The sequence below is a fragment of the Streptomyces sp. NPDC107522 genome (assembly GCF_055657525.1).
In genome coordinates this window covers 1-55924 of sequence record NZ_JBVKAU010000004.1, presented here as the reverse complement: position 1 = coordinate 55924, position 55924 = coordinate 1, and the positions used below count along the sequence as shown (strand labels likewise).

General features: G+C 70.9%; 54 protein-coding genes (1 of these 54 cut by a window edge). 34 read left to right on the top strand and 20 right to left on the bottom strand.

The genetic code is table 11. From position 1 onward, the window contains the following. Both ACZ7L6_RS14165 and ACZ7L6_RS14160 read right to left on the bottom strand, forming a co-directional pair. A protein-coding gene (locus ACZ7L6_RS14165) for a PH domain-containing protein (RefSeq protein ID WP_471923520.1) crosses the window boundary here: on the bottom strand, window positions 1-35 show its beginning. It extends 1300 nt beyond the left edge of the window; the window shows 35 of its 1335 coding nt (coding positions 1-35); its start codon is at window positions 33-35; the stop codon falls past the left edge of the window. Further along, complete coding sequence (locus tag ACZ7L6_RS14160; RefSeq protein ID WP_471923518.1) at window positions 32-565, bottom strand: PH domain-containing protein; 534 nt, start codon at window positions 563-565, stop codon at window positions 32-34. The genes ACZ7L6_RS14165 and ACZ7L6_RS14160 overlap by 4 nt, the downstream gene beginning before the upstream one ends. 31 nt (window positions 566-596) lie before the next feature. On the opposite strand from ACZ7L6_RS14160, the gene ACZ7L6_RS14155 reads away from it, so the two are divergent. Next, window positions 597-1748: an NADH-quinone oxidoreductase subunit D gene (locus ACZ7L6_RS14155; RefSeq protein WP_471923516.1), complete on the top strand. Its 1152-nt coding sequence runs from the start codon at window positions 597-599 to the stop codon at window positions 1746-1748. Window positions 1749-1757: 9 nt separating this feature from the next. On the opposite strand, the gene ACZ7L6_RS14150 is transcribed toward ACZ7L6_RS14155, so the two are convergent. Further along, complete coding sequence (locus ACZ7L6_RS14150) at window positions 1758-2852, bottom strand: SAM-dependent methyltransferase (RefSeq protein WP_471923514.1); 1095 nt, start codon at window positions 2850-2852, stop codon at window positions 1758-1760. Between the two features lie 118 nt (window positions 2853-2970). Here ACZ7L6_RS14150 and ACZ7L6_RS14145 point away from each other — a divergent pair, with 118 nt between their 5' ends. From ACZ7L6_RS14145 to ACZ7L6_RS14135, 3 genes are all read left to right on the top strand, one after another. Further along, window positions 2971-4185 (top strand): sensor histidine kinase, encoded by a 1215-nt coding sequence (locus ACZ7L6_RS14145; RefSeq protein ID WP_471923512.1) that lies wholly within the window; start codon window positions 2971-2973, stop codon window positions 4183-4185. 53 nt (window positions 4186-4238) lie between these two features. Next, window positions 4239-4910 carry a response regulator transcription factor gene (locus ACZ7L6_RS14140; protein WP_471923510.1) on the top strand — a complete coding sequence of 224 codons (672 nt, stop codon included), beginning with the start codon at window positions 4239-4241 and terminating at the stop codon, window positions 4908-4910. A 66-nt stretch (window positions 4911-4976) separates the two neighbouring features. Beyond that, on the top strand, window positions 4977-5627 hold the full coding sequence (locus ACZ7L6_RS14135) for an AAA family ATPase (protein ID WP_471923508.1): 651 nt from the start codon (window positions 4977-4979) through the stop codon (window positions 5625-5627). Between the two features lie 3 nt (window positions 5628-5630). Here ACZ7L6_RS14135 and ACZ7L6_RS14130 read toward each other — a convergent pair whose 3' ends face one another. After that, entirely contained in the window at window positions 5631-6737 is a 1107-nt protein-coding gene (locus tag ACZ7L6_RS14130; protein ID WP_471923506.1) for a DUF5937 family protein, read from the bottom strand. A 212-nt stretch (window positions 6738-6949) separates the two neighbouring features. On the opposite strand from ACZ7L6_RS14130, the gene ACZ7L6_RS14125 reads away from it, so the two are divergent. Further along, entirely contained in the window at window positions 6950-7165 is a 216-nt protein-coding gene (locus ACZ7L6_RS14125; protein ID WP_471923504.1) for a hypothetical protein, read from the top strand. Here the strand turns inward: ACZ7L6_RS14125 and ACZ7L6_RS14120 are convergent. Further along, entirely contained in the window at window positions 7155-8435 is a 1281-nt protein-coding gene (locus ACZ7L6_RS14120) for a threonine aldolase family protein (protein ID WP_471923502.1), read from the bottom strand. The two genes, ACZ7L6_RS14125 and ACZ7L6_RS14120, sit on opposite strands and share 11 nt — an antisense overlap. A gap of 222 nt (window positions 8436-8657) precedes the next feature. On the opposite strand from ACZ7L6_RS14120, the gene ACZ7L6_RS14115 reads away from it, so the two are divergent. The 10 genes from ACZ7L6_RS14115 to ACZ7L6_RS14070 all read left to right on the top strand — a co-directional run bounded on the left by ACZ7L6_RS14115 (window position 8658) and on the right by ACZ7L6_RS14070 (window position 18004). Beyond that, a complete protein-coding gene (locus ACZ7L6_RS14115) occupies window positions 8658-9587 on the top strand; it encodes a Rossmann-like and DUF2520 domain-containing protein (protein WP_471923500.1) in 930 nt (309 codons plus the stop codon). Continuing rightward, a complete protein-coding gene (gene panC, locus ACZ7L6_RS14110) occupies window positions 9584-10579 on the top strand; it encodes a pantoate--beta-alanine ligase (protein WP_471923498.1) in 996 nt (331 codons plus the stop codon). Before ACZ7L6_RS14115 ends, panC begins: the two co-directional genes overlap by 4 nt. Continuing rightward, a complete protein-coding gene (locus ACZ7L6_RS14105; protein WP_471923496.1) occupies window positions 10576-12291 on the top strand; it encodes an L-aspartate oxidase in 1716 nt (571 codons plus the stop codon). Before panC ends, ACZ7L6_RS14105 begins: the two co-directional genes overlap by 4 nt. Before the next feature lie 5 nt (window positions 12292-12296). Next, window positions 12297-13277: a carboxylating nicotinate-nucleotide diphosphorylase gene (nadC, locus tag ACZ7L6_RS14100; protein ID WP_471923494.1), complete on the top strand. Its 981-nt coding sequence runs from the start codon at window positions 12297-12299 to the stop codon at window positions 13275-13277. A gap of 8 nt (window positions 13278-13285) precedes the next feature. Beyond that, window positions 13286-14083 carry a type III pantothenate kinase gene (locus ACZ7L6_RS14095; RefSeq protein WP_471923492.1) on the top strand — a complete coding sequence of 266 codons (798 nt, stop codon included), beginning with the start codon at window positions 13286-13288 and terminating at the stop codon, window positions 14081-14083. An 855-nt stretch (window positions 14084-14938) separates the two neighbouring features. Next, window positions 14939-15640 (top strand): hypothetical protein, encoded by a 702-nt coding sequence (locus ACZ7L6_RS14090; RefSeq protein WP_471924562.1) that lies wholly within the window; start codon window positions 14939-14941, stop codon window positions 15638-15640. Between the two features lie 262 nt (window positions 15641-15902). Then, a complete protein-coding gene (locus tag ACZ7L6_RS14085; protein ID WP_471923490.1) occupies window positions 15903-16082 on the top strand; it encodes a hypothetical protein in 180 nt (59 codons plus the stop codon). Between the two features lie 147 nt (window positions 16083-16229). Further along, the gene (locus tag ACZ7L6_RS14080) at window positions 16230-16835 is read left to right on the top strand and encodes a BlaI/MecI/CopY family transcriptional regulator (protein ID WP_471923488.1); all 606 of its coding nucleotides are present in this window, start codon (window positions 16230-16232) and stop codon (window positions 16833-16835) included. A gap of 9 nt (window positions 16836-16844) precedes the next feature. After that, window positions 16845-17408, top strand: coding sequence for an amino-acid N-acetyltransferase (locus ACZ7L6_RS14075; protein WP_471923486.1), 564 nt, complete (start codon window positions 16845-16847; stop codon window positions 17406-17408). 260 nt (window positions 17409-17668) lie between these two features. Further along, the gene (locus ACZ7L6_RS14070) at window positions 17669-18004 is read left to right on the top strand and encodes a histone-like nucleoid-structuring protein Lsr2 (protein WP_471923484.1); all 336 of its coding nucleotides are present in this window, start codon (window positions 17669-17671) and stop codon (window positions 18002-18004) included. A 23-nt stretch (window positions 18005-18027) separates the two neighbouring features. On the opposite strand, the gene ACZ7L6_RS14065 is transcribed toward ACZ7L6_RS14070, so the two are convergent. Next, window positions 18028-18732: an SCO3374 family protein gene (locus ACZ7L6_RS14065; protein ID WP_471923482.1), complete on the bottom strand. Its 705-nt coding sequence runs from the start codon at window positions 18730-18732 to the stop codon at window positions 18028-18030. A 432-nt stretch (window positions 18733-19164) separates the two neighbouring features. On the opposite strand from ACZ7L6_RS14065, the gene ACZ7L6_RS14060 reads away from it, so the two are divergent. After that, the gene (locus ACZ7L6_RS14060) at window positions 19165-21690 is read left to right on the top strand and encodes an ATP-dependent Clp protease ATP-binding subunit (protein WP_398830540.1); all 2526 of its coding nucleotides are present in this window, start codon (window positions 19165-19167) and stop codon (window positions 21688-21690) included. A 77-nt stretch (window positions 21691-21767) separates the two neighbouring features. On the opposite strand, the gene ACZ7L6_RS14055 is transcribed toward ACZ7L6_RS14060, so the two are convergent. Next, on the bottom strand, window positions 21768-22403 hold the full coding sequence (locus ACZ7L6_RS14055) for an HAD family acid phosphatase (protein ID WP_471923480.1): 636 nt from the start codon (window positions 22401-22403) through the stop codon (window positions 21768-21770). Between the two features lie 496 nt (window positions 22404-22899). Here ACZ7L6_RS14055 and ACZ7L6_RS14050 point away from each other — a divergent pair, with 496 nt between their 5' ends. Continuing rightward, window positions 22900-23520: a M23 family metallopeptidase gene (locus tag ACZ7L6_RS14050; RefSeq protein WP_471923477.1), complete on the top strand. Its 621-nt coding sequence runs from the start codon at window positions 22900-22902 to the stop codon at window positions 23518-23520. Window positions 23521-23533: 13 nt separating this feature from the next. Here ACZ7L6_RS14050 and ACZ7L6_RS14045 read toward each other — a convergent pair whose 3' ends face one another. After that, window positions 23534-24121 (bottom strand): TetR/AcrR family transcriptional regulator, encoded by a 588-nt coding sequence (locus tag ACZ7L6_RS14045; RefSeq protein WP_471923475.1) that lies wholly within the window; start codon window positions 24119-24121, stop codon window positions 23534-23536. A 118-nt stretch (window positions 24122-24239) separates the two neighbouring features. On the opposite strand from ACZ7L6_RS14045, the gene ACZ7L6_RS14040 reads away from it, so the two are divergent. Then, a complete protein-coding gene (locus ACZ7L6_RS14040) occupies window positions 24240-25835 on the top strand; it encodes an MDR family MFS transporter (RefSeq protein WP_471923473.1) in 1596 nt (531 codons plus the stop codon). A gap of 330 nt (window positions 25836-26165) precedes the next feature. Here the strand turns inward: ACZ7L6_RS14040 and ACZ7L6_RS14035 are convergent, their stop codons facing one another. Next, complete coding sequence (locus ACZ7L6_RS14035) at window positions 26166-26645, bottom strand: helix-turn-helix transcriptional regulator (RefSeq protein WP_471924560.1); 480 nt, start codon at window positions 26643-26645, stop codon at window positions 26166-26168. A gap of 142 nt (window positions 26646-26787) precedes the next feature. Here ACZ7L6_RS14035 and ACZ7L6_RS14030 point away from each other — a divergent pair, with 142 nt between their 5' ends. After that, a complete protein-coding gene (locus tag ACZ7L6_RS14030) occupies window positions 26788-27222 on the top strand; it encodes a VOC family protein (RefSeq protein WP_471923471.1) in 435 nt (144 codons plus the stop codon). 32 nt (window positions 27223-27254) lie between these two features. Here the strand turns inward: ACZ7L6_RS14030 and cseC are convergent, their stop codons facing one another. The 5 genes from cseC to ACZ7L6_RS14005 form a co-directional block, all read right to left on the bottom strand. Beyond that, complete coding sequence (gene cseC, locus ACZ7L6_RS14025; RefSeq protein WP_471923469.1) at window positions 27255-28739, bottom strand: two-component system sensor histidine kinase CseC; 1485 nt, start codon at window positions 28737-28739, stop codon at window positions 27255-27257. Between the two features lie 11 nt (window positions 28740-28750). Then, window positions 28751-29455: a two-component system response regulator CseB gene (gene cseB / locus ACZ7L6_RS14020; protein WP_471923467.1), complete on the bottom strand. Its 705-nt coding sequence runs from the start codon at window positions 29453-29455 to the stop codon at window positions 28751-28753. Window positions 29456-29593: 138 nt separating this feature from the next. Further along, window positions 29594-30196 (bottom strand): hypothetical protein, encoded by a 603-nt coding sequence (locus ACZ7L6_RS14015; RefSeq protein ID WP_471924558.1) that lies wholly within the window; start codon window positions 30194-30196, stop codon window positions 29594-29596. A gap of 131 nt (window positions 30197-30327) precedes the next feature. Further along, window positions 30328-30867 carry a SigE family RNA polymerase sigma factor gene (locus tag ACZ7L6_RS14010; protein WP_003999062.1) on the bottom strand — a complete coding sequence of 180 codons (540 nt, stop codon included), beginning with the start codon at window positions 30865-30867 and terminating at the stop codon, window positions 30328-30330. 312 nt (window positions 30868-31179) lie between these two features. Further along, window positions 31180-32142, bottom strand: coding sequence for an HhH-GPD family protein (locus ACZ7L6_RS14005; RefSeq protein ID WP_471923465.1), 963 nt, complete (start codon window positions 32140-32142; stop codon window positions 31180-31182). A gap of 252 nt (window positions 32143-32394) precedes the next feature. Between ACZ7L6_RS14005 and ACZ7L6_RS14000 the strand changes: the two genes are divergently transcribed. Both ACZ7L6_RS14000 and ACZ7L6_RS13995 read left to right on the top strand, forming a co-directional pair. Next, the gene (locus ACZ7L6_RS14000; protein WP_471923463.1) at window positions 32395-34086 is read left to right on the top strand and encodes a sensor histidine kinase; all 1692 of its coding nucleotides are present in this window, start codon (window positions 32395-32397) and stop codon (window positions 34084-34086) included. Next, entirely contained in the window at window positions 34083-34742 is a 660-nt protein-coding gene (locus tag ACZ7L6_RS13995) for a response regulator transcription factor (protein WP_471923461.1), read from the top strand. The genes ACZ7L6_RS14000 and ACZ7L6_RS13995 overlap by 4 nt, the downstream gene beginning before the upstream one ends. 3 nt (window positions 34743-34745) lie before the next feature. Here the strand turns inward: ACZ7L6_RS13995 and ACZ7L6_RS13990 are convergent, their stop codons facing one another. After that, window positions 34746-35378, bottom strand: a complete 633-nt coding sequence (locus ACZ7L6_RS13990) for a phosphatase PAP2 family protein (RefSeq protein WP_471923459.1) — start codon at window positions 35376-35378, stop codon at window positions 34746-34748. A 186-nt stretch (window positions 35379-35564) separates the two neighbouring features. Here ACZ7L6_RS13990 and ACZ7L6_RS13985 point away from each other — a divergent pair, with 186 nt between their 5' ends. Then, window positions 35565-36386 (top strand): hypothetical protein, encoded by an 822-nt coding sequence (locus ACZ7L6_RS13985; protein ID WP_471923457.1) that lies wholly within the window; start codon window positions 35565-35567, stop codon window positions 36384-36386. A 205-nt stretch (window positions 36387-36591) separates the two neighbouring features. Here the strand turns inward: ACZ7L6_RS13985 and disA are convergent, their stop codons facing one another. Together disA and radA are read right to left on the bottom strand one after the other, a co-directional pair. Continuing rightward, a complete protein-coding gene (gene disA, locus ACZ7L6_RS13980) occupies window positions 36592-37716 on the bottom strand; it encodes a DNA integrity scanning diadenylate cyclase DisA (protein WP_433045118.1) in 1125 nt (374 codons plus the stop codon). A gap of 80 nt (window positions 37717-37796) precedes the next feature. Further along, complete coding sequence (gene radA, locus ACZ7L6_RS13975; RefSeq protein WP_471923455.1) at window positions 37797-39206, bottom strand: DNA repair protein RadA; 1410 nt, start codon at window positions 39204-39206, stop codon at window positions 37797-37799. 250 nt (window positions 39207-39456) lie between these two features. Here radA and ACZ7L6_RS13970 point away from each other — a divergent pair, with 250 nt between their 5' ends. Continuing rightward, entirely contained in the window at window positions 39457-41241 is a 1785-nt protein-coding gene (locus ACZ7L6_RS13970) for a BACON domain-containing protein (RefSeq protein WP_471923453.1), read from the top strand. A 19-nt stretch (window positions 41242-41260) separates the two neighbouring features. On the opposite strand, the gene ACZ7L6_RS13965 is transcribed toward ACZ7L6_RS13970, so the two are convergent. Then, complete coding sequence (locus ACZ7L6_RS13965; protein WP_471923451.1) at window positions 41261-42121, bottom strand: DUF3109 family protein; 861 nt, start codon at window positions 42119-42121, stop codon at window positions 41261-41263. A gap of 74 nt (window positions 42122-42195) precedes the next feature. On the opposite strand from ACZ7L6_RS13965, the gene ACZ7L6_RS13960 reads away from it, so the two are divergent. From ACZ7L6_RS13960 to ilvD, 4 genes are all read left to right on the top strand, one after another. Continuing rightward, window positions 42196-43128, top strand: a complete 933-nt coding sequence (locus ACZ7L6_RS13960; protein WP_471923449.1) for a Ppx/GppA family phosphatase — start codon at window positions 42196-42198, stop codon at window positions 43126-43128. Between the two features lie 278 nt (window positions 43129-43406). Then, complete coding sequence (locus ACZ7L6_RS13955; RefSeq protein WP_471923447.1) at window positions 43407-44231, top strand: sugar phosphate isomerase/epimerase family protein; 825 nt, start codon at window positions 43407-43409, stop codon at window positions 44229-44231. Further along, a complete protein-coding gene (locus tag ACZ7L6_RS13950; RefSeq protein ID WP_471923445.1) occupies window positions 44228-44854 on the top strand; it encodes a TetR/AcrR family transcriptional regulator in 627 nt (208 codons plus the stop codon). The genes ACZ7L6_RS13955 and ACZ7L6_RS13950 overlap by 4 nt, the downstream gene beginning before the upstream one ends. A gap of 174 nt (window positions 44855-45028) precedes the next feature. Then, the gene (ilvD, locus tag ACZ7L6_RS13945) at window positions 45029-46882 is read left to right on the top strand and encodes a dihydroxy-acid dehydratase (protein WP_471923443.1); all 1854 of its coding nucleotides are present in this window, start codon (window positions 45029-45031) and stop codon (window positions 46880-46882) included. A 51-nt stretch (window positions 46883-46933) separates the two neighbouring features. Here ilvD and ACZ7L6_RS13940 read toward each other — a convergent pair whose 3' ends face one another. Next, the gene (locus ACZ7L6_RS13940; protein ID WP_471923441.1) at window positions 46934-49033 is read right to left on the bottom strand and encodes a serine/threonine-protein kinase; all 2100 of its coding nucleotides are present in this window, start codon (window positions 49031-49033) and stop codon (window positions 46934-46936) included. A 181-nt stretch (window positions 49034-49214) separates the two neighbouring features. Between ACZ7L6_RS13940 and ACZ7L6_RS13935 the strand changes: the two genes are divergently transcribed. The 7 genes from ACZ7L6_RS13935 (at window position 49215) to proC (ending at window position 54131) form a co-directional block, all read left to right on the top strand. Beyond that, window positions 49215-49541, top strand: a complete 327-nt coding sequence (locus ACZ7L6_RS13935) for an SH3 domain-containing protein (protein ID WP_471923439.1) — start codon at window positions 49215-49217, stop codon at window positions 49539-49541. A 72-nt stretch (window positions 49542-49613) separates the two neighbouring features. Then, complete coding sequence (locus tag ACZ7L6_RS13930) at window positions 49614-49949, top strand: hypothetical protein (protein ID WP_471923437.1); 336 nt, start codon at window positions 49614-49616, stop codon at window positions 49947-49949. Window positions 49950-50037: 88 nt separating this feature from the next. Beyond that, the gene (locus ACZ7L6_RS13925; RefSeq protein WP_471923435.1) at window positions 50038-50556 is read left to right on the top strand and encodes an EamA/RhaT family transporter; all 519 of its coding nucleotides are present in this window, start codon (window positions 50038-50040) and stop codon (window positions 50554-50556) included. Window positions 50557-50773: 217 nt separating this feature from the next. Next, complete coding sequence (locus ACZ7L6_RS13920) at window positions 50774-51544, top strand: class I SAM-dependent methyltransferase (RefSeq protein ID WP_471923433.1); 771 nt, start codon at window positions 50774-50776, stop codon at window positions 51542-51544. 58 nt (window positions 51545-51602) lie between these two features. Then, window positions 51603-52400 (top strand): ABC transporter ATP-binding protein, encoded by a 798-nt coding sequence (locus ACZ7L6_RS13915; RefSeq protein ID WP_471923431.1) that lies wholly within the window; start codon window positions 51603-51605, stop codon window positions 52398-52400. Beyond that, a complete protein-coding gene (locus ACZ7L6_RS13910) occupies window positions 52397-53176 on the top strand; it encodes an ABC transporter permease (RefSeq protein ID WP_471923429.1) in 780 nt (259 codons plus the stop codon). Before ACZ7L6_RS13915 ends, ACZ7L6_RS13910 begins: the two co-directional genes overlap by 4 nt. Before the next feature lie 142 nt (window positions 53177-53318). Then, entirely contained in the window at window positions 53319-54131 is an 813-nt protein-coding gene (gene proC, locus ACZ7L6_RS13905; protein ID WP_471923427.1) for a pyrroline-5-carboxylate reductase, read from the top strand. 55 nt (window positions 54132-54186) lie between these two features. On the opposite strand, the gene trpS is transcribed toward proC, so the two are convergent. Next, window positions 54187-55218, bottom strand: a complete 1032-nt coding sequence (trpS, locus tag ACZ7L6_RS13900) for a tryptophan--tRNA ligase (RefSeq protein WP_471923425.1) — start codon at window positions 55216-55218, stop codon at window positions 54187-54189. Window positions 55219-55924 lie beyond the last annotated feature (706 nt).

Sequence of the window (55924 nt, the reverse complement as noted above, 5' to 3'; positions counted from 1 at the left end):
TCGCGTACGGCGTCGTCGACGCCCGGCGTCGTCACAGGCCCGCCGATCGGGCCTCGCCCAGCTCGGTGAGCCGGTCGCGCAGCCGTTCCGCCTCCGCCGGGTCGAGGCCGGGGATGGTGGCGTCGGTTGCCGCCGCCGCAGTGTGCAGCTGCACGCTGGCCAGGCCGAAGTGCCGCTCAACAGGGCCCGAGGTGACCTCGACCAGCTGCATGCGGCCGTACGGTACGACCGTCTCCTCCCGCCACAGCACCCCCCGGCTGATCAGCAGGTCGTCGGCGCGCTCGGCGTATCGCCAGGACCGCCAGTTGCGGCCGAGCATCACCCAGCCCCACGCCATCAGTGCCAGCGGGAGGACGGCGAAGGCGGCCCAGCCGGGGCCGGCGAGGATCCCGGGCAGCAGGGCCACGGCGACCGTCAGCAGGCCCAGCCACACCACCAGCAACAGCCGGCGCATCCGGAGCAGGCCGGGCGGCAGCCCGGTCCACGCCGGATCCGCCTCCACCCCGTCGGTCCCCACCCGCTCGTCTCCCGCCGTCCCCGTGTTCTCCGGGCTCCCCGTCTCCATGAGGCCAGCGTACGTAGGAGAGACTGTGTCCATGACTCCTACGACGGAGACCATGGTCGGTATCGGCGGCGCCGCGGAGAGCACCGACATGGTGCTCAACATCGGGCCCCAGCACCCGTCGACGCACGGCGTGCTGCGGCTGAAGCTGGTCCTCGACGGCGAGCGCATCACGAGCGCCGAGCCGGTGATCGGCTATATGCATCGCGGTGCGGAGAAGCTCTTCGAGGCCCGCGACTACCGCCAGATCATCATGCTCGCCAACCGCCACGACTGGCTGTCGGCCTTCTCCAACGAGCTGGGCGTCGTCCTCGCCGTGGAGCGCATGCTCGGCATGGAGGTGCCCGAGCGGGCGGTGTGGACGCGGACGCTGCTCGCCGAGCTCAACCGCGTGCTCAATCACCTGATGTTCCTCGGGTCGTATCCGCTGGAACTGGGCGGGATCACGCCGATCTTCTACGCCTTCACGGAGCGCGAGGAGCTCCAGCATGTGATGGAAGAGGTCTCCGGCGGGCGTATGCACTACATGTTCAACCGGGTGGGGGGCTTGAAGGAGGACCTGCCGGCCGGGTGGACCACGCGCGCGCGTGCCGCCGTCGCCGACGTGCGCTCCCGTATGGACCGCTTCGATGACCTCGTGCTCGGCAACGAGATCTTCCGGGGGCGCACGCGGGGCGTGGGCGCCCTTGCGCCGGAGACCGTCCACGCGTACGGCGTGAGCGGGCCGATCGCGCGCGGTTCGGGCGTCGACTTCGACCTGAGGAGGGACGAGCCGTATCTCGCCTACGGCGAGCTGCGGGACGTTCTGAACGTGGTGACCCGGCAGGAGGGTGACTGCCTCGCCCGGTTCGAGTGCCTGCTGGAGCAGACCCACAACTCCCTCGACCTGGCCGACGCCTGCCTCGACCGTCTCGCCGAGCTGCCGCCCGGGCCCATCAACCAGCGGCTGCCCAAGGTGCTGAAGGCTCCCGAGGGCCACACCTACGCGTGGACCGAGAACCCGCTCGGCATCAACGGCTACTACCTCGTCAGCAAGGGCGACAAGACTCCGTACCGGCTGAAGCTGCGCTCGGCGTCGTACAACAACATCCAGGCGCTGGTCGAGCTGCTGCCGGGGACGCTTGTCGCGGACATGGTGGCGATTCTGGGCTCGATGTTCTTCGTGGTGGGAGACATCGACAAGTAGGGCGACTGCTCAGTCCGCCAGTACGTCCGGGATTCCCACCGGCTGTACCAGCCATCCGAAGTCCCCGAGTCCGCCCGTCGCGGTGAGCTCGGCGGCCTCGCCCGCGGTCGCGAGGGCTCGTACGTAGTCGGCCGGGTGTGTGGAGGCCAGCTCAAGTGGGGGGCGTGCGCCCGTGATGCCCAGGGTGCGCAAGGCGTTGCGCTGGGACAGCAGGCGCGCGCCGGGCAGGGCGCACGCCGTTGCGCACGCGTCCAGCGCGACATGCGCCGTGATGTCGCACGAACCGTCCGGCACGGGCGTCGTCTCGCGCCCCTCGCGGAAGCCGGTGAGCGTTCCGAAGGGCGGCCGGGTCCGCGCCGTGTGCGCGTAGTCCACGGCGACCGCGAGACCTCGCTCCAGCGTCGCGACAGCGGCGGCCCAGGCCTCGTCCCGCGGGAGGCCGATCTCGGCCCGTAGCCCTTCAAGAGTCGGTGCGTCCGGAACGGCACGCGCGCCCTGCGCAACCAGCGCCTCCTCCGTGGCTCGCGCGCTCTCCGCGCCCCGCGCTTCCTCCGCGCGCCCCAGCGGCCACCACCGCGCCAGCCACTCCGCCTCCGCGCCGGTGACCGGCTCTCCGAGGCGTTCGGTGCCGTCCCGTCGTACGAGGACCTGGCGTGGCACGCCCGCGGAGTCCGCCTCCGCGACCTCCAGGGGGACGTTGTCCAGCCACTCGTTGGCGAACAGCAGGCCCGTGATCCGCTGCGGCGGCTCGGGCAGCCACTCGATCCGGTGATCGAGGGCTGGCGGGCGGTCGGCGAGCTCGACGGCGTACGCACGCGTGCGTGCCGCCACGTCGGCGGGGAGCGCGGCCAGGACGCGGGTGACCAGTTCGCCCCGCCCTGCCGCCATGTCCACGAAGTCGAGCGGGGCGGGCCGCCCCAGAGCCTCGTCGACCCGGCAGAGCAGCCGGGCCACGGCACCGGCGAAGAGCGGCGACGCGTGGACGGACGTACGGAAGTGGCCGGCTGGTCCCTCGGGCCTGCGATAGAAGCCGTGCGGCCCGTAGAGGGCGGACTCCGCCGCCGCACGCCACCCGCGCCACTCGTCCGTCGCCTCTGCTGTCACCGGCCCAGGCTAAGCGCACAGGGGAACACAGCCTCCACCTTGCGGAGTACGCGCGCGTGATGCGGATCGGCCCTCCGGTTGACCCCTGCACGCATCTCACTTCCCTACTCTGGGTTACGTGCAGCGCCTCTATGACTTCCTCCGCAGGCACCCGACATGGGTCGACAGCTTCTGGGCCGTCTTCCTTCTCGGGATCTCTGTGATGATCGTGGCCGTCGAGCAGACGGGCGGACAGGAGGCGCGCGGCACCGAATCCGAGGCAGCCATCATCCCGGTGGTCCTCCTGTTGTGCCTGGTGATCGCGTTGCGCCGGCGCATGCCGGAGAAGATGCTGCTGCTGGCCATAGGCGTGGGACTGGCCCAGCTGGTGCTGGACGTGGCGACCACACCCGCCAACTTCGCCTTCCTGGTGATCACCTACACCGTCGCGGCGACCGGCGCCCGCTGGGCCTCCCGGCTCGCGCTGGGCGTGGGGCTGTTCGCGGCGCCCCTGGCGCAGCTGCGCTGGCCGGAGAAGGACTCCAGCGTTCTGGGCAACATCGCCCTGGTGATCTTCATGACGGTGCCGTTCGCGCTCGCCTGGGTGCTCGGCGACTCGATCCGCACCCGCCGCGCCTACTACGAGCAGCTCGAGGAGCGCGCGACCCGGCTCGAAAAGGAGCGCGAGGCGCAGGCCAAGGTCGCGGTCGCCGCCGAACGCGCCCGGATCGCGCGCGAGCTGCACGACGTCGTCGCGCACAACGTCTCCGTGATGGTGGTGCAGGCCGACGGCGCCGCCTACGTGCTGGACGCCGCCCCCGACCAGGCCAAGAAGGCCCTGGAGACCATCTCCTCCACCGGCCGCCAGGCCCTCGCCGAGATGCGCCGCCTGCTCGGCGTCCTGCGCACCGGCGAGCACCAGGAGGGCGGCGAGTACGTCCCGCAGCCCGACGTCGAGCAGATCGACGACCTCATCCAGCAGTGCCGCAACTCCGGACTGCCGGTCGACTTCAAGGTCGAGGGCACCCCGCGCCCGCTGCCCAGCGGCGTCGAGCTGACGGCGTACCGCATCGTGCAGGAGGCGCTCACCAACACGCGCAAGCACGGTGGGCCCAACGCGGGCGCGAGCGTGCGCCTGGTCTACTTCGACGACGGCCTCGGTCTGCTCGTCGAGGACGACGGCAAGGGCGCCCCGCACGAGCTGTACGAGGACGGCGGCGCCGACGGGAAGGGGCACGGCCTGATCGGGATGCGCGAGCGGGTCGGCATGGTCGGCGGCACCCTGGACGCTGGGCCGCGCCCGGGCGGAGGATTCCGTATCAGTGCGCTGCTGCCGCTCAAACCGGCACACTGACGCCGGCCCACAAGACCATGCCGTTCATTGACACCTGTAAGGAAGAGGACCCGATGACGATCCGCGTGATGCTCGTCGACGACCAGGTGCTGCTGCGCACCGGGTTCCGGATGGTGCTCGCCGCCCAGCCGGACATGGAGGTCGTCGCGGAGGCGGGCGACGGAGTCGAGGCCCTCCAGGTGCTGCGCTCGACCGCCGTCGACGTCGTGCTGATGGACGTGCGCATGCCGAAGCTGGACGGCGTGGAGACCACCCGCCGTATCTGCTCGGAGCCCGACCCGCCCAAGGTTCTGATCCTGACCACGTTCGACCTCGACGAGTACGCCTTCTCCGGCCTGAAGGCGGGCGCCTCCGGCTTCATGCTCAAGGACGTGCCGCCCGGCGAGCTCCTCGGCGCCATCCGCTCGGTGCACAGCGGCGACGCGGTGGTGGCCCCGTCGACGACCCGGCGGCTCCTCGACCGGTTCGCGCCGATGCTGCCCTCCGCCGGCAAGGAGCCCCAGCACAAGGAGCTGGAGCGCCTCACCGACCGTGAGCGCGAGGTCATGGTGCTGGTCGCGCAGGGCCTGTCCAACGGTGAGATCGCGGCTCGGCTGGTGCTGTCCGAGGCGACGGTGAAGACCCACGTGGGCCGCATCCTGACCAAGCTCGGGCTGCGGGACCGCGTGCAGGTGGTGGTCCTGGCGTACGAGACGGGGCTGGTGCGGGCCGGCGGGCACGGTTGAGTACGGCCTACGGCTCACGCCGGCGGCCGTGACCCCCGCGTGACCGGTGCCCACTAGGGTCTGCGCATGCTCCTGTGGATCAACGGCCCCTTCGGGGGCGGCAAGACACAGACCGCACACGAGATCCGGCGCCGCCTGCCCGGCAGCGTGATCTGCGATCCCGAGCACGCAGGGTTCGGCCTGCGGCGGATGCTTCCACCGGAACTGCGGGCGGACTTCCAGGACTTGGCATCCTGGCGGCAGGGCGTCGTCGAGGTCCTCGACCTCGCCCTCACCAAGCACGACGGTGTGGTGATCGCCCCCATGACGGTCACCGACCCGGACTACTTCGCCGAGACGGTCGGCCGACTGCGCGAACTCGGACACGACGTACGGCACTTCACCCTCCTCGCCGAGCGGGAGACCGTGCTGCAGCGGCTGCGCGAGCGCGGCTTCGGTCACCTCCTTCAGCTCGTCGCCGGCAAGAACGCCGGTCTGCGAAAGAACGCCGTTCTGCGCCGGGAGAGTTGGGCCGTACAGCAGCTCGACCACTGCCTGGAGCGGCTGAGCGAGCCGGAGTTCGCCGAGCATCTGTGGACGGACCACACGACCGTGCCCCGGACGGCGGACCGGATCGCCGTCCTGGCCGGGCTGAGGCTGCGGCCGAACAACGAGGGGGCGCTGCGGACACGGCTGCGGCAGGTGGGCGTCGGGGTCAGGCACATCCGGTTCGACTGACGGTCACCTGAGGAGCGCCTCCAGGAAGTCGCTGCCGAGCCGCGCGACCGCGGTGGCGTCCAGCTGGTGAAGGACGTACCGCCCCCGGCGGCGGGTGGTGATCAGGCCCGCCTTCTTGAGGACGCCCAGGTGCCGGGATATCTCGGGCGCGGTCATGCCGTGGATCTGGACGAGTTCGCTCGTGGTGTACGTGCTGCGGGCGAGGTTGCGGCAGAGCTGCATCCGCACCGGGTGGGACAGGGCGGTCATCCGCAGGGCCAGCTGGTCGACCGAGGGCGGCGCGGCGAGCCCGGGGGAGCCGACCGGGTAGTGCAGCGCCGGCTGCCAGCCGTACCGGTCCAGCACCTGCAGATGCGGCCAGCCCAGGCTCGTCGGCACGAGCAGCAGGCTGCTGTCCTTGATGACGGTGTGGCCCAGCCGCAGCTTGTCGATGGTGACCCTGCCTGCGGCCTCGTCGACGCTCACCGCAGGGGACACCGCGGTCAGCGCCTCGGCCAGCCCCTTGTGCCGCAGCAGGTCGGTCTTGTGGCGGGCGTCCGCCGCGAGCTGGTGGCGCAGCCGGGACCAGGCGTCCGCGAAGAACACCTCGTCGCAGTCCTCCAGGAACTGGCGCAGCCAGGCCCGGATGTGCGGCGGATCGTCGAGCAGCCGTCGGCTGAACCGCAACTGCTGCGGCCCGCGCGCGGCCGCCAGCTCCAGAGCGCGCCCGCGCAGCTCCGCGTCGGCCAGCACGGGAGGTGACGGCGTGCTGTAGGGGAGCGCGCAGGTGAACTCCAGGGCGGCGTCCACGAACTGCTCGTCCGTCAGCTTGTCCAGCAGGTCCAGCTCCTCGGCGAGCGTGGCACCCGGCAGCGTGTTCCCTCCAGGGATGCCTGCGTACGGCAGGAACAGGTCCGAGAACGTCGTCCGCCACAGGAAGTCGGCCTCGCACATCCGGTCGGCCAGATGCGAGTCCAGCCGCGCCGTCACGCCCGTCACCCAGCCCTGCAGGCCCGGGTGGTGCCCCGGCTCGGACAGCGCGTGCAGCGCCATGCCGAGCTCGGCCAGGGGCGAGGGAACGACGGCGACCCTCTCCGGCCGCAGCCCCGCGATGTCGATGCTCACGCTCATGCCCTCATGGTGCACCCCGCCACTGACAACGCGGCCGTCGATTGACAGCGGCCGTCAATCGACGCGACGTGACGGCGGGGTCGACGCAACCTGGGATCACCGGGACAGCCGCGGAGCCCGATCACCATCACCCATGACTCACCCCACCCATGGCTCCCCCACCCATCACTCCCACCGCCCGTGACTCCTATGTCCCGAGAAGGCGATCCGCCATGAGCATCACGCAGCAGTACCTCCTCGACACCTACCGCGCCCGGCAGCTCGGCGAGCCCGCCCCGCCCGCGCCCGGCGGCCAGGACTGGCAGGTCGTCCGTGAGTGGCGCGACCACCGGCAGTTCCGGGCGGTCGTCGCCGGGCGTCCGGCCCACGGGCGCATACGGCAGGCTCTCGGGCGGTGGCTGCGGGTGCGGCCCCGTTCTACTTGGTGACCTCCTCGGTCAGCAGGGCCACGAACCGGGCGACGGCCTCCTTCACGTCGTCGGCCGTCCACTCGAGCCCGGGGGCCCGTACGTAGACCTCGGTGAAGGCCAGGTCCGGCCCCTTGGCGTCCCAGCTGTTGGCGAACAGGACGGTCTTCGTCTCCTCGGCCTGGCGGATCGCCGCCTCCGCGAGGACATCGGCGTCGTACGGCAGCCAGACCTGGAACTCGTGCGTGTGCGGCGGTTCGGGGTGGACCCGCGTCCACGGCACCCCGGCCGCCGCGAACCCCTCACGCAGGGCGGCGGCGATCACGCGCGCGTGGGCGACGTACTCGGGCAGCCGGGGCAGCTCCCGCTCCAGGCCGGCGAGCGCCGACAGCGCGGTGGGGAACTGCTGGTAGACCGTGCCGCCGTAGCGGTGCCGCCAGGCCTTCGCCTCGTCCACCAGCGTCTTGGGACCGGCCAGGGCCGCGCCGCCGAAGCCGTCGAGGGACTTGTAGAACGACACGTACACGCTGTCCGCCAGGCCCGCGATCTCCTCCAACGGGCGGCCGAAGTGGACGGTGGACTCCCACAGGCGCGCACCGTCGAAGTGCACCACCGCGTCGCGCTCCCGCGCCGCCTCCACCACCTCCGTGAGCTCCTCCCACGAGGGGAGGACGAAACCGGCGTCCCTGAGGGGCAGTTCCAGCATCAGCGCCCCGAAGGGCTCGTCGAAGTCGCGTACCTCGGCGGCGGTCGGCAGACGGGGCTCGCTCGTCATGCGGACCGGGCGCAGGCCGCTGACCTGGCTGAACGCGTGCCGTTCGTGCACCTCGGGGTGGGCCAGCGCATGTAGGGCGACGGTCGGGTTGCCGGTGCGGCCCGCCCAGCAGCGCAGGGCCACCTGCTGGGCCATCGTGCCCGTCGGGAAGAACGCGGCGGCCTCCGTGCCGAGCAGCCCGGCGGTCTTCTCCTCCAGGGCCTCGACGATGCCGTCGCCGTAGATGTCCGCCGGCTCGTCCAGGTCGTGCAGATCCAGCGCACGCGCCTCATCCAGCAGCGCCAGGCGCTCGCGGAGGGTGCTCAGGAAACCGGGGCGCGCGAGTATGCGCTGCGCGCCGTGGAGGGCGGCGATGCGCCGTTCACGGCGCCGTTTGCGCCGCTCGTCGTCCGACAGCCGCTCGCCCGACAATGGCTCGCCCGGTGTTCGCCCGTCCGGTGACCGGCGGCCCGGCGACCGCTCATCCAGCTCCATCCCTGCCCGCTGCCCGCCGCCCTGCTCCGCCGTATCGCTCATGCCCCGGATCATCCCGCGCGCCCGCCCAGGCGGGCACCCGCATTTCGCGCCCGCCCCACCCCGCCGGCACACGTGCAAAGCACCACCCCGCCGGCCCGCGTGCGAAGGCGTGGCGTAACCCACAGCCTGTGGACAACCGAACGCCCCTCGAACCGATCGCGTTAACATGACGAGAAATCGTCCGGTACCCAGAGCGGACTGGAACGGGAAGGCCGCCGTCGAGTGAGTACAAGCCAACTGCCAGATCCCAAGGACCGCCCCGCGCGGCTCACCGTCGGTGTCGTCGGCGCCGGCCGCGTGGGTCCCGCGCTCGCCGCGTCCCTCCAGCTCGCCGGACACCGCCCCGTGGCCGTCTCCGGGGTCTCCGACGCCTCCCGGCGCCGAGCCGAGCGGATGCTCCCCGACGTGCCGCTCGTGCCGCCCGCCGAAGTCCTCGCGCGCGCCGAACTGGTGCTGCTGACCGTCCCGGACGACGCGCTGCCCGGCCTGGTCGAGGGCCTCGCCGAGACCGGGGCCGTACGGCCGGGCCAGCTGCTGGTGCACACCTCCGGGCGGTACGGCGCGAAGGTCCTCGACCCCGCCCTGCGCGCGGGCGCGCTGCCCCTGGCCCTGCACCCGGCGATGACCTTCACCGGCACCCCCGTGGACGTCCAGCGCCTCGCCGGCTGCTCCTTCGGCGTCACCGCGCCCGAGGAACTGCGGCTGGCCGCCGAGGCCCTCGTCATCGAGATGGGCGGCGAACCGGAGTGGATCGCCGAGGAGATGCGCCCGCTCTACCACGCGGCCCTCGCGCTGGGCGCCAACCACCTGGTGACCCTCGTCGCCCAGTCCATGGAGCTGTTGCGCGAGGCGGGCGTGGCGGCCCCCGACCGCATGCTGGGCCCCCTGCTCGGCGCCGCGCTCGACAACGCGCTGCGCTCCGGGGACGCGGCCCTGACCGGCCCCGTCGCGCGCGGGGACGCGGGCACCGTCGCCGCGCACGTCACCGAGCTGCGCCGGCACGCCCCGCAGACCGTCGCCGGCTACCTCGCGATGGCACGCGCGACCGCCGACCGGGCACTCGCCCACGGACTGCTCAAGCCGGAGCTCGCCGAGGACCTCCTCGGGGTACTCGCCAACGGGACCAACGGCGCCGAGGGAGAGGCCCGATGACCACCACCCTGCTGCGCACCGCCGGTGAACTGCACGCGCGCGTGCGCGACGGCCGCCGCGCCGTCGTGATGACCATGGGCGCCCTGCACGAGGGCCACGCCACCCTCATCCGCACCGCGCGCGAGATCGCCGGACCGGATGGCGAGGTCGTCGTCACCGTCTTCGTGAACCCCCTGCAGTTCGGCAAGGGCGAGGACCTCGACCGCTACCCGCGCACCCTGGACGCCGACCTCAAGATCGCCGAACAGGCGGGCGCGGACGCCGTGTTCGCCCCTGCCGTGGACGAGGTCTACCCCGGCGGCGAGCCCCAGGTCCGCATCAGCGCCGGCCCCATGGGCGAGCGCCTGGAGGGCTCCTCGCGCCCCGGCCACTTCGACGGCATGCTCACGGTCGTCGCCAAGCTGCTGCACCTCACCCGGCCCGACGTCGCCCTGTACGGCCAGAAGGACGCCCAGCAGCTCGCCCTGATCCGCCGCATGGTGCGCGACCTGAACTTCGGCGTCGAGATCGTCGGCGTCCCGACCGTGCGCGAGGAGGACGGCCTCGCGCTCTCCAGCCGCAACCGCTACCTCTCGCCCAAGGAACGGCGCACCGCGCTCGCGCTGTCCCAGGCGCTGTTCGCAGGCCGCGACCGCCACGCGGCGCAGGAGGCACTGCGCGCACGGGCGCGCGAAGTGCCCGCCACGCGCGCGCGTGCCGAGGCGCTCAGCGCCATAGGGGAGTCCCGCGCGGCGGCCGACGCGCACGCCGTGTCCAAAGCCGTCCCCGGCGCCCCGGCGGCCGTCCTCGCGGCCGCACGCCTGGTCCTCGACGAGGCCGCCCGCCTCGACCCGCCGCTCGAACTGGACTACATCGCCCTCGTCGACCCGTCGGACTTCACGCAGATCACCGAGGACGGCTTCACCGGCGAGGCCGTCCTCGCCGTCGCCGCCCGGGTCGGGACGACCCGGCTGATCGACAATATCCCCCTCACCTTCGGAGCCGCCTCGTGACCAGCACAGGCATACGACTGCACGCGCCCGCGCCCGGGTGGTCCATCTCCGCGGACGTCGTGGTCGTCGGCTCCGGCGTCGCCGGCCTGACCGCCGCCCTGCGCTGCGAGGCCGCCGGCCTGACGACCGTCGTCGTCACCAAGGCCCGCCTCGACGACGGCTCCACTCGCTGGGCCCAGGGCGGCATCGCAGCTGCCCTGGGCGAGGGCGACACCCCCGAACAGCACCTCGACGACACCCTGGTCGCGGGCGCGGGCCTGTGCGACGAGGAGGCCGTACGGCTCCTCGTCACGGAGGGCCCCGACGCCGTACGCCGCCTGATCGAGACCGGCGCCCACTTCGACGAGTCGGAGGAAGGCGGCCTGGAGCTCACCCGCGAGGGCGGCCACCACCGCCGCCGTATCGCCCACGCCGGCGGCGACGCGACGGGCGCGGAGATCTCCCGAGCCCTCGTCGAGGCGGTACGCGCGCGTGGCCTGCGCACGATCGAGAACGCGCTCGTCCTGGACCTCCTCACGGACGCGGACGGCCGTACGGCGGGCGTCACCCTGCACGTCATGGGCGAGGGCCAGCACGACGGCGTAGGAGCGGTCCACGCCCCCGCAGTGGTCCTGGCGACCGGCGGCATGGGCCAGGTCTTCTCGGCGACGACGAACCCGTCCGTGTCGACCGGCGACGGAGTCGCCCTCGCCCTGCGCGCGGGCGCCGAGGTGAGCGACCTGGAATTCGTCCAGTTCCACCCCACCGTCCTCTTCCTCGGCCCCGACGCCGAGGGCCAGCAGCCCCTGGTCTCCGAGGCGGTCCGCGGCGAGGGCGCCCACCTCGTCGACGCCGACGGCGTGCGCTTCATGCTGGGACAGCACGAACTCGCCGAACTCGCCCCCCGGGACATCGTCGCCAAGGGCATCATGCGCCGCATGCAGGAGCAGGACGCCGAGCACATGTTCCTCGACGCGCGGCACTTCGGCGCCGACATGTGGGAGCACCGTTTCCCGACGATCCTCGCCGCCTGCCGCGCGAACGGCATCGACCCGGTCACCACCCCCATCCCGATCGCCCCGGCCGCCCACTACGCCTCCGGAGGCGTGCGCACCGACTCCCACGGCCGTACGACCGTCCCCGGCCTGTACGCCTGCGGCGAGGTGGCCTGCACGGGCGTGCACGGCGCCAACCGCCTGGCCTCCAACTCCCTGCTCGAGGGCCTGGTCTACGCCGAGCGCATCGCGGCGGACATCGCGGCCGCCCGCGCGGCCAACGGCCTCCACGCGCGCGTGCCGCACCCCGTGCCGTACCCCGAAACACCGGAGCACCCCCTCCTCACCCCCGAGGCCCGCTTCGCGATCCAGCGGATCATGACGGACGGCGCCGGCGTCCTGCGCTCCGCCGAGTCCCTCGCCAAGGCCGCCGAGCAGATCCAGCAGCTGCACACCGACGCCCGCGACGCCCTCGCCGAGAACGGCAAGACCGCCGAGCCCGGCGTCGACACCTGGGAGGCCACCAACCTCCTGTGCGTCGCCCGCGTCCTGGTGGCTGCGGCACAGCTCCGCGACGAGACCCGAGGCTGCCACTGGCGTGAGGACAGCCCCGACCGCGACGACACGGCCTGGCGCCGCCACATCGTCGTACGCCTGAACCCGGACCGGACACTGGCCGTGCACACCACCGAGACCCCAGACTTCCCCCCGACCCGGCAGCCACAGCAGGAGCAGTGACAGAAGTGACCACCCCCGACCTTCCCCTCGCCTCGAACGGCGGCTGCGGCGGCGACTGCGCCTGCGGTGCGGACACCGACGGCGAGGAGTACCTGGAGTGCGGGCTCGACCCCGCGCTCGCACAGCTCCTCGCCGACGCGGGCCTCGACCCCGTCGAGGTCGAGGACATCGCCAACGTGGCCATCCAGGAGGACCTGGCGCACGGCGTGGACGTGACGACGGTCGCCACCATCCCCGAAGACGCGGTCGCCACCGCCGACTTCGTCGCGCGCGAGGCGGGCGTCGTGGCGGGCCTCAGGGTCGCCGAAGCAGTGGTCTCGATCGTCTGCGAGGACGAGTTCGAGGTGGAGCGCCACGTCGAGGACGGCGACCGCGTGGAGCCGGGCCAGAAGCTCCTCTCCGTCACCACCCGCACCCGCGACCTCCTGACGGCCGAGCGCAGCGCGCTGAACATCCTCTGCCGCCTGTCGGGCATCGCGACGGCCACGCGCGCGTGGGCGGACGTACTGGAGGGCACGAAGGCGAAGGTCCGGGACACCCGCAAGACGACCCCGGGCCTGCGCGCCCTGGAGAAGTACGCGGTCCGCTGCGGCGGCGGCGTCAACCACCGCATGTCCCTGTCCGACGCGGCCCTGGTCAAGGACAACCACGTGGTGGCGGCAGGCGGCGTGGCGCAGGCGTTCAAGGCGGTCCGCGAAGCCTTCCCCGACCTCCCCATCGAGGTCGAGGTGGACACCCTCCACCAGCTCCGCGAGGTGGTGGACGTGGGCGCGGACCTGATCCTGCTGGACAACTTCACGCCGATCGAGTGCGAGGAGGCGGTGGCGCTCGTGCACGGCCGCGCAGCCCTCGAAGCATCGGGCCGCCTGACCCTGGACAACGCCAAGGCGTACGCGGACACGGGCGTCGACTACCTGGCCGTAGGGGCCCTCACCCACTCCTCGCCGATCCTGGACATCGGCCTGGACCTGCGAGCGGCGGAGTAGGAACGGGCATGCTCCTCACGATCGACGTAGGCAACACCCACACCGTCCTCGGCCTCTTCGACGGCGAGGACATCGTCGAGCACTGGCGCATCTCGACGGACGCCCGCCGCACGGCCGACGAACTGGCGGTGCTCCTCCAGGGCCTGATGGGCATGCACCCGCTCCTCGGCGAGGAACTGGGCGACGGCATCGACGGCATCGCCATCTGCGCGACGGTCCCGTCGGTCCTCCACGAACTCCGCGAAGTGACCCGCCGCTACTACGGCGACGTCCCCGCGGTGCTGGTGGAGCCCGGAGTGAAGACGGGCGTACCGATCCTGACCGACAACCCCAAGGAGGTGGGCGCCGACCGCATCATCAACGCGGTGGCGGCGGTCGACCTCTACGGCGGACCGGCCATCGTCGTCGACTTCGGTACGGCGACGACGTTCGACGCGGTCAGCGCGCGCGGCGAGTACATCGGCGGGGTCATCGCCCCCGGCATCGAGATCTCGGTCGAGGCACTCGGCGTGCGCGGCGCCCAGCTCCGCAAGATCGAGGTGGCCCGCCCTCGCAGCGTCATCGGCAAGAACACCGTCGAGGCCATGCAGTCCGGCATCATCTACGGCTTCGCCGGCCAGGTGGACGGCGTGGTCAACCGCATGGCCCGCGAACTCGCCGACGACCCGGAAGACGTCACGGTCATCGCGACGGGTGGCCTCGCACCGATGGTCCTCGGCGAATCCTCGGTCATCGACGAACACGAGCCGTGGCTGACGCTGATCGGCCTACGCCTGGTGTACGAACGCAACGTCTCCCGCATGTGACTCCGTCGGTCGGGCCGACCCACCACGCGCGGCCACTTTCCGGCACACCGGCGTCGGCGTGGGGCCCTCCTGGGGGCCTGCGGCCCCCAGACCCCCGCTTCGGCCCTGAAGGGGCCTCGTCCTCAAACGCCGGACGGGCTGAGGATGGCCTGGACCGGCGTGGGGGCTGGGTGGGGGTGGGTCGCGCAGCCCGGCGCTGACGGGGTGCCGCCTCTGTGGGCCGGGAGCCGCCCCAGCGGCACGACTGCCCGCAGCTACGTCGGCCTGACGGCCGCAGTTGCGCAGGCTACGGCGGACCGCGGCGGGCGGGGGACAGCCACCAGCTAGGCACGCTGCTGCGGCCGCCCGGCGATGGCGTTTACCCCGTAGGCCCGCGGCCAGGCACGCTGCTGCGGCCATGCGGCGCTGGCGCGTACCCCCGCAGGGCCCGCAGCTGGGCACGCTGCTGCGGTCACGTGGCGCTGGCGCGTACCCCCACGGGCCCGCGCAGCCAGGCACGCTGCTGCGGCCGCGCGGCGGTGGCGCGTACCCCCACGCACCCGCGGTCGCGTACGGCGGGAAGGGGACGTGTCGGGGGGTGTCCGCCCGCAGTGGCCGGCGTCAAGGAACGGCACCTCCCTGTCCGGCCCCGGCCGCCGGTCCGAGGACGGACACCCCCCGGCACGGCCCCCACCCACAACGCACCCGCAGGCGCTACGCGCACCCCCACCGAACCCGCACAGGCGCCGCAGGCATCCACGCACGCCCCCACCCACCCGAGTGGCTCCCCGCGCCACACCCCCCGCCCTACGCCGCGTTTGTCTGATTAGCGCGTATCGTCGCCGCATGCCCACGCCATACGGATCCCGCGGCGGCATGGCGTTCGGCGCGGAGGAGCTGCGTGTGCTCCGCCGCGCTCTCGCTCTTGCCCTCAACCCCAGCCCCGCCTCGGCCGAGGACGTCCAGGACTGTCTCCGCCTCACCGAGTCCCTAGACGAGGCGATGCGCGAGGGCGCCCGGCTGCGTGCGTTCTTGGTGGCCGACCTCGCCCGCTACCGCGCCGCCCTCCCCGGCACCGCAGCCGGCTACCTCACCCTGCTCGAGGAGTCCCTCGCCGCCGGGTACCGCCCGACCCCCGACGACCTCGCCGCCCTCCGCCCCCTGCGCGGCAACCCCACCGCCGCCACCCTCCTCAGCCGCTGCCAGACCCTCGCCGAGCCGGACGTACGAGCCCGCCCCCCACACGGCACCGCCCGCCCGGCGGCCACCCCCACCATCCCCGCGTCCCGCACGCACCTCCTGGCCCTCCCCGGAGGCCTCTCCGAGGGATCACCCGCCGTCACACCCGTCCTCCCCGCCCAGGACGCCGGCCAGGAACCCGCCAAGCAGCCCCGCAAGAAGCCCGCCGAAAAGCCGGCCGCCCCCAAACCCGCCCCCGGCCCGGGCCCGGGCTCCGAGCCCACCCCCGCCGCCCCGAAGCCGGCACGCCCCATCCCCACCCCCGGCGAGGTCTTCCCACGCCGCAAACCGACCCCGCCACCCACGACGAGCCCCACCCAGCAACTCGCCGCAGGCTGAGAACAGCCGCAGCACAAGGCCCACGCAGGCGACCCCGGAGAGCGCACCCGGCCTCACCGGCCGGGCAGCCGGGGCAGGCGCCTCGGCCTACTCCGAAGCCGAACCCCGACAACGGCATCCCCGCCCCGAGCCGCCCTCGTCCGCGCCAGCCGCCCGCGCGCGCCGCACTCCCGCGCCCCGCACCCCCGCGCCCCGCACCCCCGCACCCCCTACCCCCGCACCCCACCCCGCCGGCCCCCCACCCCCTGGCTACCCTGGACGCATGGACTACGTCTCCGCACTCCTCCCCCCGGTGGTCATGGCCGTGTTCTTCATCGGTGTGATCAGGGTGATCGTGAAGACCCAGGGCGGAGCCAACAAGGCCAAGGAGGACGCGGCCGTCGATGCCGCCCTCGCGCGCGTGGAGGGCTCCCGCCAGGCCTCCGCGAACCCGGACGCCTGAGCCGACAGCCGAAGCTCCCACCAGCGCGACGGCCGTCGGCAATTTCTGAGCCGCACGCCCTTTTTGTCCCCGTTTGCCAGGGAAGATGCCCGTCCGGCACGCCAACACCCAGATCTCCCACTATGGTGCTGAGCTGTGCCTCGCCCATTGGGAGAACTCGAAGACGCGGTCATGACGCGGGTGTGGAAGTGGAACCGCCCGGTGACCGTTCGAGAAGTCCTGGAAGATCTCCAGCAGGAACGGTCCATCGCGTACACCACGGTGATGACCGTATTGGACAATCTCCATCAGAAGGGCTGGGTACGCCGCGAAGCGGAAGGCCGCGCCTATCGATATGAGGCGGTCTCCACCCGAGCCGCCTACGCGGCCGCCCTGATGAACGACGCCTGGTCGCAGAGCGACAACCCCGCCGCCGCACTCGTCGCCTTCTTCGGCATGATGAGCGAGGAACAGCGCCACGCGCTGCGAGACGCCGTACGCATCGTCCAGGGCCCGGAAACGCTCGAACCCACGCAGCCGCCCGATACGCGCCGCGTTACAGCCACCGATACCCCCGGCGCAGATACGGCCGCGACCGATACGAGCAGCGCCGATACCCGCGGCACCGATACGAGCAGCCCTGATACGCGCGCAACCGATACCGCCACCGATACGGCCCCTCATACACCGACCGACGCCGATACCGGCCCGGATACCCGCCCCGATACCGGCCATGAGAACCCCGGCTCGGCGCAGCAGCCCGGCGGGCGATAGCGTCCGCTCATGTCAGCAGAGAGCCACTCCGCCGAGACCCCCTCGGGGGAGAGCCTGGAAGTCAGCGCAAAAGCCATCACCGTCCGACGGGCCCGCACCAGCGATGTCCCGGCGGTACGTCGTCTCCTTGACGAGTACGTCCGGCGCCGCATCCTGCTCGACAAAGCCACGGTGACGCTTTACGAGGACATCCAGGAGTTCTGGGTGGCGGAACGCGACGACAACGGCGAGGTCGTAGGCTGCGGCGCCCTGCACGTGATGTGGGAAGACCTGGCGGAAGTCCGCACTCTCGCCGTGAAGCCGGGCCTGAAGGGTGCCGGCGTCGGTCATCAGTTGCTGGAGAAGTTGCTGCACACCGCGCGCTGGCTCGGCGTTCGCCGGGTTTTCTGTCTGACCTTCGAAGTGGACTTCTTCGGCAAGCACGGCTTCGTCGAGATCGGTGAGACGCCGGTCGACACCGATGTCTACGCGGAGCTGCTGCGTTCCTATGACGAGGGCGTGGCAGAGTTCCTCGGTCTCGAACGAGTGAAACCGAACACCTTGGGCAACAGCCGGATGCTTCTGCATCTGTGATCGCCAAGGCGCCATCAAGGATCCACGAAGGATCCACAAGCCGGTATTCCGCCCGAACGGCCATGCCCAGGTGCCCTATGTCCGAAACGCGCATGTTTCCGGACCGGCGTCGGGTCTCTGGGTCTCTCCCGGGGGTTTGTGTTTTTCCCGCAAAAGCGGTTTGCTTTCCGACGTACTGCTGTACTGCATATAACAGGGGACGGCGAAACGGCGGACGCCGCAGACCCCCGGCCCTCAAGTTATCGATGAAAGGAAATCCGGTGGCACAGAAGGTTCAGGTCCTTCTTGTCGACGACCTCGACGGCGGCGAGGCGGACGAGACCGTCACGTTCGCGCTGGACGGCAAGACGTACGAGATCGATCTCACGACTGCCAATGCGGACAAGCTCCGTGGCCTTCTCGAGCCTTACGTGAAGGGCGGTCGTCGTACCGGAGGCCGTGCTTCGGGTGGCCGCGGAAAGGCGCGCGCCGCTTCCGGTGGCAGCCAGGACACCGCGCAGATCCGCGCGTGGGCGAAGGAGCAGGGCATGGAGGTCAACGACCGCGGCCGTGTTCCGGCGAACATCCGCGAGGCGTACGAGAAGGCCCACGCCTGATCGAGGCCGGTTCCGAGCAACAGCTACGGCAAGGCCGAGGGCTGGGCGCACGCGCGTCGCAGCCGCAGACGGTGGCAGTGCGTGGCCACCGTGTCCAGAACCCGCACCAGATCGGGGGCGCCCCCACCGCCCCCCAGGGCCGACAGCGTCGGCAGCGAGGCCTCGACCTCGCCCCCAGGCTCGGGGGGCCGCATCCATACGGCGGCCCCCTGCACGGCATCGGAGCGGCCCAGGGGAAGCGACCGCACCGCGCCGGGCCCCGGCAGGCCAGGACGCCGTACGGTCTCCCCCGGTCCCGGACCGACGGGATGCCGTACGGCCATGACCGGCCCCCACTCGGATGGCAGGGGCGCCTCCATGAGGTCGCCCGCGCCGAGCGTCGTCAGGTCCAGGGGCAGCGTGCCCCACTCCAGCCAGTCCAGCGCCCCCGGCACCTCCTCCGCGCTGCCTGCGGCGATGAGCAGCCGCATCCGGTCGCCCAGGACGGCCACCGGGGAGTGCGGCGTCAGATGGCGCAGTGCCGCGCGGCCGGCCTCGGCCGGGACGTCCAGGACGTCGAAGCGCAGCCCCACGCGAAGGCGCAGCGGGAATCCGGGCGTCTCGGGCACCACGGGCCAGCCCAGTTCGTTCTCGTACCACCGGCGGACCTGATCGCTCGGTTCGAGCGGCCGACGGGGGAGGGGGATCGTGGCGAGGTCCGTGGTGATCACGGGGCGGGTGCCGACCATGCCAAGTGCAACCGCCGAAAGAGCATGCCGGTTACGCTAAGTGTCGTACCGGATGCGCAGGGTGCCGAAAAGGGGGCGTGCGCGGGGTGTGGGGAGGCGCAAGGTTGTTCGCCCGTAGCGGAGGGAACCGGTGCGCGCGGCATGGAGTGTCAGTCCCAGCGGGTAAGACATCCCTAGTGGGAGGGGGCGACACGCAGGACAGTGGGTCTCACGTTCGCCATCGGCGTACTGATGGTGAGGGTAACCACCTGGCCTGCGGGAACATCGTCTCGCACCATCGGGTTGGAGCAGATGTCGGCGTTAGCGGGGTCAGGAGGCCATCGACGGTGTCGGCAGTTGGAATGAGCGGTCCCCGCTTGCGGGACTAAGCTGCGGAAGGACAGGGAGGGGAAGTTCCCCCCACTGCCTGACCGCTCTGAGGAGCGATTAACGATGTTCGAGAGGTTCACCGACCGCGCGCGGCGGGTTGTCGTCCTGGCTCAGGAAGAAGCCCGGATGCTCAACCACAACTACATCGGCACCGAGCACATCCTCCTGGGCCTGATCCACGAGGGTGAGGGTGTCGCCGCCAAGGCCCTTGAGAGCCTCGGGATTTCGCTCGAGGCGGTCCGCCAGCAGGTGGAGGAGATCATCGGCCAGGGCCAGCAGGCCCCGTCCGGGCACATCCCCTTCACCCCCCGTGCCAAGAAGGTCCTGGAGCTGTCGCTCCGCGAGGCCCTTCAGCTGGGCCACAACTACATCGGCACGGAGCACATCCTGCTCGGCCTGATCCGTGAGGGCGAGGGCGTCGCCGCCCAGGTCCTGGTCAAGCTGGGCGCAGATCTGAACCGCGTGCGGCAGCAGGTGATCCAGCTGCTCTCCGGTTACCAGGGCAAGGAGACCGCCGCCGCCGGCGGGCCTGCCGAGGGCACGCCCTCGACGTCCCTGGTCCTCGACCAGTTCGGCCGGAACCTCACCCAGGCCGCTCGTGAGTCCAAGCTCGACCCGGTCATCGGGCGCGAGAAGGAGATCGAGCGGGTCATGCAGGTGCTGTCCCGCCGTACCAAGAACAACCCGGTCCTGATCGGTGAGCCCGGCGTCGGTAAGACCGCCGTCGTCGAGGGCCTCGCCCAGGCCATCGTCAAGGGCGAGGTGCCCGAGACCCTCAAGGACAAGCACCTCTACACCCTGGACCTCGGCGCGCTGGTCGCCGGCTCCCGCTACCGCGGTGACTTCGAGGAGCGCCTGAAGAAGGTGCTGAAGGAGATCCGCACCCGCGGCGACATCATCCTGTTCATCGACGAGCTCCACACGCTGGTCGGTGCGGGTGCCGCCGAGGGCGCCATCGACGCGGCCTCCATCCTCAAGCCGATGCTGGCCCGCGGTGAGCTGCAGACCATCGGTGCGACCACGCTGGACGAGTACCGCAAGCACCTGGAGAAGGACGCGGCCCTCGAGCGCCGCTTCCAGCCCATCCAGGTCGCCGAGCCGTCCCTGCCGCACACGATCGAGATCCTCAAGGGTCTGCGCGACCGGTACGAGGCCCACCACCGCGTCTCCATCACCGACGAGGCGCTGGTCCAGGCCGCCACCCTGGCCGACCGGTACATCTCGGACCGCTTCCTGCCGGACAAGGCGATCGACCTGATCGACGAGGCCGGTTCCCGGATGCGCATCCGCCGGATGACCGCGCCGCCGGACCTGCGCGAGTTCGACGAGAAGATCGCCGGCGTCCGCCGCGACAAGGAGTCCGCGATCGACTCGCAGGACTTCGAGAAGGCCGCCTCTCTCCGCGACAAGGAGAAGCAGCTCCTGGCCGCCAAGGCCAAGCGGGAGAAGGAGTGGAAGGCCGGCGACATGGACGTCGTCGCCGAGGTCGACGGCGAGCTGATCGCCGAGGTCCTCGCCACGGCCACCGGCATCCCGGTCTTCAAGCTGACCGAGGAGGAGTCCAGCCGCCTGCTCCGCATGGAGGACGAGCTCCACAAGCGGGTCATCGGCCAGGACGACGCCGTCAAGGCACTGTCGAAGGCGATCCGCCGTACGCGTGCGGGTCTGAAGGACCCGAAGCGTCCGGGTGGTTCGTTCATCTTCGCCGGCCCGTCCGGTGTGGGTAAGACCGAACTGTCCAAGGCGCTCGCCGAGTTCCTCTTCGGTGACGAGGACGCGCTGATCTCCCTCGACATGTCGGAGTTCAGCGAGAAGCACACGGTCTCGCGTCTCTTCGGTTCGCCCCCCGGCTACGTGGGCTACGAAGAGGGTGGCCAGCTGACCGAGAAGGTCCGCCGCAAGCCGTTCTCCGTCGTCCTCTTCGACGAGGTGGAGAAGGCCCACCCGGACATCTTCAACTCGCTGCTGCAGATCCTGGAGGACGGTCGCCTGACCGACTCCCAGGGCCGGGTCGTGGACTTCAAGAACACGGTCATCATCATGACGACCAACCTCGGCACCCGGGACATCTCCAAGGGCTTCAACCTGGGCTTCGCGGCCTCGGGTGACACGAAGACCAACTACGAGCGCATGAAGAACAAGGTGTCGGACGAGCTCAAGCAGCACTTCCGCCCCGAGTTCCTCAACCGCGTCGACGACGTCGTCGTCTTCCCGCAGCTGACCCAGGACGACATCCTGCGGATCGTCGACCTGATGATCGGCAAGGTGGACGAGCGCCTGAAGGACCGGGACATGGGCATCGAGCTCTCCCAGTCCGCCAAGGAGCTGCTGTCCAAGAAGGGTTACGACCCGGTGCTGGGTGCGCGTCCGCTGCGTCGCACCATCCAGCGCGAGATCGAGGACTCGCTGTCGGAGAAGATCCTCTTCGGCGAGCTGCGCCCCGGTCACATCGTGGTCGTGGACACCGAGGGCGAGGGTGAGACCAAGACCTTCACCTTCCGCGGTGAGGAGAAGTCGGCGCTGCCGGACGTCCCGCCGATCGAGCAGGCGGCCGGTGGAACCGGGCCGAACCTGAGCAAGGAGGCCTGACCCTCAGGGGGTTGAGCCGAAGAAAGGGGCCGGTGCTCTTCGCACCGGCCCCTTTCGCATGCCCACAAGGGCGTGGCTTACGACAGCTGCCCGTCGTAGTCCGGCAGCTTGTACGCCTTCTCGGCATGGCCGCCCGAGAGGTCGGTGGCGCTGTTGCCGACGTTCGCGATGATCGTGTAGCCCTTGTTCTCGATGGCGACGCGCTGGGCCGTCTTGTAGTCCGCGACGTTCTTGAAGAGGTCGAGGAAGCTCCGCACGTAGAGGCCGGAGACCTGGTAGCCGACGTTCTTGAGGTTGTAGTCGGTCACCGAGTAGATGATGCCCGGGCGGGCGGTCACGAAGAACAGGGAGACGCCGTGCGCCTGGGCGTACTTGGCGACCTCCAGGACCGGCTTGTTGGCCGGCTGCGGGTAGCTGAAGCCGAAGTCCGTCTCCAGGGTCGTGTTGTCGATGTCGAAGACGATCGCCTGCTTCTCACCCGGCTTGGTGTTCGCGATCCGTTGCTTGAGATAGGGCAGCGCCTGGTCCATCACCGCCTGGCAGTCCTTCTGCCAGGTGGCGTAGTCGACATCGGCCGAGGAGGCTGTTGCGGCCGTGGTGGAGGTGCTGGTCGCGGTCGTCGTCGCCGCTTCGGCGGGGACCGCGAGGGCCACGAGGGCGGCCGTGGAGGCGGTGCTGACCGCGATTCTGCGCGCCCAGGGGCGAAGCGTCATGTGGGGGGTCCTCTCACGTCACGTGCGCTGTGGTTGTCGCGTGCATGTTCGTGGGCCCGGATGGCTGGTGGGGAACCAGCGGGTTACCGGACGGTAGTTCACGTTGAGGCGTCGCTCACATGCCTGTCCATAGTTCTGGTCGGCCATTTGCCGATGAGTGGCGTAGTGCCCGTCACATTCCGGGGTCCCGCGATTGCACTCAGCGGTGACATGCCGCACAGGCGATTTGTCCGTTACTAGAGGGAATAGTGGAAAAGCGATCACGGACAAAAGGGGCTTTCATCCCGGAATCCTCCTGGTGAGGTCCGCATTCGTCCGGATTCATCCTGAATGGAAGCTCTGTCAAGATGCGGGATTTTTTGTTGGGGAGTACTAGCGTCCGTCGTAGAAAGGGGGTTTTGGGGTTGGGGGCGCTGCGGGTTACCAAGGGATGGCCATCCGGCGACCGCATGTGTGTCGGGTGGTTTCCTCTGTCGTCTTCCCCCCGAGGTTTCGCATGTCCCCGCGCTTCTCGTTCCGTTCGTCCCGTACGTCCTCGTTCCGCACCCGTGCCGCTGTGCTGGCCGCCGGCCTGGGGGCCTCGGTCGTGCTGGGCGCCGGAGGCGCGGTCGCCGCCGAGATGACCTCCGCCACCGGTGTCTCCACCGCCGTACAGGCGCAGGCCGCCGCCGCGAAGAAGGCGCCCGCCAAGAAGGCCGTCGCCTGGGTGAGCCCGGTGAAGAAGTACACGAAGACCGCCAGCTTCGCGCAGGCCGGCGCCAGGTGGCAGTCCACCCACAGCGGGCAGGACTTCGCGGTTCCCAGCGGCACCAAGGTCATGGCCGCGCACGGCGGCACCGTCGTCAAAGCCGGCGGCAACGGCGCCGGTGACGGTCCCGCCTACGGCAACGCCGTCGTCATCAAGCACGGCAACGGGACGTACACCCAGTACGCCCACCTCTCGCGCGTCGAGGTGAAGGTCGGCCAGGTCGTCAAGACCGGTCAGGAGATAGCCCGGTCCGGCAACACCGGCAACTCCAGCGGTCCGCACCTGCACTTCGAGATCCGTACGACCGCCAACTACGGCTCCGCCGTCGACCCCGTGGCCTTCCTGCGGGCCAAGGGCCTGACGGTCTGAGTCACCGAGTCGCTCAGGCGCCCTTGTGCGCCTGGGTGACCAGGTCCGTGGCGACCTCGAGGACAGCCTTGCGCTTCTCCTCGGGGTCGCCTTCGAGGTCCTTCAGCACGAACATTCCGGCGTGCATCGTGAACAGGGCGCTGATGCAGCGGACCTGGTCGACGAGGTCGGCGTCCGGGTCGATGATGATGTCGCGCATCCCGAGCATGCGGTTCTTGAACATCTCGCCGATGCTCAGTTCGCGGACGGTCGCCTGGTTCTCCTGCATGAAGCGGAAGAGGGGGGCCGCGTCGGTCAGGACGTCGCTGTAGCGGCGTACGATCTCCTGCTTCGTCTCGAGCGTGTGCGGCTGCTGCTTGCCCCACTCGATCAGGTCCTCGATCGGCTGCGTCAGGTCCTCGAAGAGGCTGACGATGATCTCTTCCTTGGTCTTGAAGTGGTAGTACAGGGCCGCCTTCGTGACCTCGAGGCGCTCGGCGATCTCGCGCAGGGAGGTCTTCTCGTAGCCCTGCTCGGCGAAGAGTTCGAGGGCCACGTCCTGGATGCGCTGGCGGGTGTTCCCGCGGCGCCGCTGCTTGGTGCCGTCCATGGTGCCGCCCATCCTCGTACTCCTCGGCTTTCCAGAAAACTTACTTGACGCCCGGCTAGTTACGCCTCTACCTTCCCTGAGTGTAGACAACTAGCCGGGCGGCAAGTAAGTGGCCGGGGGAGTGGGAACCGTGGTGGACACACCGACAGTCGGCACGGAAGCCGAGCAAGGGCCGGAGAAGCAGCCCAGGAGCGTGCGGGTCGTGCTGCTCGCACTGATGATCACGATGATGCTCGCGATGCTCGACAACATGATCGTGGGCACGGCGATGCCGACGATCGTGGGCGAGCTCGGCGGGCTGGCACATCTGTCGTGGGTCGTCACGGCCTACACGCTGGCGACCGCGGCCTCCACTCCGCTGTGGGGCAAGCTCGGTGACATGTACGGGCGCAAGGGCGTCTTCATGTCGTCGATCGTGCTGTTCCTGATCGGGTCCGCGCTGAGCGGTATGGCCCAGGACATGGGACAGCTGATCGCGTTCCGGGCGGTGCAGGGGCTGGGCGCCGGTGGTCTGATGGTCGGCGTCATGGCGATCATCGGTGATCTGATCCCGCCTCGGGAGCGGGGCAAGTACCAGGGCATGATGGCCGGCGTGATGGCGCTCGCGATGATCGCCGGGCCGCTGGTCGGCGGCACCATCACCGACCACTGGGGCTGGCGCTGGGCGTTCTACATCAACCTGCCGCTCGGGGTCGTGGCGCTGGGGGCGATCAGTGTCGTGCTGCATCTGCCGAAGAAGCGGGCGCAGGCGCGGATCGACTATCTGGGGGCGGCGCTGCTGACCGTGGGGATCACCGCGATCGTGCTGGTCACCACGTGGGGTGGTACGGAGTACGCCTGGACCTCCGCGCGGATCATGGAGCTCATCGGGATCGGTGTGGCCGCGCTGGTCGGGTTCGTGTTCTGGCAGACCAAGGCTGCCGAGCCGGTGGTTCCGCTGCACATCTTCCGCAGCCGCAACTTCACGCTGATGTCCGTCATCGGCTTCATCACCGGCTTCGTGATGTTCGGTGCGACGCTGTTCCTGCCGCTGTACCAGCAGTCCGTGCAGGGGGCTTCCGCGACCAACTCCGGGTTGCTGCTGCTGCCGATGCTCGGGGCGATGCTCGTGACGTCGATGGTGGCCGGGCGGGTCACCACGAACACCGGCAAGTACAAGGTGTTCCCGATCGCCGGCAGTGTGCTGATGGTCGTCGGGCTGTATCTGCTGTCGTTGATGGACACCGGGACGAGTCGTTTCACGTCCGGGGTGTACATGGCCGTGGTCGGTCTCGGGATGGGCTGTCTGATGCAGATCACCATGCTGGTCGCGCAGAACAGTGTGGAGATGAGGGACATGGGTGTCGCGTCCTCGTCCACCACGCTGTTCCGGACGCTCGGGTCCTCGTTCGGTGTCGCGATCATGGGGGCGTTGTTCAACAGCCGGGTGCAGGACGTCATGGCTGAGCGGGGTGGGGCGCTCGGGGCGAAGGTGACGGAGCAGTCGGCGCAGTTGGATGCGGCGAGTTTGGCGGAGTTGCCGGAGGCTGTGGCGGGGGCGTATCGGCATGCGGTGTCGGCTGGGACGCATGGGGCGTTCTTGCTGGGGGCCGTGGTTGCTGTGGTGTCTTTGGTTGCGGCTGTGTTCGTGAAGGAGGTGCCGCTGAAGGGGGCGGGGCCTCAGGGGGATGCTGCGGGCGGGGATTCCGGTTCGGGGGCCAAGGCGGCGGTGGTGGAGGCCGTCTGAGTTCGCGGTGGGGAGGCCCTCGGGTGGTGTGCTGCCCGGGGTCTCGCCCCCGCCGCCCCTACCCGTCCCATCCTTGAAGGGGCTCCGCCCCTTCCACCCCGCCAGGGGGCTCCGCCCCCTGGACCCCCGTCGGCCCTGAAGGGGCCTCGTCCTCAAACGCCGGACGGGCTGAATGATGCGGACCGGCGTCGAGAGGTGGCTGCCTCCTGCGGGTGGGTGGGGGATAGGGATGGCGGCGCCTCGTCTCAGACGCCGGGCGGCCTGAAAGACGCGGACCGGCGTCGAGAGGTGGCTGTCCACTGCGGGGATAGGGACGGTGGTGGCTTGTCCTCAGGCGCCGGGCGGGGCGGATTGCCTGGAGTGGCGTCCAGCGGTGCGGCCGAATGGGTCTTGCTCTCGAGCGCCGGACGAGGTGTCCCGTTGTCGGAAGCCCCCGGCCCACAGCATCGCGTAGCAGCCCGGTATCAGTGAGGCTCCGCGGCCGACGTGCTTGTCCCGGTACTCGCTCGGTGTCAGGCCGGTTCGTGCCTTGAAGCGGGACGAGAACGTGCCGAGGCTGCTGAAGCCGACCAGGTGGCAGATCTCGGTCACGGTCAGATTGGCCCCCCGCAGATACTCCTCGGCCCGCTCGATCCGCCGGTGCGTCAGGTACTGGCCCGGTGTCTCGCCGTACGCCGCCTTGAAGACCCGCACGAAGTGATACCGCGAGTATCCGGCATGCGCGGCGACGGCATCCAGATCGAGGTCCGGGTCGGCCCAGTCCCGGTCCATGGCGTCCTTCGCCAGCCGCAACTGCCGCACCTTGTCCATGGCACCGATGGTGACACGCCCCACTGACAACCACCTCGGCCGGCAAGGGGCCAGGAGAGCAACTCTGGAGAAGCGTGCCGACGGCGGCTCTGCCTACCGTGACGGGCAGGAAGACAGAGCCGGAGCACAGGAGAGTGCCGTCATGATCAAGGGCCTGGGCATCACCACCGTATGGACGTTTGACCAGCAGCGCACCAAGGCGTTCTTCACCGAGAAGATCGGCTTCGAGGTGCGGAACGATCTCTCGATGGGGGATATGCGGTGGGTCACCGTGGGGGCCAAGGACCAGCCGGACGTCGAACTCGCGTTGATGAGCCTCGACGGGCCCGGGCTCGATCCCGAGTCCTCCGAGGCGTTGAAGACGCTTGTCGGGAAGGGGGTCATCGGGGCCGGGGCGTTCCGGACCGATGACTGCCGGGGGGACTACGAGACCTTCAAGGCGCGCGGGGTGGAGTTCATCCAGGAGCCGCAGGAGCGGCCGTACGGCATCGAGGCGATCTTCCGCGACGACAACGGCAACTGGTACTCGCTGACCGAGCGGAACGAGGAGCTCGACTTCTCCAAGCCGTTCGAGTGAGCCGACCCGAGCTCCCCGAATGAGCCCGCTCACTACGGCAGCATCGGGTAGCTCCCCGTGTTCGTCGGCGCGTGCTCCGGGAGCCACAGGACGGCCACCGCGCCCTCCGACGGGACGTGCTCCGGGGCGCCCGCCGGGCGTACGTTGCGGAAGGTCAGGCGGGCGCCGAGCACCCGGGCCTGGCCTGCCGCGATCGTCAGGCCGAGGCCGTGGCCGTGGCCCGAGCGGTCGCTGCTGCCCGTGCGGAAGCGGCTGGGGCCCTCGGCGAGCAGGTCCTCGGGGAAACCGGGGCCGTGGTCGCGGACGCGGATGACCCGGCCCTCGACGGTGACCTCGATGGGCGGCCTGCCGTGCCTGGCGGCGTTCGCCAGCAGGTTGAACAGCACCCGCTCCAGGCGCCGGGGGTCGGTCGTGACCTCCGACTCATGGACGACCCGCACCTCGATCTCGGGATCCTTCGCGGCGACCCGCCGGCTGACGAACTCGCCCAGCATGATGTCCTGCAGCTCGGCCCGCTCCGAGGCACTGTCCAGGCGGGCCACTTCCAGCACGTCCTCGACGAGCGTGCGCATGGCCTTCGCCCGGTCCAGGACCAGTTCGGTGGGTCGGCCGGGGGGAAGGAGTTCCGCCGCCGTCAGCAGACCCGTCACCGGCGTGCGCAGCTCGTGCGCGATGTCCGCCGTGACCCGGCGCTCCGCCTCCAGGCGCTGCTGCAGCGCGTCCGCCATCGCGTCCACCGCACTCGCCAGATCGTCGGTCTCGTCCCGTACGACACCCCCGATGGCGTCCCGCACTCGCACGTCCGGCTCGCCGCTCGCGACCTGGTTCGCCGCGGCCGCAGCCTTGCGCAGCCGGCGCGACAACTGCGCGCCGATGAGCACGCCGAGCGCGCTGCCACCGAGCACGACCGCGATGGAGCCGATGATCATGGCCTGGTCGAGGCGGTTCAGGATCTGCTCACTGCGGTCGGTCCAGCCGTCGCGGAGGGACAGGACATGCCCGTCGTTGAGCGGTACGGCCGCCCAGATGTCGGGCGCCCCGCTCGGCGTGTCCGTCACATATGTCGCCCGCCGGCCCTCCTCGACCTTGTCCCGCAGGGCCGCCGGCAGCTCCGGGTCGTCGATGCTGGCGTTCGGGAAGTTCAGCCGCTTGGACTGCTCGTAGCCGCGCTGGGCGATCTGGAGGCGCTCGTCCGCGAGGTCGCGCGCGCTGTCCAGCATCGAGACCCGGGCCTGGTTGTGCACGACCAGGCTCAGCACGATCGCCACGAGCGCGCCGACCAGCGCGATCGCGGCACTCAGCTTCCACCTCAGTCCCGTACGAATGGCCACACGGCTGCCGCGGTGACCGCTCACCCGCAGGCCCGCACGACCACCCGTGCCCCGGCCGTCCGTACGATCCCCCATGCGCCCGGCGCCCGTACGGACACCCGCCCCCCGGCCCGTGAGGTCCGCCGGGTCCGTGAGGCTGACGCGCCCCGCGCCGGACGCGGCCGGCCGTCTGAACATCCCCCGCATGCCCGCCCCGCTCAGGCCTTCAACTTGTAGCCGAAGCCACGGACCGTCTCGATGCGGTCCTGGCCGATCTTCTGCCGCAGCCGCTGCACATGGACGTCGACGACCCGGGTGTCCCCACCCCAGCCGTAGTCCCACACCCGCTCCAGCAGCTTGTCCCGCGACAGCACCGTGCCCGGCGCGGAGGAGAACTCCAGCAGCAGCCGCATCTCGGTCGGCGTGAGCGCCACCGGCTGCCCGGCCCTGCGTACCTCCATGCCCTCGGTGTCGACCTCCAGATCGCCGAAGGTCAGCACCGCGCCGGCGGCGGCCATGCCGGCCTCGTCGGTCCGGTCACCGCCGCTCGCGTGCCCGAAGCGGCGCAGCACGGCGCGGATCCGGGCGACGAGCACGGCGCCGTCGAACGGTTTGGTCACGTAGTCGTCCGCGCCCGCCTCCAGACCCAGCACCACGTCGATCGAGTCGGCGCGCGCCGAGAGCATGATCACCGGCACGGTCGACTCGTCGCGGATGCGCCGGCACAGGCTGACTCCGTCCAGACCCGGGACCATGACGTCCAGCAGCGCGATGTCCGGCCGGTTCGTCCGGAACGCCTCCAGGCCTGACAGCCCGTCGGGCATGGCGGTGACCGCGAAGCCGTCCCGCTCCAGGGCGAGCTGGGTGGCCTCGCGGATGACGTCGTCGTCCTCGACGAACAGGACGTGGGTCTGGTCTGCCATCCCGGTGCTCTCAGTCCTCGTGTGCCGTGTGCCGTGTGCTTCTGGAGTCTGTCCGAAGCATGCTTCGGGGTTCGTCGGAAGCGTCCACTTGGGGGACGCGGGGAGCGGGCGATGCGTTCACTCCCGCGGGCGGCCGCGTCAGCCGTCGGATGCCGCCGACTCGTCTTCTCCGCCGAGGTTGCCGTAGTCGGTGCGCGTGCGGTACTTCAGCGCGAAGCGGCCGGACGTCCACAGGTATGAGACCACGTTCTCGCTGGACGGGTTCGACAGCGCGTCGTCCTTCGCGTACACCTGCTTGGTCACCACCAGGTAGCCGCGGTCGATCTCCGCGTAGACCGGGGGCTCCTCGGCCTTGAACACATTGTGGTACGCGCCACCCTGCTCGCGGTACACGTACGAGCCGACCCCGACCTGGTCGCCGCAGGACAGGACGTTGACCACGATGTCGTCCGCGGGTCCGCCGGTCAGGTCGCCGTACGACACGTCGACGGGATAGCCGTCGGACACACACGGCTTCAGCTCGCGCTTGACCTCCGCCGAGACCTTGGGATCCGCCTTGACCAGGCGGACGGCTTCCGCGGGGTCCGGGACGGCGGACGGGGAGGGCGAGGCCGCGGGCGCGAGCGACGACGAGAAGGCCGAGCCCATCGCGTCGTCGTGTGCCGGTCCCTCGTCGCGGGCGCCGGTGCCGCCGGTGGCACACCCGGAGACGAAAAGGGCGAGGGCGACGACCACGACCATCGCCGTGAACGCCGCCTGCAAGGTCCCCCGGACGGGTGCGGGTCCGGGGCGGTCGGGTCCGGTCTCCCCGGAACCCCCGTCCCTGCCCCTGTCATCCCCGTCCGTGCGCCCGGTGCCGCCCGCCGTCGTGCCTAGGCCGCGCAACGCTCCCGCTCCTCACGCTCCAGCGCGCGTGCGTCCAGATCGCGGGACTCCAGCTCCTCGCGGAGCCGGGCGAGCGCCCGGTGCAGCGTGCTCTTGACCGTTCCGGCCGACATGCCGAGGGCGGCGGCCGTCTCCTCCGTGGACATCTGCTCCCAGTGTCGCAGCACCACGACACTGCGCTGCTTGGGTGCGAGCACCTTCATGATGTCCATCAGCAGGGCGCGGTCCGCGTGCTGCTCGGTGGAGTCGTCCACCGAGGCGTCCGGGAGCTGCTCGGTCGGCACCTCCTCCAGCTTCCGCGCCCGCCACCACTCGGTCCGCGTGTTGATCATCACGCGGCGCAGGTAGGCGTCCGCGAGCCGCTTGTCCGCGATGCCGTCCCAGCGGTGGTACGTCCGCACCAGCGCCGTCTGCAGCAGGTCCTGCGCGTCCACCGGGTCCGGGACCAGTCGGCGGGCGCTGCGCAGCAGCGCGTCCTGCCGGGTGCGGACGTACTCCTCGAACTCGAGCACCTCGCCCTGCGCCATGTTGACCGCCTCCGATTCCCCGTGTCCGCCGGTCTGTTCGCCGTCGGTCTCACTGCTTGTGCTTCGTAGTCGTCCCCGTCTGTCGGGTACGGAAATGAAGCTACGGAGGCGTTGTCACGGGGCTGTCCGAAGCAGCCTTCGGCTAGCGCTCGGCTGTCCGTCGGTTGTGTAACGGAATCAGGAATAGGACAAAACGGAGGTCGGGTTGGGGTGGTTATGGGGTGATTTGGTGGGCTGGTGGGCGCGTGACGGTCGTACGGCTGCTGTCTGTTCGCTGTCACAGAGGCGCCGGGGCTGTGATGTGACTGTGCGTCAGGTCAGCGGCAGTCGGTACGTCCCGCCGGGCAGCGGCTCCACCAGACCGTCCGCGACGAGGCCGTCCAGCGCGCGGGCGCGCTGCACCGGCTCGTGCCACACCCGGTCCAGGGCCGCCTGCGGAACGGGAGCGTGGGCCTCGCGGAGTACGGCGAGCAGCTTGCCGCGCACCTGGCGGTCGGTACCGGCGTACGTCTGACCGCGGCGCGGCGGCCCGTCGTGCTCCGGCTTCCCGGCCAGCCGCCAGGCGCACTGCGCGGCGATCGGGCAGCGGTGGCACGACTCGTTCTTGGCGGTGCACACCAGCGCGCCGAGCTCCATGGAGGCCGCGGCCCAGCGGGCGGCGACGCCCTCGTCGTCGGGCAGCAGGGCACGGGCCAGCTTGCGTTCGGCGGCGGTGGTGGCGTTCGGCGGGTACTGCACGCCGGTGACGGCGCGCGCGAAGACCCGGCGGACGTTGGTGTCCAGGACGGGGTGCCGCTGGCCGTAGGCGAAGGAGGCGACCGCCGCGGCCGTGTACTCGCCGATGCCGGGCAGCGCGAGCAGCTGGGCGTGATCGGTCGGTACGTCCCCGCCGTGCCGTTCCGCTATGGCGACGGCGGCACCGTGCAGCCGCAGCGCGCGGCGCGGGTAGCCGAGCCGGCCCCAGGCGCGGACGGCCTCGCCGGGGGCGTCCTTGGCGAGGTCGGCGGGGCGGGGCCAGCGCGAGAGCCACTGTTCGTAGACGGGCAGGACGCGGTTCACGGGCGTCTGCTGCAGCATGAACTCGCTGACCATCACGCCCCAGGGGCCGGCCTCGGGGCGCCGCCAGGGGAGGTCGCGGGCGTTTTCGTCGAACCAGTCGATCACCGGGCTGTGCAGGTTCTCTCCGAGGGGAGAGCCGTTCTCTCCGAGGGAGGGGCCGGAGAGGGCGTTGGCGTCGGCGGGGCTGTCGGGTGAGGGCTTTGTGGGCGCAGTCATGGCCTTTCCGATCCTGCCATGTCGGTGGCGGCCGGGTCGGTAGGTGGTGGTGCCGGTGCGTTGTGTGGCTGCGGGTTGTGGTCGGCCGCGGTCCCTGGGGGCCTGCGGCCCCCAGACCCCCCGCTTCGGCCCTGAAGGGGCCTTGTCCTCGAACGCCGGACGGGCTGATTCGGGTGACCTGCCTCAAAGGGCGCACCGCACCTGACGATCGGCAGCAGTGGCGCCCTGTCCCCCGCTTGTAGCGTCGGGCGGATGGAACGTCCTCGCATATGGCGGGCCTGCCTCCTCTGGGCCTTCCTCGTGGTGCCGGCGCTCACGGCCGACCGGCTCGGGATGAACGAGCCGCGTGCCCTGTGGCAGCAGCTGGCAGGGCTGGTTGTGCTCGCCGCCGCGGTCGCCGTGGCCCGGCGGCAGCCGTTGGCCGCCTTCGCGCTGACGGCCGTACTGAGCCTGGCCGCGGCCCCCGCCCTGTTCACCGTCTCCTACGGCCCCGCGCTCGGCGTCTTCGCGCTGCTGCTCGGCCTGCGTGCGGAACGGGTGCGCGCGCCGGCGGTCGTCTTCGGGGCCGTCGGCTGTCTCGGTACGGCGAGGATCGCGTGGCTGGGGGTCGATCCGGCGCCGGAATGGGTGGTGCTGACGGGCACGTTGCTCTTCGGCTGCGTCTTTCCCTGGCTCGGTGGCCGCTACTGGCGGCAGGGCCGTCAGCTGGCCGAGGCCGGCTGGACGCGGGCCGCGCGGCTGGAGGGCGAGCAGCGCATCGCCGAGGAGCGCGCCCGGCTGCGCGAGCGGGCCCGCATCGCCCAGGACATGCACGACTCCCTGGGGCACGAGCTGAGCCTGATCGCCCTGCGTGCGGGCGCCCTCCAGGTCGCCCCGGGCCTCCCGGACCACCACCGCACCGCCGCCGCCGACCTGCGCGCGGCCGCCGCCGATGCCACCGAACGGCTGCACCGCATCATCGGCGTGCTGCGGGAGCAGGACGAGCCGCTCTCCCTCACCCCACCGGGCGAGACCGTCGAGCAACTCGTCGCACGCGCCGCCGAGTCGGGACTGCCGGTGCGGTGGGAGCCGGCGCAGGACGGTACGGCAGCGCGGTGGCCGGACGGCGGGGTCGCGGAGCGGGTCCTGTACCGGGTGGTCCGCGAGGCGCTGACCAACGCGGCCCGGCATGCGCCAGGTGCCGAGGTCACCGTGACGGCGGCCAGGGAGGCCGAGGGTGCGACGGTCACGGTGGCCGGCGGACGGGCCCCGGTGGTCGAGGGCACGACGGTCACGGTGACCGGCGGACGGGCTCCGGTGGTTGAGGCCCCGGCGGTCACGGTGGCGGGCGGACGGGCGGTGGTCGACGGCGCGGTGCCGGTCGCGCCGCCTCCCTCCGGCGGCACCGGACTCCAGGCCCTCCGCGCCGCCGTCACCGCGGTCGGCGGCGCCTTCGAGGCCGGCCCCCACGGGGACGGATTCCGGGTGTGGGCGTACGTCCCCGAGGAGCCCGCGGCCACGCCCGTACGGTCGGCCCCCGCTGCCTCGGCCGCCCCGTACGCCCCCTTCACGCGCGCCCGCCGCCGCGTCGTCCTGGCCTTCGTGGCCGCCCTCGGCGCGGGCCTCGTGCTCGTCGGCGGGGCGTTCGCCTGGTACGCGTACACGGAGACCCACTCGGTGCTGCCGCCCGCGGCCTACGCCGAGCTGAGGCCGGGGGCCATGGTCGGCGACCTCGCCGGCGTCCTGCCGGACCGCACGGTTCGGGACGCGCCGGTGGAGCGCGCGCCCGCACCGCCCCCGACGGGCAGCGACTGCCGCTACTACCGCGCGAGCGGTGAACTCCTCGTCTCCGTCGACCACTTCAGGCTCTGCTTCGACGACACGGGACGGCTGGTCGCCAAGGACGTCATCCCCAGGGCGGGCCTGTCTCAACGCCCTTCCACAAATGAGGAGTTCGTACGGTGATCCGCGTACTGCTGGCCGACGACGAGGCGATGGTGCGGGCCGGTGTGCGCGCCATCCTGGCGAGCGGCGGGGAGACCGAGGTCGTCGCGGAGGCGGGCGACGGGCGCGAGGCGGTCGAGCTGGCGCGGGCACACCGGCCGGACGTCGCCCTGCTGGACATCCGCATGCCCCGCCTGGACGGCCTCGCCGCCGCGGAGGAGATCGTACGGACCGTCCCCGGCACGGCCGTGGCGATGCTCACCACCTTCTCCGAACAGGCGTACGTGGCCCGCGCACTCGGCGGCGGCGCCACCGGCTTCCTGCTGAAGTCCGGAGACCCGTACGAACTGATCGCGGGTGTACGGGCGGTGGCGGGCGGCGCGGCCTTCCTGTCGCCGAAGGTCGCGCGGTACGTCATCGACGGGCTGGGCGGCAGCGACGGGCGGCTGGGCCGCGAGGCCGCCGCACGCGCGCGCGTGGCCGGGCTCAGCCCGCGTGAGCGTGAGGTGCTGGGGCTCGTCGGCGCGGGCCTGTCCAACCCTGAGATCGCCGCCCGGCTGCATCTCGTCGAGGGCACGGTGAAGGCGTATGTCAGCGCGGTGCTCGACCGGTTGGGGGTGCGCAACCGGGTGCAGGCGGCGATCGTGGCGTACGAGGCGGGGCTGGTGGAGTCCTGAGGCTCAGCGCATGTCGTACGAAGGGACGCGCTCCGGCCCCGGACCCGTGAACCACCGTACGCCGGGCGCCGACGAGGCCCGCATCGCCTCGGTCAGCCGGACCGCGGGGCGGGTGCCGAGCCGTACGGCGGCCACCGCGACGACCGCACCGAGGACGAGGCCCGCGGCTACGTCGTGCGGGTAGTGGACGCCGACGAAGACGCGGGAGAAGGCCATCAGGAGGGCCAGCGGCGCAGTCAGCAGGATCAGCGCGCGCCGGGTCAGGGCCAGTGTGAGTGCCGCGGCACCGGCGATGGTGGCGTGGTTGCTGGGGAAGGACCAGTCACCGGGGGGCGGGCAGACGCTGAGCGGGGCGGTCGCTTCCGGCACCGCGCGGCACGGACGTTCCTGTGTGACAACGGACTTGAGGAGCTCACTGCAGACGTACGCCACAGCCGTGGCCAGAGGTGCAAGGGCCGCGATCGCGAACGCACGGGAGCTGTCGCGTCTGGCTCGCCACCAGCTGGTGACGAACAGCGCGGCGAACAGCAGTAGTCCGGCTTCCGTCCATATCTCGGCGGTGTGCTGTACCCACGTTGGTGTGTCGTGGGCGTGGTCGGTGATGTCGCGGTACAGCTCGGCGTCCTCGAAGTCCATGGTCACGGACCGTAGGCGGCGGGCCGATACCGTCACATCCTGCGATCGTCAGGTACCGAACCTGACGGAGGACAGGGGTGGAACGGCCGCCGCCGGGTGACGTCCGGGATGATGATCCGGAAAAGTTGCGGCCCGTGGCGGCGGGTGGAGCAAGCTAACGCGCCGATCTCTCGTACAGTTTGCGCCGTGGGATCTCTGCGCAATCCGGTCGGGCCGCTTCCCTCCTCCATCTACTGGCGACGGAGGGCCGTACTGCTGTCCGTGGTCGCCCTGTTGGCGCTCCTGGTCACCTGGGTGCTCGCCTCGGGCGGCGGAGGCGGCAAGAACAACGCGGACGGTTCCGACGGCAAGAATCCCGCACCCTCGACGATCACGCCGGGTCCGTCGGGCTCGGGTCCGGCGATCAGTCAGGCGCCGGGCGGGCGCGACGAGTCGACCGGCGGTGGGGACTCCGGCGGCTCCGGGTCCGGCGACGGCTCGGGGTCCGGGGACGGCGGCGGCTCCGGGGACTCCGGCGGGTCGGCCGGCTCGGGCAGCGGATCCGCGGGCGGCAGTTCGGGCAGCGGGGTCGGCGTGGACGACACGGTCGCCGCGGGCTCCACACTGCCCAACTGCATCGCGGGCCAGGTCAAGTTGGCCGTGAGGAGCCTGCACAACGCGTACGAGCCCGGCGAGACACCCGCCCTGCTGCTGACCGCGACGAACTCCTCCACCTACGACTGCAAGGTCGACCTCGGCCCGAAGAACGCGGTGGTGACGATCACTCAGGCGGGCGCCGAGGACGACTTCTGGTCCTCCGCCGACTGCCCCAAGGCCGCCGGCAGCCTGCCGTTCCGGGTGCCCGCCGGCTCCAGCATCACGTACACCCTGAAGTGGGACCGCAACGCCAGCGCCGCCCAGTGCGCGACGCCTTCGGCGGGCAAGGCCGGACCGGGGACGTATCTGGTGGAGGCGAAGACACCGGGGTTCGGCACGGTGCAGACGTCATTCGTGCTGGAGAACGACTGAGCGCTCCGCTGGGAGGGGCGGCGATGGGCCGTCGATTGTCCGCGGCTTCGTCGTGGCTGGTCGCGCAGTTCCCCGCGCCCCTTCAGGCCTACTGGACGTACCGGCGTTGGCCTGGCGTGTCGTACAGGCGGCACCCCGTGGCGTGGGGGTGGGCAACGCCCCGGCCTCAGCGCAACGCCGGGCACCGATGCACGCGGCTTGCCAATTAGACGTACCGCTCCAGAATCGAGCTCTCCGCCAACCGCGACAGCCCCTCCCGCACGCTCCGCGCCCGGGCCTCGCCCACGCCGTCCACGGTCTGCAGGTCGTCCACGCTCGCGGCGAGCAGCTTCTGCAGCCCCCCGAAGTGCTCCACCAGCCGGTCGATGATCGCCCCCGGCAGCCGCGGCACCTTGGCCAGCAACCGGAATCCCCGCGGAGAAACCGCCGAGTCCAGCGCCTCGGGCGAACCCGTGTACCCCAACGCCCGCGCCACCGTCGGAAGTTCGAGCAGTTCCGCGTGCGTGAGCGCGTCCAGCTCGTACAGCGCCTCGTCGACCGTGCGGGACCGCTTGGCCGTCGGCTCGGGAACGTAGTCGCGCACCACGAGCTCGCGCTCGGGCTCCACACCGGCGATCAGCTCGTCCAGCTGAAGCGCCAGAAGGCGCCCGTCCGTGCCCAGTTCCACCACGTACTCGGCGATCTCGGTCGCGATACGCCGCACCATCTCCAGCCGCTGGGCCACCGCCGAGACGTCGCGGACCGTCACCAGGTCCTCGATCTCCAGCGCTGACAACGTTCCCGCGACCTCGTCCAGGCGGAGCTTGTAGCGCTCGAGGGTCGCCAGGGCCTGGTTGGCGCGGGACAGGATCGCCGCGGAGTCCTCCAGGACGCGGCGCTGCCCGTCGACGTAGAGCGCGATCAGCCGCATCGACTGGGAGACCGAGACGACAGGGAAGCCGACCTGCTTGCTGACCCGGTCCGCCGTACGGTGCCGGGTGCCCGTCTCCTCCGTCGGGATCGTCGCGTCGGGCACGAACTGGACACCCGCCCGCAGGATCTTCGACAGGTCGGACGACAGCACGATGCCGCCGTCCAGCTTGCACAGCTCCCGCAGACGCGTCGCCGTGAACTCGACATCCAGGACGAACCCGCCCGTACACATCGTCTCGACGGTCTTGTCGAAGCCGAGCACGATGAGCCCGCCGGTGTTGCCGCGGAGCACTCGCTCCAGTCCGTCACGCAGGGCCGTGCCGGGAGCCACCGCGCTCAGCGAGGCGCGCATCAGGCCATCGGAACCGGCACTCCCACCGGACTTTCCGGGAGCTGCTACCCGGTCGTTGGCTGCCACTGCACTCCTCCGGTCGCAGGTTCTGGGGCGCTCCGTTTCGCACACTTGGTTCGTACGGACGGGCGAGACCAGGGCAAAGTCTACCGGCGGTCCTCCTCGTCCCGTGGGGCCTCTCGGCGACGCGAGCGCGGAAGGACCCGCAGGGCGTCCCCTATGTCGGCCACTTCCAGCACCTTCATGCCGGCAGGGATCTTGCCCGGGTCGCCCGGTACGAGCGCGTGCGTGAAGCCCAGCCGGTGCGCCTCGGCGAGCCTGCGCTGCACGCCCGTGACCCGTCTGACCTCGCCCGCGAGGCCCACCTCGCCGATCGCGACGAGGTTCTTCGGCAGGGGGGTGTCGCTGGCGGCGGAGGCCAGGGCGAGGGCGACGGCGAGGTCGGCCGCGGGCTCCGAGAGCTTCACTCCGCCGACCGTCGCGGAGTAGATGTCCCGCTTGCCGAGCGCGCTGATTCTGCCCCGCTGCTCGAGCACGGCCAGCATCATCGAGACGCGGGAGGTCTCCAGACCGGACGTGGTGCGGCGCGGGGAGGGGATCTGTGAGTCGACCGTCAGCGCCTGGACTTCGGCGACCAGGGGGCGGCGGCCCTCCAGGGTGACGGTCAGACAGGTGCCGGGGACCGGTTCGTCACGACGGGTCAGGAAGAGTCCGCTCGGGTCGGCAAGGCCCGTGATGCCCTCGTCGTGCAGCTCGAAGCAGCCGACCTCGTCGGTCGCCCCATAACGGTTCTTGACCCCGCGAACCAGGCGAAGCCGGGCATGTCGGTCACCCTCGAAGTGCAGCACCACGTCCACCAGGTGCTCCAGCAGCCGCGGCCCCGCGATGGCGCCGTCCTTGGTGACATGGCCCACCAGGAGGGTGGACATCCCGCGCTCCTTGGAGGCCCGGATCAGGGCGCCGGCCACCTCCCGGACCTGGGCCATGCCACCGGGGGCGCCGTCGATCTCCGGGGAGGCGACCGTCTGTACGGAGTCGAGGACGAGCAGCGACGGCTTCACCGCGTCCAAGTGGCCGAGGATGGCGGCCAGATCGGTTTCGGCGGCGAGATACAGGTGGTCGTCGAGGGCGCCGATGCGGTCGGCACGCAGCCGGACCTGGCTCGCCGACTCCTCGCCGGTGACATAGAGCGTGCGGTGCTCGTCGCTCGCGGACTTGGCCGCCACGTCCAGCAGCAGTGTGGACTTGCCGACGCCGGGTTCGCCCGCGACCAGGACGACGGCGCCGGGCACCAGCCCGCCGCCGAGCACCCGGTCCAGCTCGGGCACGCCGGTGGACCGCGCGGTCGCCTGCCGCCCGTCGACCTGGCCGATGGGCAGCGCGGACGTCGTCACCCGCCCCGGCGTCGTCGTGCGGACCGCGGGCGCGCCGTACTCCTCGACCGTCCCCCATGCCTGGCACTCGGGGCAGCGGCCGAGCCACTTGGCCGTCTGCCAGCCGCACTCGGTGCAGCGGTAGGACGGGCGGTCCTTCGTGGTCTTGGTACGGGCAGCCATGCGAAGAACCGTAACCGAGCCCACTGACAACGCCGTACGGCCGCGCATGCACCACCGCTTCCGGGTCGCCGCGAGGCCGCCTCGGCATGCACGAGCCGCCGTACTCCTCATGCGTGAGCCGCCGTACTCGTCATGCACAAGCCACGGAATCCGGGGCCCCTGTCCCCGATTGAGGGATCGTTTCACCCGTATGGATTAAAACCGCTCAAGGGGCAAGAAGGCGCCACCTCAGGCCCCCTACGGTCCCCCAATGATGAGCAGCAGTCCGGAAACCTCGACCCGCACCGCCGGCGCCCATCGAGCGCACCGGGAGGCGCGTGATCGCGCGGCGGCGCGTACGGTCGCGCAGCGGCCGCCCGCGCGCTACGAGCCGTATCTGGACGGGCTGTTCACCTACTGCCTGTCCGTGCTGTGCGACCACGACGCCGCGACCGCCGCCCTGGGTGACGCCCTCGCACTCGCCGAGCGGCGCGGGCAGCGCGTCCCGGAGGCGGCCGCGGACCGGCGGCCCTGGCTGTACGCGCTGGCCCGCTGGGCGTGTCTGCGCAAGCTGGCCGAGGCCAAGCAGAAACGTCAGAGCAGTCATGCGGCGGGCCGGCACCACTCCCACCGGCAGACGGGAGCGCAGTCCGCGAAGCCGCCCGTCTCCGAGCAGGTCCAGGAGCAGCGCCGCCGCGAACTCGCCCTGCTGGCCTGGCCGGAGGCCGCCGGCACCACCCCGGAGCAGCGCGAGGCGCTCGAACTCGCCGTACGCCACCACCTCGCCGCCCACGAGGTCGCCGCCGTCCTCGGCCTGGACCTGGCCGCCGCCCGCGACCTGCTGGCCTCCGCCGCCTGCGAGGTCGAGCGCACGCGCGCGGCCCTCGCCGTCGTCGAGACCGGCGCCTGTCCGAGCGTCGCCCGCCTCACCGGCGACAACCAGGTCGTGCTCGGCACAGCCCTGCGCCGCGAACTCGTCCGGCACGTCGACGACTGCCCCCGCTGCCGTCGTACCGCCGAGCGCGCGGTCCCGGGCAGGTGGCCCGGCGCGACCGTCACCCCCGCCGAGCTGCCCGTCCTGGAGGCACCCCGCGCGGCCCTGCACACGGCGATGGCGCACCATACGCGCGCGCGGGGCGTCGCCGTGCCGCGCTTCGACCGGCGCGGCTTCCCGATGGACCCCAAGGATCGTGCCGCCCGCAGGGACCGCCTACGCGCGCGTGCCGTCACGACAACCGTCGTCGCCACCGTCGTCGCCGCCCCGGTCCTCGCCCTGTGGGCCGCCTACCGGGGCACCCCGACCGGCGAGGGCGTCGACGGCACCTCGGCCAGCGCGAGCGAGGCGCACGGCCCCGGCAGCCTCGACGGAGAAACGGCGGACGGCGGCTACGAGAACGCCGGCAACGCGAGCCCCGAACGGGGCGACCCTTTCGGCAGCCGTAACAAACCGGACGTCTCGGTGCAGGTCATCAGCGTCAGCGGCGCGCACGGCACCGGCCACCTGGAGGTGACGGCCGGCCACAGAGGCGACACCACGCTCGTCACCCTGACGGCGACGGGGCGCACGCCGGTGCGCTGGTCCGCGACCACCGGCGCGCACTGGCTCTATCTGAGCCGGTCGACGGGAACCCTGGCACCCGGCGAGTCGTTGACGATCAAGGTGTACGTCGACCATCTGCGCGAGCCGTCCGGTCACTGGAGCGCGCGCTTGGCGATCTCACCCGCCGGCACCCTCGTCTCCATCGAGGGCTACGGCACCGCCCCCAGCCCGTCCGACCCGGGACACGGCCCCGACCCGGATCCGTATCCCACCGACCCCACCCACCCCGGCGACCCGACCGACCCCGGAACCCCCGGCAGCCCCCCGCCCTCGTCCTCCGGCCCCGACCCGACCCCGACGACCTCGGCCCCGCCGGACCCCGTGCCCAGCGACCCGCCGCCCTCGTCACCCGACCCGAGCCCCACGGCCGGCGACCCCTCGCCGTCCGGCCCGTCCGCCCCGGGGAGCCCACCGCCGGCCGGCGGCAGCGGCGACCCGAGCCCGCCGGCGTACTAGTCGCGCCGGCTCGCTCCTCCTAGTCGACCGGGTCCGCCGGATGCGGTGCCACCAACGGCAGCTGCGACGCCAGCCGCGCCTCGCACAGTTCGACCAGGCGGTCGTAGCCCGCCTTGCCCATCAGCTCGGTCAGCTCCGCCCGGTAGGACACGTACACCGGGTCGCCCGCGCCGTGCGCCGAGGTCGCCGAGGTGCACCACCAGTGCAGGTCGTGGCCGCCGGGGCCCCAGCCGCGGCGGTCGTACTCGCCGATCGACACCTGGAGCACCCGGGTGTCGTCGGGCCGGTCGATCCAGTCGTACGTCCGCCTGATCGGCAGCTGCCAGCAGACGTCCGGCTTGGTCTCCAGCGGCTCGCGGCCCTCCTTCAGGGCGAGGATGTGCAGCGAGCAGCCCGCGCCACCGGCGAAGCCGGGCCGGTTCTGGAAGATGCACGAGCCCTGGAACGGGCGGGTCTGGCGGTCGCCGTCCTCGTCCTCCGAGATCCAGCCGTGCTCCATGCCCTCGTCGTGGTGCTGCCAGATCTCCGGCGTGAGTCTCGCCACATGCTCGGCGACCCGCTTCTCGTCGTCCTCGTCCGAGAAGTGCGCGCCCAGCGTGCAGCAGCCGTCGTCCGCGCGGCCCGCCTGGATGCCCTGGCAGCCGCTGCCGAAGATGCAGTTCCAACGGGAGGTCAGCCATGTCAGATCACAGCGGAAGACCTGCTCGTCGTCCGCCGGATCAGGGAACTCCACCCATGCGCGCGCGAAGTCGAGCCCCTTCTCGTCCGGTTCCGGGGAACCCTTCTTGGGCTGCTTCGACTTCGTGGCTGCCTTTGCCTGCGAAGAACCCGTGGCGGATTTGGCCGTCTTGTCGTTCTTCGCCTTTTTCGTCTTTGGCACGGGTCCAGGGTACGGCGTCCGTACCTGCGCCTTCGAGGACGGAGGATCGCCCAGGTGGCAGTAGCGTTCCGTACATGAGACTCGGTGTCCTCGACGTTGGATCGAACACGGTGCATCTGCTGGTGGTGGATGCGCACCCCGGCGCGCGCCCGCTGCCCGCCCACTCGCACAAGGTGGAGCTGCGCCTTGCCCAACTCCTCGACGACAGCGGGGCCATCGGTCCCGAGGGGGTCGACAAGCTGATCGGCGTCGTCCATGAGGCGCTGCAGGCCGCCGAGGACAAGGGTGTCGAGGAGGTCCTGCCGTTCGCGACGTCCGCGGTGCGGGAGGCCAGCAACGCCGATGACGTCCTCGCGCGCGTGAAGGACGAAACCGGGGTCGAGCTGCAGGTTCTCACCGGCGCGGAGGAGGCCCGGCTGACCTTCCTCGCCGCCCGGCGCTGGTTCGGCTGGTCGGCGGGGAAGCTGCTGGTGCTGGACATCGGCGGCGGCTCCCTGGAGATCGCGTACGGCATCGACGAGGAGCCGGACGCGGCGGTGTCGCTGCCGCTGGGCGCGGGGCGGCTGACCGCCGCCTGGCTGCCGGGCGATCCGCCCGAGCCGGAGGACATACGGGCGCTACGACGTCATGCCCGGGCCCAGATCGCCCGCACGGTCGGCGAATTCAGCCGTTTCGGAGCCCCCGATCACGTGGTCGCCACCTCCAAGACCTTCAAGCAACTGGCCCGCCTCGCCGGCGCCGCCCGCTCCGCCGAGGGCCTCTACGTCCAGCGTGACCTGAAGCGGGAGTCCCTCGAGGCCTGGGTCCCCCGGCTGGCAGGCATGACGGTCGCCCAGCGAGCGGAACTGCCGGGCGTCTCGGAGGGCCGCGCGGGGCAGCTGCTCGCGGGCGCGCTGGTGGCAGAGGGGGCGATGGACCTCTTCGGTGTGGAGACGCTGGAGATCTGCCCGTGGGCGCTGCGGGAGGGCGTGATCCTGCGGAAGTTGGATCACATGACGGTGGACTGACGGCGACTTTTCGGGGGTGGTCCAGGCAATTTCCGCCCGTCCGGCGATTGAGGACGAGGCCCGTTCAGGGCCGAAGCGGGGGTCTGGGGGCGCGGTCCCTCCAGCAGGCCCGCGTCCGCACGGGGCGCGTCGTGAACCCCGCCACACTGTCGACCCGGGCCTCACTCCACCCCCGCGGCATATGCCCAGTTCGCGCCACCCGACCGCCCCACGCCCCCATGGCGAGCCAACGCCCATCCGTTCCCCGGCCTCCAGCCCCGCCCCGTACTCTGTCCCTCGTGGCAGAACCAGTGGTGCGCATCCCGGATGCGAAGGTCGCCCTCTCGACGGCCTCCGTCTATCCGGAGTCGACGGCGACGGCCTTCGAGATCGCCGCGCGCCTCGGATACGACGGCGTCGAGGTCATGGTCTGGACCGACCCGGTCAGCCAGGACATGGAGGCGCTGCGCCGGCTCAGCGACTACCACCGCATCCCGATCCTCGCCGTCCACGCCCCCTGCCTGCTGATCACCCAGCGCGTGTGGTCGACCGACCCCTGGACCAAGCTGCAGCGCGCCCAGGCGGCGGCCGAGAAGCTGGGGGCGAGCACGGTCGTCGTCCACCCGCCGTTCCGCTGGCAGCGCCAGTACGCCCGCGACTTCGTCGACGGTATCTGGCGCATGGCCAACGAGACGGATGTGCGGTTCGCCGTCGAAAACATGTACCCGTGGCGCTACCGCGACCGCGAGATGCTGGCGTACGCCCCCGACTGGGACGTGACGAAGGACGACTACCGGCACTTCACGATCGATCTCAGCCATACGGCGACCGCCCGCACCGACGCGCTGCACATGATCGACCGCATGGGGGACCGGCTGGGGCACGTGCATCTCGCGGACGGCAGAGGCTCGGCCAAGGACGAGCACCTGGTCCCCGGCCGCGGCACCCAGCCCTGCGCCGAGGTGCTGGAGCGGCTCGCCCTGAGCGGCTTCGACGGCCACGTCGTCATCGAGGTCAACACCCGCCGCGCGATGTCCAGCGCCGAACGCGAGGCCGACCTCGCCGAGGCCCTCGCCTTCACGCGGCTGCATCTGGCCTCGTCGGTGAAGGTGCCCCGACCGTGACCGACACCACCTCGGGCCGGGACGGGGTGGGCTCCCGACGCCGCGGCCGGCCCCCTCGTACGGAATCCGCCGACACCCGCGACCGCATCCTGGACGCGGCCCGCGAGGAGTTCTCCGAGCGCGGATACGACAAGACGTCCGTGCGCGGCATCGCCAAGGCGGCCGGGGTCGACTCGGCCCTGGTCCACCACTACTTCGGCACCAAGGAGCAGGTCTTCGAGGCATCCGTCGAGGTCGCCTTCGCCCCCGCCCTGAAGGTGCGCGACGCCGTCCTGGAAGGCCCTCTGGACGACGTCGGCGAGCGCATGACCCGCGTCATCTTCGGTCTCTGGGAGAACCCGGTGACGCGGAAGCCGCTGCTCGCCATCGTCCGGTCGGCCGTCAACAACGAGGCCGCGGCCGCCGTGTTCCGCCGCCTCGTCTCCGCCCAGCTGATGCGCCGCATCGCCGGTGAGATCGACGCCCCGGACGCGGAGCTGCGCACCGAGCTGGCCGCCGCCCAGCTGGTGGGCGTCGCGATGATGCGCTACGTCATCAGGATCGAGCCGATCGCGTCGGCGGACGTGGAGCAGATCATCGCGCGGGTGGCGCCGGTGGTGCAGGGGCATCTCACCGGTCGCTGACCCGCGCACGCACGGCGGCGCAGGGGTGCCGACGGCCGCGGACGCTTACGGGCGGCTGTTCCGCGAGACATGCGTCCCGCATTCCGGACACCTCGTCCCGACCCCTGGAAGACGGGCGTACGCTCGTTAGCAGTCAGAAGTCTCTGATCGCACTCTCTGAAGGAGCGAGCGACGATGCCCGAGCTGAGGTCCCGCACAGTCACCCACGGCCGCAACATGGCGGGCGCCCGCGCCCTTATGCGCGCCTCCGGTGTACCCGGTGCGGACATCGGCCGGAAGCCGATCATCGCCGTCGCGAACTCCTTCACCGAGTTCGTCCCCGGCCACACCCACCTGCAGCCGGTCGGCCGGATCGTCAGCGAGGCGATCCGTGAGGCGGGCGGCATCCCGCGCGAGTTCAACACGATCGCCGTCGACGACGGCATCGCGATGGGCCACGGCGGCATGCTGTACTCCCTGCCCTCCCGCGACCTGATCGCCGACTCGGTCGAGTACATGGTCGAGGCACACTGCGCCGACGCCCTGATCTGCATCTCCAACTGCGACAAGATCACCCCGGGCATGCTGAACGCCGCCCTGCGGCTGAACATCCCCACGGTCTTCGTCTCCGGCGGCCCGATGGAGTCCGGCCGCGCGACTCTGGTCGACGGCACGGTCCGCACGCTCGACCTGGTCGACGCGATCTCCGACGCCGTGAACGACAAGATCTCGGACGAGGACATCCTCCGTATCGAGGAGAACGCCTGTCCGACCTGCGGCTCGTGTTCCGGCATGTTCACGGCCAACTCCATGAACTGCCTGACCGAGGCCATCGGCCTGTCCCTGCCCGGCAACGGCTCGGTGCTCGCCACCCACACGGCCCGTAAGCAGCTGTACGTCGCCGCGGCGCAGACGGTCATGGACATCACCCGCCGCTACTACGAGCAGGACGACGACACGGTCCTCCCACGCAACGTCGCCACCTTCGCGGCCTTCGAGAACGCGATGGCCCTCGACATCGCCATGGGCGGCTCCACCAACACGATCCTGCACCTGCTGGCCGCCGCCCAGGAGGCCGGCGTTCCGTTCGGCCTGGAGGAGATCGACGCGGTCAGCCGCCGGGTCCCGTGCCTGGCCAAGGTCGCGCCCAACGTCGCCAAGGACCGCACGTACTACATGGAGGACGTGCACCGCGCCGGCGGCATCCCGGCCCTGCTGGGCGAGCTGCACCGCGGCGGCCTGCTCAACGAGGACGTGCACGCCGTCCACAGCCCGTCCCTGGGGGACTGGCTGAAGACCTGGGACGTGCGCGGCGGGTCGCCCTCGCCGGAGGCCGTCGAGCTGTGGCACGCCGCCCCTGGCTGTGTCCGGTCGGCGGAGGCATTCTCGCAGTCCGAGCGCTGGGAGGCGCTCGACGAGGACGCCGAGGGCGGCTGCATCCGCAGCGTCGAGCACGCGTACTCCAAGGACGGCGGCCTCGCGGTCCTCAAGGGCAACCTCGCCGTCGACGGCTGCGTGGTCAAGACGGCCGGCGTCGACGAGTCGATCTGGACCTTCGAGGGCCCGGCGGTCGTCTGCGAGTCGCAGGAGGAGGCAGTCGAGAAGATCCTCAACAAGCAGGTGACCGACGGCGACGTCGTGGTCATCCGCTACGAGGGTCCCAAGGGCGGCCCCGGCATGCAGGAGATGCTCTACCCGACGTCCTTCCTCAAGGGCCGCGGCCTCGGCAAGACCTGCGCCCTGATCACCGACGGCCGCTTCTCCGGCGGCACCTCGGGCCTGTCCATCGGCCACGCCTCCCCGGAGGCCGCGTCCGGCGGCACGATCGCCCTCGTCGAGGACGGCGACCGCATCCGCATCGACATCCCGAACCGCTCGATCGAGTTGCTCGTCGACGAGGCGGAACTCGCGCGCCGTGAGCAGGCGTTGAACGGGGCGTACGCCCCGAAGAACCGCGAGCGCAAGGTGTCGGCGGCGCTGCGGGCGTACGCGGCGATGGCGACCAGCGCGGACAAGGGCGCGGTGCGGGACGTGACGAAGCTGGGCTGAGTTCGGCGAGGTTCGCGGGGCCGTCTCTTCGGGGGCGGCCCCGTTCGCGTGTCACCAGGCGGACGGGATGCGGGCGTCCACGGCGAACACGGTGCCGTCGGGGGCGGTGGCGTAGATGCGGCCGTCGCCGATGCCAGGTGCCGGCAATTCGGCTGTGGCCTCAGCGGAATTCGCGCTGAGCCGTGGTGGTGTCTGGCCGAGGAGCCTTCCCTTGGCGGCGGCGAGCAGCCGTCCGTCGGCGGCAGTGAAGTACACGCGGCGACCGTCGGAGACCGGTGCCGAGCCTTGGCTCACTGCCGTCTGCAGAGACCACAGCTGCTTGCCCGCACGAGTGTCGACCGCCACCAGGGATCCGTTTGTGCCCAGAAGATAGGCCACCCCTCCGTACACGGTGGCCTGCGCCTGAGTGACGGGAACGGGCAGCGCCACGCGCCGCGTCGTCCTGGACTCCGGGGTGTAGCGGATCACAGCATTCGCTTCGCCGTAGTCACCGCCACCCGAAAGGAAGAAGACATCGCCGTCGGCGGCGCCGACGGGTGTCAGAGCACCGTCGAGTCGTACGTCCCAGCGCACATCCCCTGTGTTCGGATCGACCGCCATGACCCGCGTCCGGGCCCCGTCGTCGGACGTACTCGCCGCGAAGGCCCATGGGCTCGTGGGGAACGAAACGACGTACGCCTCGCTCAGGCCGGGTATCCGCCGAGCCCATTTCGTCTCGCCCGACGCGCTGTCGATGCCCGTCACCTGGCCTTCTGCCCTGATCATCAGGAGCATGCCGCCCACGTAGCGGAATCCGCGGTACGAGGAGACGCCCAGGTGCCACCGTGTCCTGCCCGACGACGGATCGAGCGCTTCCAGACGCGTGCCCGAGTGCGTCAGCACATGTACCAGTCCGCCCGAGGAAGTCGGCGGTCGGCCGGGCGAATCGCCCTTGGCGAGCGCGTGCCGCCACAGCACGCTGCCGTCTGCCGGATCGAGTGCGGTGACCAGCCCCGGTTGGGTACACAGCAACCGCCGTGTCTCGTACGAGCACCGGGGCAAGCCGCTCCCCTTGAGGGCCGGTTTGACGGCCCAAGGGCTGAACCGGGCTGACGCGGCGGGTGCTCCGTCGTTCCCCTTCGGATCCGCGGCGTTGCCGTCGCTCATCAGGCGCACGGCGGCGACTCCGCCGGCAGCGACAAGGGCCATGGCCACAGTAACGAGGGCGGCCCGCTTGAGAAGTCGTCCCCTCGTCGGCGTCGCACGCGGCTCCGCGGGACTCCGCTCCGGCTTCGGCGCGTCCCCCGTCCGCTGCGCCGGTATGAACGCTTGCGTGTCGTACGAGGCCGCAACCGACCGCAGCTCCCTCATCAACTCGTCCGGCGTGGGACGGTCCTCGGGCTCCTTGGCGAGACACCGTCCGATCAGCGGGGCGAGATTCGTCGGTACGCCGGTCAAGTCGGGCTCGTCGTGGACGACTTGGTAGGCAACGACGTACGGGCTGTCGGAGTCGAAGGGTCCTCGTCCGGTGGCCGCATGCACCATCACGGACCCGAGCGCGAAGACGTCCGCGGCCGGTCCGACCTCCCGCGGTCGTCGGAACTGCTCGGGCGCCATGAAAGGCGGCGTACCGATCAGCTTCCCGGTCTCGGTACGCAGTTCGCTGTCCTTTGGCCGAGAGATGCCGAAGTCGATGACCTTCGGCCCGTCCTCGGCGAGCAGCACGTTGCTCGGCTTCAGGTCCCGGTGCACGACGCCGACCCGGTGTATGTCGCGCAAGGCCTCCGCCAGCCCGGCCATCAGCCGCCGCAACTGCGCCGGGTCCATCGGCCCGTTCCGCTTCACGTGTTCGGACAGGGTCGGGCCCGGTATGAACAGCGTGGCCATCCAGGGTCTTTCGGCCTCCGGATCGGCGTCCACGACGGGCGCGGTGAAGGCTCCGCTCACCCTGCGCGCCGCACCCACCTCCTGCCGGAACCGCCCCCTGAACTCGGGATCCGCGGCGAACTCGGCATGCACGACCTTCACGGCGAGCTGCATGCCCGAAGTGCTCCTGGCCAGGTGTACGACGCCCATGCCGCCGGAACCCAGGCGCGCCTGAAGACGGTAGTGACCGGCATACTCGGGAAGTTCCGCTTCTGCCCCCGCTCCGGCGTTCTGCTGTGGCGCCATGGGACCACCCCCGTGCTGTTCGTCCGCGCGCGCGTCGCACGGAGCCTAGTCGATGACTCGTACGAGACAGAGGCTGCTTGCTAGTCTCCGTGTTCGAGTTGCGCACGCCTGTTTCGTGGCGTGTTTTAGGGGAATCAACGGGACCCCATGATGCTCATGGGGCTCAACGGGGGGATCTTTCATGTCTGTTGACCACGCTGAAAAGGCGGACGGCGGGGAAGAAAAGGCCGTCGCGACGGCGGTTACGGCCGCGTCCGTGCCCTACTACCCGGTCGCACCGGGCGTCCGTCTCAACGTCCGTAGCGGCCCCGGCACCACCTACCCCATCGTCAAAGTGCTGCCCGAGGGATCCCGGGTCGCGATCTATTGCCAGACGCCCGGCACGACGGTGACGGGTCCGTACGGCACCTCGAACATCTGGGACAACATCGCCAACGGCGAGTACGTCTCGGACGCGTACGTGAAGACGGGCAGCGACGGCTACATCCGCCCCCGCTGCTCCTCCTGATCGAAACCCGGCAGCGACGGCTACATCGTTCCCCGCTGCCTCTGACCCCATGACGGCGACCGAGGAACACCCATGACATCTCTCAGACGCAGATCCATCCTGCTCGCAGGGGCCACCGGAGGCTTTCTCACGGTGCTGGCTCCCCAAGCCAACGCTGAAATCCGCTACTACCCGGTCGCGCCGGGCGTCCGCCTGAACGTCCGCCGGGGCCCCGGCACCCAGTACGCCATCGTCCGCGTCCTGCCCGAGGGCGCCATGATCCCGATCTACTGCCAGACGCCGGGCGAGACGGTGACGGGTCCGTACGGCACCTCGAACATCTGGGACAACATCGACAACGGCGAGTACGTCTCGGACGCCTACGTGAACACGGGCAGCGACGGCTACGTCCGTCCGCGCTGCGCCTGATCGGCGACGGGCGTACCGCCGACGGACCGATCAACGACGGACCGATCCGTCTGGGAGCCCGCGGGGCCCGGGAGCCATAATCGACCTCGTGAGCGAGAAGAACGGCACCCCGGACACTCCCGCGGGCTCCACGCCCCTCAGCGCGACGGGCCCGCGCCCCGAGCCCCTGCGCTTCTTCGGCACGACCTGGGTCGACCACACGGGCGGCTACACCGCCCGGCGCATCGGCGTGGCCGTCGGCTCGCTCGCCACCGCGGCCGCCTCCTGCCTGGTCCTGCGCTTCGCCTGCGAGGGCATCCAGATCGCCGCCGTCGGCAGCTTCGTCACCGTCCTGGTGGTGGTGATGTTCTCGGTGTGCAGCGCCCTCGCCTTCCGCCACACCTGGGACGGCTTCACCAAGCGCCCCGACCCCGACCGCCATGCCAGCCTCCGCAGCCTCCTCATGATCGGCTTCGTCGGCTCCCTCCTCGCCTACTTCTTCCGCTCCCTCATCGAGGCCCCCGGCGAGAAACTCCACCGCGAGGAATACGAGGCGGCCCGCAAGCAACACGAGAACCGCACCACCCGCCGCACAGGCAACCCGTCAAAGAAGCGCCGCCGCCCTTAATCACCGCTTCCGCCCTGGGAAGGGGCCTCGTCCTCAAGCGCCGGACGGGCTGGATGACAGGACCGGCGTCGAGGAGTGGCGGCCCACAACCGACCGCAGGCGCTGCGCGCCCCCCGCCGGAGCCGCACCGGCCACCGCAGGCATCCCCGCCGCCACTACCGGACGGACCCTCGGCAAACTCGGTGCACACCGCACCAACCAGCGCCACCATGACCGTATGACGGCCCCTTCCCACACCGACCGCGCCCGCTCCTTCAACGCAGCCGCAGCCCAGTACGCCGCGAACCGCCCCTCCTACCCACCCGCCCTCTTCGACGCGATCGAGGAACTCGCCGACCGCCCCCTCACCGGCGCGCGTGTCATCGACGTGGGCGCCGGCACCGGCATCGCCACCACTCTCCTCCGCGGACGCGGCGCAGACGTCCTCGCCGTGGAACCCGGCGACGGCATGGCGGCCCAGTTCCGCCGCACCCACCCCGACATACCCATCGTCCGCGGCAACGGCAACGCCCTCCCCGTCGCCACCGCCTCCGCCGACTTCGTCACCTACGCCCAGGCCTGGCACTGGACCAACCCCGCCCACTCGGCACCGGAGGCCCTGCGCGTACTGCGCCCCGGCGGCGCGCTCGCCCTCTGGTGGAACACCACTCCCCTCGACATCCCCTGGCACGCGGCGCAAGCACGCCGTATCGAGCGCCACTTCGGCATCCACCCCGCAGTCGAGCAGAACGGCAGCGGTGCCCGAGCAGCCCTGGATGACCCCACCGGCCGCCTCACCTTCACCCGCCGCAAGGTGCGCTGGAGCCGCCGCGTCCCGATCGACACACACCTGGCGAACATCGGCAGCCACTCGATCTTCCTGGTCCAGGGCACCGAGGCGAGCACCGCCTTCCTCGCCGAGGAGAAGCGGCTCCTCCTCAACGCCTTCCCGGACGGAATCATCGAAGAGACCTACGACGTGGACCTGCTCGTCGCTCCCACCTCCTGACGTCTCCACATCTCGGCGCTTGACGGCTTACTCCGACCGGAGGATTATTCATCAGGTGATGAATTACTCTTCCGTTCGATCCGACCCCCCTGACTCCCACGCCATCCGAGCCGAGACCCTGAACGTCGCACGCGGCACCCGCCAAGTACTCCGCAACCTCGACTTCACCGTCCCGCACGGCCAGATCACCGGCCTGCTCGGCCCGTCCGGCTGCGGCAAGTCGACCCTCATGCGAGCGATCGTCGGCACCCAAGCCAAGGTCACCGGCACCCTCGACGTCCTCGGCCGCCCCGCCGGCCACCCCTCCCTGCGCACCCGCATCGGCTACGTCACCCAAGCCCCCTCCGTCTACGACGACCTGACGATCCGCCAGAACCTCGCCTACTTCGCCGCGATCCTCGACCCCGGCCACGCTGCCGCCGACCGCCGCCACGAGAACGTCACCCGCGCCATCGCCGACGTCGACCTCACCAGCCACGCCGACGCCCTCGCCGGCAACCTCTCCGGCGGCCAGCGCAGCCGCGTCTCCTTGGCGGTCGCCCTCCTCGGCACCCCCGAACTCCTCGTCCTCGACGAACCAACCGTCGGCCTCGACCCGGTCCTGCGCCGCGACCTCTGGAACCTCTTCCACGACATCGCCGCCTCCCGCGGCGCCACCCTGCTCCTCTCCTCCCACGTCATGGACGAGGCCGAGCGCTGCCACCGCCTCCTCCTCATGCGCGAGGGCCAGATCCTCGCCGACGACACCCCGGACGCCCTCCGCACCCGTACGAACTCCGAGACGGTCGAAGCGGCCTTCCTGCACCTGGTCGACGAGGCGACCGCGGCCGCCCGCGCGAAGGAGACCACGCGATGACCACGCCCACGACGCTCCGGGCCGCCCCCACCGGCGCCCTGAACCCCGCCCGCACGGCCGCCACCGCAGCCCGGGTCCTGCGCCAGCTCCGCCACGACCCACGCACCATCGCGCTGATGATCCTGATCCCCTGCGTGATGCTGTTCCTGCTGCGCTACGTCTTCGACGGCAGCCCGCGCACCTTCGACAACATCGGCGCCTCCCTCCTCGGGATCTTCCCGCTGATCACGATGTTCCTGGTCACCTCCATCGCCACCCTGCGCGAACGCACGTCGGGCACCCTCGAACGCCTCCTCGCCATGCCCCTCGGCAAGGCCGACCTGATCGCCGGCTACGCGCTCGCCTTCGGCACCCTCGCGATCATCCAGTCCGCCCTGGCGACCGGACTCGCCCTCTGGTTCCTCGGCCTCGACGTCACCGGCAGCCCCTGGCTGCTCCTCCTCGTGGCCCTGCTCGACGCACTGCTCGGCACCGCGCTCGGTCTCTTCGTCTCCGCCTTCGCCGCCTCCGAATTCCAGGCCGTCCAGTTCATGCCGGCCGTGATCTTCCCCCAGCTCCTCCTCTGCGGCCTCTTCACTCCCCGCGACAACATGCACCCCGCTCTCGAGGCCATCTCCAACGTCCTCCCGATGTCCTACGCGGTCGACGGCATGAACGAAGTCCTCAAGCACACCGACATGACCGCCGCCTTCGTACGCGACGCCCTGATCGTGGCGGGCTGCGCCCTGCTGGTCCTGGGCCTGGGCGCGGCGACCCTGCGACGCAGGACGGCATGACCGCCCCGGCGGCCGATGCGGCACGTGCGAGCCCGGCATCCCGCCGGCCCCGCCGTCCCGCCCACCGGACACGCCCCCTCGAAGGCCGCCCCCGGTGCGAGGATGAACCCGGACGACGCAACCCCCGGAGGGCACCCCAGCCATGACCCAGAAAGTCGCAGTCCTCGGCACCGGCAAGATCGGCGAAGCCCTGCTCAGCGGAATGATCCGCGGCGGCTGGGCCCCGGCCGACCTCCTGGTGACGGCCCGCCGCGCGGAACGAGCCGAAGAACTCCGCACCCGCTACGGAGTCACCCCGGTCACCAACGCGGAAGCCGCCAAGACCGCCGACACCCTGATCCTCACGGTCAAGCCGCAGGACATGGGCACCCTCCTCGACGAGCTCGCCCCGCACGTCCCCGCCGACCGCCTGATCATCAGCGGAGCCGCCGGCATCCCCACCTCCTTCTTCGAGGAGCGCCTGGCCCCCGGCACCCCGGTCGTCCGCGTCATGACCAACACCCCGGCCCTCGTCGACGAGGCCATGTCCGTCATCTCCGCCGGCACCCACGCCAGCGAAGCCGACCTCGCCCACGCCGAGGAGATCTTCGGCTCCGTCGGAAAGACACTCCGCGTCCCCGAGTCCCAGCAGGACGCCTGCACCGCCCTGTCCGGCTCCGGCCCCGCGTACTTCTTCTACCTGGTCGAAGCCATGACGGACGCCGGCATCCTCCTGGGCCTGCCCCGCGACAAGGCCCACGACCTGATCGTCCAGTCCGCGATCGGCGCCGCGACGATGCTCCGCGACAGCGGCGAACACCCCGTCAAGCTGCGCGAGAACGTGACATCCCCCGCCGGCACCACCATCAACGCCATCCGCGAACTCGAGAACCACGGCGTACGAGCCGCCCTCATCGCCGCACTCGAAGCCGCCCGCGACCGCAGCCGCGAACTGGCCTCCGGCAACAACGGCTGACGCCCGGCCGCCCCTGCCCCAGGGGCGGCCCAGCACCACACCCGAGCAGGCGCTCCTAAACAGTCACACGGATATCCGCGGCCGCGGTCTCAGCCGCCGGCAGCAAGCCGATCGCCCGATACGCGGCATCCACGGTCGGCCGCGCCATCGCCCTAGCCCGCTCCGCACCATCCCGCAGCACCCCCTCCACAAAGCCAGGATCCGCGCACAGCTCCCTGTGCCTCTCCTGTACGGGCCTGAGGACCTCGACCACAGCCTCCGCCGTGGCCGACTTCAAAGCGCCGTACGACTCATATACACCGCTCAGGGCCGATGGGTTCCCACCCGTGCACGCCGCCAGGATCTCCAGCAGATTCGCCACCCCCGGCTGCGCGGCCGGGTCGTACACGACCTCCCGCCCGCTGTCGGTCACGGCCCGCATGACCTTCTTCCGCACCACGTCCGGCTCGTCGAGCAGATAGACGATCCCCGGCCCGGCGTCATCGCTCTTGCCCATCTTCGACGTCGGATCCTGCAGATTCATCACCCGAGCCGCGACCTGCGGATGCGTGGCCCGAGGCACCACGAAGGTATGCCCGTACCGCTGGTTGAACCGCACGGCGAGATCCCGCGTCAGCTCCACATGCTGCGTCTGATCGTCCCCGACCGGCACCTCCTCGGCCCCGTACGCCAGGATGTCCGCCGCCATCAGCACGGGATACGTCAGCAGCGACAGCCGCACACTCCCGCCCCGCTCCCGCTCACGCGCGGCCTTCTCCTTGTACTGGATCATCCGCCGCATCTCGCCATCGGTGGCCACGCACTCCAGCACATACGACAGCCGCGCGTGCTCATCCACATGACTCTGTACGAAGACGGTGCACAACTCCGGATCCAACCCCGCCGCCAGCAACAACGTCGCCGCCTGCCGACTCAGCCTGCGCACCCGCGCCGGATCGTGCTCCACGGTCAGCGCATGAAGGTCGACGATGCAGAACAGCGCGTCGGCCTGGTGCTGATCGACGTCGGCCCACCGCCGCATGGCCCCCAAGTAGTTACCAAGCGTCAGATGTCCGGTCGGCTTGACCCCGCTGAAGACCCGCGTCATCTCTACTCCACCTCCTGGTCGAGGCCGCCGTCCCCGGCCGGCCGACCCTCTGGAGGGAGATACGAGAACGGCCGCCGAGGCGGCGGCCGTTGAGTGCATACGTGAGTACGGCCGCCGTCAGGCGGCCCACCACAGCTGGGTACACGTACGCGTCGTCATGCGTCCAAGACTACGCCCCTGGGGTGCCGTCGGGAGCGAAGTTGACACGCCTCGGCCCCATCCGTAGTGTTCTCCGAGTTGTCCGACGTGAGCGCCGACTCCGGTCGGTCCCCGGACAGCCACTCCGCAAGTACCACCACCACTCGACGACAGTCGTCTGTCTGCCGTCGTGTCATTGGTATGCGTATTTACGGAATGAGGAATCCGCGTTCGAAAGAACGCAGCCCCCGATTAGCTCGGGAGCCGGGAATCCGCTAAAGTCTCACTCGTCGGAACGGCCCAACAGCCGCGAAGACAGACCCGACTGACCGGGAATCAGCTCCGAAAGGATCTGATAGAGTCAGAACCGCCGGAAAGGGAAACGCGAAAGCGGGAACCTGGAAAGCACCGAGGAAATCGGATCGGAAAAAGATCTGATAGAGTCGGAAACGCAAGACCGAAGGGAAGCGCCCGGAGGAAAGCCCGAGAGGGTGAGTACAAAGGAAGCGACCGTTCCTTGAGAACTCAACAGCGTGCCAAAAGTCAACGCCAGATATGTTGATACCCC

What these genes read in the sequence shown, in the direction of transcription:
- ACZ7L6_RS14160 (WP_471923518.1), bottom strand. Translation starts at nt 565, where the DNA reads ATGGAGACGGGGAGCCCGGAGAACACGGGGACGGCGGGAGACGAGCGG.
- ACZ7L6_RS14155 (WP_471923516.1), top strand. Translation starts at nt 597, where the DNA reads ATGACTCCTACGACGGAGACCATGGTCGGTATCGGCGGCGCCGCGGAG.
- ACZ7L6_RS14140 (WP_471923510.1), top strand. Translation starts at nt 4,239, where the DNA reads ATGACGATCCGCGTGATGCTCGTCGACGACCAGGTGCTGCTGCGCACC.
- ACZ7L6_RS14135 (WP_471923508.1), top strand. Translation starts at nt 4,977, where the DNA reads ATGCTCCTGTGGATCAACGGCCCCTTCGGGGGCGGCAAGACACAGACC.
- ACZ7L6_RS14130 (WP_471923506.1), bottom strand. Translation starts at nt 6,737, where the DNA reads ATGAGCGTGAGCATCGACATCGCGGGGCTGCGGCCGGAGAGGGTCGCC.
- ACZ7L6_RS14125 (WP_471923504.1), top strand. Translation starts at nt 6,950, where the DNA reads ATGAGCATCACGCAGCAGTACCTCCTCGACACCTACCGCGCCCGGCAG.
- ACZ7L6_RS14120 (WP_471923502.1), bottom strand. Translation starts at nt 8,435, where the DNA reads ATGAGCGATACGGCGGAGCAGGGCGGCGGGCAGCGGGCAGGGATGGAG.
- panC (WP_471923498.1), top strand. Translation starts at nt 9,584, where the DNA reads ATGACCACCACCCTGCTGCGCACCGCCGGTGAACTGCACGCGCGCGTG.
- ACZ7L6_RS14095 (WP_471923492.1), top strand. Translation starts at nt 13,286, where the DNA reads ATGCTCCTCACGATCGACGTAGGCAACACCCACACCGTCCTCGGCCTC.
- ACZ7L6_RS14090 (WP_471924562.1), top strand. Translation starts at nt 14,939, where the DNA reads ATGGCGTTCGGCGCGGAGGAGCTGCGTGTGCTCCGCCGCGCTCTCGCT.
- ACZ7L6_RS14085 (WP_471923490.1), top strand. Translation starts at nt 15,903, where the DNA reads ATGGACTACGTCTCCGCACTCCTCCCCCCGGTGGTCATGGCCGTGTTC.
- ACZ7L6_RS14075 (WP_471923486.1), top strand. Translation starts at nt 16,845, where the DNA reads ATGTCAGCAGAGAGCCACTCCGCCGAGACCCCCTCGGGGGAGAGCCTG.
- ACZ7L6_RS14065 (WP_471923482.1), bottom strand. Translation starts at nt 18,732, where the DNA reads ATGGTCGGCACCCGCCCCGTGATCACCACGGACCTCGCCACGATCCCC.
- ACZ7L6_RS14060 (WP_398830540.1), top strand. Translation starts at nt 19,165, where the DNA reads ATGTTCGAGAGGTTCACCGACCGCGCGCGGCGGGTTGTCGTCCTGGCT.
- ACZ7L6_RS14055 (WP_471923480.1), bottom strand. Translation starts at nt 22,403, where the DNA reads ATGACGCTTCGCCCCTGGGCGCGCAGAATCGCGGTCAGCACCGCCTCC.
- ACZ7L6_RS14050 (WP_471923477.1), top strand. Translation starts at nt 22,900, where the DNA reads ATGTCCCCGCGCTTCTCGTTCCGTTCGTCCCGTACGTCCTCGTTCCGC.
- ACZ7L6_RS14045 (WP_471923475.1), bottom strand. Translation starts at nt 24,121, where the DNA reads ATGGGCGGCACCATGGACGGCACCAAGCAGCGGCGCCGCGGGAACACC.
- ACZ7L6_RS14035 (WP_471924560.1), bottom strand. Translation starts at nt 26,645, where the DNA reads ATGGACAAGGTGCGGCAGTTGCGGCTGGCGAAGGACGCCATGGACCGG.
- ACZ7L6_RS14030 (WP_471923471.1), top strand. Translation starts at nt 26,788, where the DNA reads ATGATCAAGGGCCTGGGCATCACCACCGTATGGACGTTTGACCAGCAG.
- cseC (WP_471923469.1), bottom strand. Translation starts at nt 28,739, where the DNA reads ATGCGGGGGATGTTCAGACGGCCGGCCGCGTCCGGCGCGGGGCGCGTC.
- cseB (WP_471923467.1), bottom strand. Translation starts at nt 29,455, where the DNA reads ATGGCAGACCAGACCCACGTCCTGTTCGTCGAGGACGACGACGTCATC.
- ACZ7L6_RS14015 (WP_471924558.1), bottom strand. Translation starts at nt 30,196, where the DNA reads ATGGTCGTGGTCGTCGCCCTCGCCCTTTTCGTCTCCGGGTGTGCCACC.
- ACZ7L6_RS14010 (WP_003999062.1), bottom strand. Translation starts at nt 30,867, where the DNA reads ATGGCGCAGGGCGAGGTGCTCGAGTTCGAGGAGTACGTCCGCACCCGG.
- ACZ7L6_RS14005 (WP_471923465.1), bottom strand. Translation starts at nt 32,142, where the DNA reads ATGACTGCGCCCACAAAGCCCTCACCCGACAGCCCCGCCGACGCCAAC.
- ACZ7L6_RS14000 (WP_471923463.1), top strand. Translation starts at nt 32,395, where the DNA reads ATGGAACGTCCTCGCATATGGCGGGCCTGCCTCCTCTGGGCCTTCCTC.
- ACZ7L6_RS13990 (WP_471923459.1), bottom strand. Translation starts at nt 35,378, where the DNA reads ATGGACTTCGAGGACGCCGAGCTGTACCGCGACATCACCGACCACGCC.
- radA (WP_471923455.1), bottom strand. Translation starts at nt 39,206, where the DNA reads ATGGCTGCCCGTACCAAGACCACGAAGGACCGCCCGTCCTACCGCTGC.
- ACZ7L6_RS13970 (WP_471923453.1), top strand. Translation starts at nt 39,457, where the DNA reads ATGATGAGCAGCAGTCCGGAAACCTCGACCCGCACCGCCGGCGCCCAT.
- ACZ7L6_RS13960 (WP_471923449.1), top strand. Translation starts at nt 42,196, where the DNA reads ATGAGACTCGGTGTCCTCGACGTTGGATCGAACACGGTGCATCTGCTG.
- ilvD (WP_471923443.1), top strand. Translation starts at nt 45,029, where the DNA reads ATGCCCGAGCTGAGGTCCCGCACAGTCACCCACGGCCGCAACATGGCG.
- ACZ7L6_RS13940 (WP_471923441.1), bottom strand. Translation starts at nt 49,033, where the DNA reads ATGGCGCCACAGCAGAACGCCGGAGCGGGGGCAGAAGCGGAACTTCCC.
- ACZ7L6_RS13935 (WP_471923439.1), top strand. Translation starts at nt 49,215, where the DNA reads ATGTCTGTTGACCACGCTGAAAAGGCGGACGGCGGGGAAGAAAAGGCC.
- ACZ7L6_RS13930 (WP_471923437.1), top strand. Translation starts at nt 49,614, where the DNA reads ATGACATCTCTCAGACGCAGATCCATCCTGCTCGCAGGGGCCACCGGA.
- ACZ7L6_RS13920 (WP_471923433.1), top strand. Translation starts at nt 50,774, where the DNA reads ATGACGGCCCCTTCCCACACCGACCGCGCCCGCTCCTTCAACGCAGCC.
- ACZ7L6_RS13915 (WP_471923431.1), top strand. Translation starts at nt 51,603, where the DNA reads ATGAATTACTCTTCCGTTCGATCCGACCCCCCTGACTCCCACGCCATC.
- ACZ7L6_RS13910 (WP_471923429.1), top strand. Translation starts at nt 52,397, where the DNA reads ATGACCACGCCCACGACGCTCCGGGCCGCCCCCACCGGCGCCCTGAAC.
- proC (WP_471923427.1), top strand. Translation starts at nt 53,319, where the DNA reads ATGACCCAGAAAGTCGCAGTCCTCGGCACCGGCAAGATCGGCGAAGCC.
- trpS (WP_471923425.1), bottom strand. Translation starts at nt 55,218, where the DNA reads ATGACGCGGGTCTTCAGCGGGGTCAAGCCGACCGGACATCTGACGCTT.